This is a genomic window from Novosphingobium sp. KCTC 2891, assembly GCF_025938155.1.
Taxonomy (GTDB): Bacteria; Pseudomonadota; Alphaproteobacteria; order Sphingomonadales; family Sphingomonadaceae; genus Novosphingobium.
Window position 1 is genome coordinate 1 of sequence record NZ_JAPCZG010000008.1, and the last position, 57,671, is coordinate 57,671.

The following is a 57,671-nucleotide window of genomic DNA, read 5'->3' on the forward strand; positions in this document are numbered from 1 at the left end:
CGGCCAGACCGGCAAGATCGTGGCACCGGAAGTCTATGTCGCGGTCGGCATCTCGGGCGCGATCCAGCACCTCGCCGGCATGAAGGACTCCAAGACCATCATCGCCATCAACAAGGACGAGGATGCCCCGATCTTCCAGGTCGCCGACATCGGCCTGGTCGGCGATCTGTTCTCCATCGTTCCGGAAGCCACCGCACGGCTTTGACGGGGCGGGCGTCCCCCGATCCCCCAGCGAGTATTCGTTCATGAATCTTCATGTCCAGGGCGTGGAGGGCTATGCTCCCACGTCCAGCCTGTCCGTGGAAACCGTCCTGTCGGTCCGCCACTGGAACGACCGGCTTTTCAGCTTCACCATCACGCGCCCGGCGAGTTTCCGTTTTCGATCGGGCGAGTTCGTGATGGTCGGGCTTGCTGGTCCCCAGCGCCCCCTGTTGCGGGCCTATTCGATCGCAAGTCCTGCCTGGGCGGAGGAGCTTGAGTTCCTGTCGATCAAGGTCGATGACGGGCCGCTGACGTCCAGGCTCCAGAATATCGTGCCTGGCGACCCCGTTTATCTCGGTCGCAAGTCCACCGGAACGCTGGTCCCTGACGCGCTACGCCCGGGCAAGCGGTTGTTCATGTTCGGCACCGGGACCGGGCTTGCCCCCTTCATGTCTCTGATCCGCGATCCTGATATCTACGACCAGTTCGAGCAGATCGTCGTCGTGCACTGTGTTCGCCATGTCAGCGACCTTGCCTATCGCGCGGAGCTGGAAGGCCAACTGGCGGGCGATCCCCTGGTTCAGGATCAGGCACTTACCCAATTGCACTACGTTCCGACCGTGACGCGCGATGCGTTCCACACCGCAGGGCGGATTGGTGCGCTCATCGCGAATGGCTTGCTGTTCGACCGTATCGGGGGGGCGGGGCGGCTCGATCCGGCGACCGATCGCATAATGCTTTGCGGCAGCATGGCGATGATCCGCGACCTTTCCCAGGTTCTGGAGGGATTGGGATTCGAGGAAGGCTCGAATGCCCGACCAGCGGACTTCGTGATCGAGCGCGCTTTCGTCGGCTGATATCGAGCAGTGCCGGGTGAGGGCAGCATTCAGCTTGGCAGATGGCACCATATTGATATAACACCTAGTTGCATATCTATAATGGGGAATGACCATGGCTGATGAAGTTCTGATCGACGACCTCGACGGAATTCGAGTGGTCACGCTCAATCGACCCGACCGGCTGAATGCCCTGAACGGTGCGATGATGGGGCCGCTCGCCGATGCTTGCGCCGATGCGGCGCGGGAAGCATCGGTCGGTTGTGTCGTTATCACCGGGGCCGGTAGGGGTTTCTGCGCCGGCGGTGATATCAAGGACGGTGGGGGCGAGAAGGCTGTCGTCCCGGCCAATCCGCTCAGCGGAAGCCGGGTCGAGCAGGGCTATTCCCGCCTACGCGGATTTATGGAAACATCCCGCCTGCTCCACGAAATGCCCAAGCCGACCATTGCCATGATCAACGGGCCCGTCGCAGGGGCCGGGATCGGCATCGCTGGCGCCTGCGATTTGCGCTTTGCCGGATATTCGGCGACGTTTTTGGCTGCATTCGACAGGATTGGTGCCAGCGGCGATTTCGGCAGCACCTGGTTCTGGACGAAGATCGTCGGCACCGGTGTGGCACGCGAACTCTTCTTGCTTGGCGACAAGCTTTCCGCCGAGGAGGCCTTTGCCAAGGGTCTTTACACCCGCCTTCATGACGACGCCAACTTGCGCGAGGAGACGCTGAAGGCGGCGCGCCGCCTGGTCGACGGGCCGCGCATGGGCTACCGCTACATGAAGCTCAATCTCAACAATGCCGAGGATTGGGCATTCGAGGCTGCGCTCGACGCCGAGGCCCTCAACATGGGCTTATCGACGCAGGCTTCAGCGTTGATCTGGCGCGAGCAGAGGAATTCGCCGCAGGAGTAGGCGCCCCGCGCAGGCTGCACTGACACGCCGCCTTTGACATCGGCGGGGTCGATTCTGCTTCCGATATAGCACTTGGCTGACTAGCTAGGCCGTTGCGAGACGCCGCGCCGGCGTCAGGAGCTTGTCAATGTCGCTGGAAAAGCCCGAAGAATCGATGTCTGCTATTCGCCTCCACGTTCCCAAGACAAGTGAAGTCCTTGCCGACCAGATACGGGCGCAGATCATTCGCGGCGAAATCGCCGAGGGCGCGGCATTGCCACCCGAGGGGCAACTCATGGAGGGGCTGGGCATTTCCCGGCCGACCTTGCGGGAGGCGTTCCGCATCCTCGAGGCCGAAGGCCTCATATCGGTCGTGCGCGGTTCGCGAACAGGCGCCCGGGTCCACAAGCCTTCCGTGGATCTCGTCTCGCGCTACGCCGGCTACGTGCTGGAATCGCAAGGCACCACCATTGCCGACCTTTACCAGGCAAGGCTGGCGATCGAACCCTCGGTGGTGCGCTGGTTGGCCACGGAAAAGGGCGCGGGGAAGCTGGCTCCGCTGCGCGACCTGATTGCCCGCATGAACGCGCTGCTGGACGAAGACCGCCACGACGAATTCATCGATCTGGTCGAAGTGTTCCACCAGGCACTCGTCGCCGCGAGCGGGTTGAAGACGCTCACGTTCCTCAGCCGGATGCTGCTGAACCTTGCCGCCAAGCACCAGCGCGGCTTCCAGGAACGCCAGACCCGGTCGGGCGAAGTACGGCGCAAGAGCCACCGCGCTGGCGTGCGCTCTTACCAGAAGCTCGTTGATCTGATTGAATCCGGCGATGTGGAAGCTGCCGTCGCGCATTGGCGCCTGCACCTGCAAAACGCCAACGACACCTGGACGGCCAACGGCGAAGGAAGCCGCGTGGTCGACTCTCTCGCCTAGTTGGCGGAGAGGGGCCGACCTGGGGCGGGCGGTAGACCATGACGGCGAAGGGCCGGAAGCCAGGTCAGCCGCCGCGCTCCTCTGACGCTTGACGCACGGGTTCGTTCTGGCGCGAAGCCCGCGGCGCGGGGCACCGTCCGCGCCACGCCGGCGTGACCGGGGTGGCGGGGTTGAAGCTCGTGCCAAACGCCGTTATCGGCCGCGCCAACCGCAAGGACCCGGTGCAAAACCGGGTGGCTATTCCGGCCGCCGATCCGCCGGACAACATCATGCACGACAATAGACCCTGCGCGCGGCTTGGACGCGCCTCGTGCTCATGTGGAATTCTCATGAAGGAAAGTCTTGAACGCTATCGCCGCGAATGGTTCGCTGGCGGTGCAGGCCTTCGGGCCGATGTGCTTGCCGGCATCGTCGTCGCGCTCGCCCTTATACCCGAGGCAATCGGCTTCTCGATCATCGCCGGGGTCGATCCGCGCGTCGGTCTCTATGCCTCGGTCGCCATCGCCGTGGTCATCTCGCTGATCGGCGGGCGGCCCGGCATGATTTCCGCAGCCACTGCCGCCGTCTCGGTCGTGGTAACCCCGCTGGTGCACGATCATGGGGTGCAATACCTTTTTGCCGCCACCATCCTGATGGGCGTCATCCAGGCCATCGCCGGGCTGCTCCGCCTCAATCTGATGATGCAGTTCGTGTCGCGCTCCGTCATCACCGGCTTCGTCAACGCGCTCGCGATCCTGATCTTCATGGCCCAGTTGCCACAGCTCATCGGCGTGAGCTGGCACACCTACGCCATGGTCGCGGCCGGCCTTGCCATCATCTACACATTCCCGCGACTGACGCGGGCCGTTCCTTCGCCGCTTGTCGCCATCCTGGGGCTTACGGTCGTCAGCATCGCCCTTGGCCTGCCGGTGAACACCGTGGGCGACATGGGCAAGCTGCCGCAAGGCCTGCCCAGCCTTGCCCTGCCGGACGTTCCCCTGACCTGGGAGACGCTGCGGATTATTGCACCCTATTCGCTGACCATGGCGGCGGTCGGCCTGCTGGAATCGCTGCTCACTGCGCAGATCGTTGATGACATGACCGATACCGACAGCGACAAGCGCCGCGAATGCATGGGACAGGGGGGCGCGAATGTTGTCGCCGCGTTGTTCGGCGGCATGGGCGGCTGCGCGATGATCGGCCAGTCGGTGATCAACGTGACTTCCGGAGGTCGGAGGCGGCTCTCCACCTTCGTCGCGGGGGCATTCCTGCTGTTCCTGCTGGCCGTGCTCGGGCCATGGGTTGGACGCGTACCAATGCCGGCGCTGGTCGCGGTGATGATCATGGTTTCGATCGGCACCTTTTCATGGAACTCGATCCCCAACCTTCGCCGCCACCCGCCCACTTCTTCGGTCGTCATGCTCGTCACGGTTGTGGTTGTAGTGACGACGCATGACCTGTCACTTGGCGTGCTGGCTGGTGTGATGCTCTCGGGCATCTTCTTTGCCGGCAAGGTGCAACGGATGTTTGCCATCGAGCGCGAGCCTTCGCCCGATGGCAGCGCTGCGACCTACCGCGTGCATGGCGAGATATTCTTCGCCTCGGTCGAGCGCTTCACACGCGCCTTCCATGCCGAGGATACCGCTGATGCCGTCTCCATCGACGTGTCCCGTGCGCATTTCTGGGACATCTCGGCCGTCGACGCGCTGGACAAGATCGTCGCGCGCTTGCGCCGCGACGGGCGGCAGGTCGAAGTGATCGGCTACAATGAAGCTAGCGCCGACATCGTCGATCGCTTTGCGCAACACGATAAGACCGGCTTCGAACTGGGGGCCGTGCCACACTGATCCGCACGGGTGGTATTGCCCGGCAAAACGTCGAAGCGCCACTGCCGCGCAGCTATATTCGGGCGATCAGGCCGTGCCGGCTCAACATGCGGAGAAAACGCGCATAATCTTCAGTGGTCGAAACGGCGCCGCCTTGCCGGACCGGATTCAGTCTGGGCCAGGGACCATCAAGGAGCATTGCGTTGTGAAGGATCCCGCCTGAACGCTTGCGCAGCTGCAGGTAAGCCAACGTCTTCGCGCTGCGCCCGAGCCGCCGCGGCCCACCATTCCAGTTGCGCAATGGCGCGACCGAAGTACGCCTGCCAGGACTGCGCATCTGTATCCGCGCCAAAATCGCCGGATTCAGCCAGAACTTCCTGAGCCTTCGGGATATGGATCATGGCGGAAACCGGCAGGCAGCCCAATTCGGACAGGAATGTCCGCATTCCGATAGCAGCGCGCGCGCCGCCCCACTGACCGGCCGAATAGGTGACGATTGCACTGGGCTTGTAGGAAAATAGAGAACTACCGAAGTGGTTCAGAAGATGGGCGAGGGCCGGGCTCATGGAATGATTGTATTCCGGGCTGACCATTACATATCCGTCGGCCGCTTCGATTTTCTCGGCCAGCAGGCCGAGGGCCGCCGGTGCCGCGCCTTTTGCATATGCAAAATGTGGTTTGAACGAGGCTGGGAGGTCGATCGACAGCGGGTCGATCAACTCCACGGAATGCCCTTTATCGATCAGTTGCAGCTCAAATTGCCGCGCTACGCGCAGGCCAAGCCGGACCGGACGTGGGGGCGCACTGTCGCGAGCTGATCCGAGAAATACAAGAAGGTTCAGCAAGGCATCCAACTCCATCGTTCGCCGCTTGGGTACAGCTCACCTTGCATAACACCGATCGAGAAAGTCCTTCATCATTTGGCGACGCACGAATTGTCGCCTGCCGAGCGTGCGCAGCGGAGAGGATCTGCTCTTTTGAGCGAGGGTTTGTCTTCCCGATCGAGCCGCGGTTCGCGGAAAGAGGCAGCCAGGCTAACACGAGGCCATCCCGCCCTTCCGCCCGCAGAGCGGAAGCGCGTGATAGCCTCGTGCGTGCCGGTCTGAAGTTCAGCCCGGACTTCTGGATTCCAGATTGAGCGCGAGGACGTTGCGTTCCTCGGGCGACGCGGCCAGGCGCTGGGCTTCTGCACGCTGGAGTAGGCGGGTCTGGCGTTGGAGGTCATCCCGGCTGTCAGCGAAGATGAGGTTGGCCTGCATTTGCCGACCCGGTTCCACGCCATCGGGCAGAGGGTGGAGTGTGCGCAGCGCGCGTACCGCACGCATTGCCTGGGCGTCCAGCCGGCGGTCGGCGGGGTGCACCAGAGTCAAATTTGTCGGTTTGCCGTCTTGTCCGCATTCGAACCGCACCGAGACGAATCCGGTACTCCGTCTGTCGCTCCCGAGCGAAACGGGAAAACGAAGATTGTCGGAAAGTTCCCCGTTCAGCCGGTGGACCCAGACGTTCACCGGGGGGCGGCTGGAAACGACGATGTGGTTCTCCACATCTTTCGCTGAGGTCTGGCCCGTGACCATCAGGCCAGCGGCCAAGGCGATTACGAGAACGTATTTCATAGCCTCATCCTTCTTCTAAGAAGAGGACCGGCGATTTCGAGGCATCCGCATGATTTCGCGACCATTATTATGGCGATTGCTGCGATAACCGATCAGGAGGGCGAGCGGTCTGCGGACACAAGCTTTCCTATGGTCAATTATTGCTAATCATCATTGAATGTCAAAGGATCTGACTTTGCATGGCTGTTTTAGCAACAATCGGTGAAATTGCGAATATATTGCGATTATCTTGCGAATGATTCTTATAGTGATCGATATCATTATTGTGGCGAGGTGCCTCGTGCCGTCAGCGGTGATCCGTGCCGACGGCGAATCGCCTGCTGCGGTGGACAAGGTCGTCCTGCCTAGTTCTCCGGCAGCAGGGGTCTCGCACCAGTTGTGCGGCCAGCGGTGCCTCCAGGCGGCACCGCTGGCCTTGATCGCCCAATCCGCGGGTCAGGCCGCTGCGGCGCACTCGGTCGCCTGCTTGATCGCGCGCTTGGCATCGAGTTCGGCAGATTCGAACGCCCCGCCGACGAGTTCGGAGGAAATCCCCGCCGCTTCCAGCTGATCGTGCAGCGTGCGCAAGGGATCCTGCCCGGCGCAGACGATGACCGTATCGGCCTCGAACAGCACCGGATCGCCGCCGACCACGGCGTGCAGGCCCGCATCGTCGATCTTCACGTAGTCGGCGCCCGAGACCATCTTCACGCCGCGCCGCTGCAAGGTGATGCGATGGGTCCAGCCGGTGGTGCGGCCAAGGCCTTGTCCCACGGGCGTCTCCTTGCGCTGGAGCAGGGTCACCTCGCGCCCGCTGGTGGCGACTTCCGGCGTCACGCCGGTCACGCCGCCGCGCGGGTGGTTCTTGAAGTCGATGCCCCATTCCTTCGCGAACACGTCGACGTCGAGCGCGCTGCTCTTGCCCGCGTGGGTGATCAGTTCGGCCACGTCGAAGCCGATGCCGCCCGCGCCGATGATCGCGACCTTCTGCCCGACTTCGGCCTTGCCGGTGATCACGTCGATGTAGCTGATCACCTTGGCATGATCGATGCCGGGGATCGGCGGGGTGCGCGGTGCGATACCGGTGGCCACCACGACATGGTCGAACCCGCCCGCCTTGATCGTATCGACATCGGCGCGGGTGCCGAGCCGCACGTCGACGCCCAGCTTGTCGAGCATTCGGCCATAGTAGCGCAGCGTTTCGTAGAACTCTTCCTTGCCGGGAATGCGCTTGGCGTAGTTGAACTGTCCGCCGATCTCCTCCGCCGCGTCGAACAGCGTGACCGCGTGGCCGCGCTCGGCGGCGGTGACGGCATAGGCGAGGCCGGCGGGGCCAGCGCCGACCACGGCGATCTTGCGCTTCGCTGCGGCGGGCGCGATCGTCAGTTCGGTTTCGCGGCAGGCGCGCGGATTGACGAGGCAGGTGGTCAGCCGCCCGGTGAAGGTGTGGTCCAGGCACGCCTGGTTACAGCCAATGCAGGTGTTGATCTCGTCCTCGCGGCCTTCCGCGGCCTTGTTGACCAGATCCGGGTCGGCCAGCATCGGGCGCGCCATCGAGACGATGTCGGCATCGCCCCGCGCCAGCACTTCCTCTGCCACCGAGGGCATGTTGATGCGGTTGCTGGTGATGACCGGGATCGACAGCTGCTTGCGCAGACGGCCGGTGACTTGCGCGAAGGCGGCGCGGGGCACCATCGTGGCGATGGTGGGCACGAAGCTTTCGTGCCAGCAGAAGTGGGTCGAGATGACGTCCACGCCTTCGGCCTCGAGCGCCTTGGCGAGGCTGACGACTTCGTCCCACGCCAGGCCTTCCTGCAGCATGTCCATTGCCGAGATGCGGAAGACGAGGATGAAATCCTTGCCGACCGCTTCGCGCACGCGGCGCACGATCTCGACCGGGAAGCGCATCCGGTTGGCCCATTCGCCGCCCCAGCGATCGGTGCGCTGGTTGGTCTTGGAGACGAGGAAAGTGGAGATGAGATAGCCTGCCGAGCCGATGATCTCGACCCCGTCATAGCCGGCTTCCTTCGCCAGCGCCGCGCAGCGGGCGAAGGCGGCGATCTGCTCCTCGATGCCTTCCTCGGTCAGCTCGTTGGGCTGGTAGCGGCCGATGCGCGACTTGACCGGCGACGGCGCGACGCAATCGGGCGTGCCGGCGAGAGGGCCGGTGTGGAGGATCTGCATCACGATCTTCACATCGTCTGCAGCCTCGTGAACCGCGTCGGTCACCTGCCGGTGCATCGCGACGTCATCGGCGTCGACCAGCTTGGCGCCGTTGCCGGCGGTGGGATGGGGGCCGATGCCGCCGGTGATGATCATGCCCACGCCGCCCTTGGCGCGCTCGACGAAATAGGCCGACAGGCGTTCCGCCGCGTTGGGCACGTCTTCCAGACCGGTGTGCATGGAGCCCATCAGGATGCGGTTCTTGATGGTGGTGGTGCCCACCTTCAGCGGTGAAAAGACGTGCGGATACCTGGATGTCACGGCGAATCCCCTCTCATACTAAACACTGTTTGGCAGTTGCCATAACGAACACCGTTTAGTATCGCAAGCGGCATGGCCCTCCCGCTTACCGACGAGCAAGTGAACGATGTCCGCCAGCGCATCCGCGAAGTGGCGGAGAAGCATATCGCGCGCGACGGCCCCTCGGGTGCGTCGATGCGCGCCATCGCCACCGAGATGGGTTGGACGGCGGCTTCGCTCTATCGCTACTACGCGAGCAAGGCGGACCTGCTCGCGGCGACGCGCACAGCGGCCTATGACCGCTTTTCGGATTGCATCGAGGCGGCTGGGCAGGGCGCGGGTGACCTTTGGGAGCGGTCGCGCGCCATCGGAGATGCTTATGCCGATTTCGCCTTCCGTGAGCCGGCGGCCTACCAGCTGATTTTCGCGTTCGAGCAGGACGAGGCCGAATCCAGCCCGGAATTGCGGCGGGCGCAGGCGCGCTCGGGCTTCCTCCTGACCAGCTACGTGCGCGAAATGGTCGCCCAGGGACTGCTGGAGGGCAATGCCGACCAGATCGCCCACGCTTATTGGGCGGCGCTGCACGGATTGGTGGTGCTGCGTATGGCCGGTCGGATCAAGGACGCGCAGACTTTCGACGAACTTCGCCTCGGCGCGGCGCGGCTGATCACGCGCGGCGCGCGGCCGCAAAAATGACCGGCGCGGCCTGACCACCGGGTTCGGGGCGGTTCACGCTGCGGCCACTTGGCCCAGCGTGCAGGCCGCGCCCCTCACTTTGGCAGGCTGCGGGCCGCCGACGATCCAGGCGCGGGTCGGATTAATTTTGCTAGCGCAGGAACCCCATTGAAAGAATGCGATTTTCCGGAAGGGGCCGGGTTTACCGTCCTCGGGAATGCGCTTTTGGGGGGGCGCGATGAGCAAGGTGGCGCCGCAACAAGATATGGGAATTGGCCGCCAGGAGATGGTCGCGGCGCTGAGGCAACTGCGGCGAGGGGATTTCAGCGTTCGCCTGCCGCATGAGGGCCCCCACGCGGATGCCGAGATTGCGGCGCTGTTCAATGAGGTCGTCGCCCTCAATCAGCAAATCACCGAAGAGTTCGAGCGCCTTTCGCGCGTGGTCGGAAAGGAGGGGCGGATCGAGCACCGGGTAAAGGTGCGCGGCGCCACCGGAGGGTGGGCCCTGACCCTGCGTTCGATAAACGAACTGATCGACGACATGGTGCAGCCCACCACCGAGGTGGCCCGCGTGATCGGCGCGGTGGCGAAGGGCGACCTGTCCCAGGCGATGGCTGTCGAAATCGAGGGACGCGCGCTGCGGGGCGAGTTCCTGCGCATTGGCGAAGTCGTCAACACCATGGTGGAGCAGCTTGCGAGCTTCGCCTCGGAAGTCACGCGAGTGGCGCGCGAAGTGGGCACCGAGGGCAAGCTGGGCGGTCAGGCGCAAGTGCGCGGCGTTGCCGGCACATGGAAGGACCTGACCGACAACGTCAACCTGATGGCGGCGAACCTGACCGATCAGGTGCGCAACATCGCCGAAGTGACCACCGCCGTGGCGCTGGGCGACCTGTCGAAGAAGATCACCGTCGACGTGAAGGGCGAGATCCTCGAGCTGAAGAACACGATCAACACGATGGTGGACCAGCTCAACGGCTTTGCCTCGGAAGTGACGCGCGTGGCGCGCGAAGTGGGCACGGAAGGCAAGCTTGGCGGTCAGGCGCAGGTGCCCGGCGTGGGCGGCACGTGGAAGGACCTGACCGACAACGTCAACGCCATGGCCGCCAACCTGACGGGGCAGGTGCGCAACATCGCCGATGTGACCACCGCGGTGGCGCTGGGCGACCTGTCGAAGAAGATCACGGTGGACGTGAAGGGCGAGATCCTCGAGCTGAAGAACACCATCAACACGATGGTCGACCAGCTCAATTCGTTCGCGTCGGAAGTGACGCGCGTGGCGCGCGAAGTGGGCACCGAGGGCCGGCTTGGCGGCCAGGCGCAGGTCGAAGGCGTGGGCGGCACGTGGAAGGACCTGACCGATAACGTCAACCTGATGGCGGCGAACCTGACCGGCCAGGTGCGCAACATCGCCGAAGTGACCACCGCCGTGGCGCGCGGCGATCTGTCGAAGAAGATCACCGTGGAAGTGCGCGGTGAAATCCTCGAGCTGAAGAACACGATCAACGTCATGGTCGATCAGCTCAACTCCTTCGCGTCGGAAGTGACGCGCGTGGCCCGCGAAGTGGGTACCGAGGGCCGGCTTGGCGGCCAGGCCCGCGTGGAGGGCGTTGGCGGCACTTGGAAGGATCTGACCGACAACGTCAACGCCATGGCGGGCAACCTGACCGGACAGGTGCGCAACATCGCCGAAGTGACCACCGCGGTGGCGCTGGGCGACCTGTCGAAGAAGATCACCGTCGACGTGAAGGGCGAGATCCTTGAGCTGAAGAACACGATCAACACGATGGTCGACCAGCTCAACGGCTTTGCCTCGGAAGTGACGCGCGTGGCGCGCGAAGTGGGCACGGAAGGCAAGCTGGGCGGTCAGGCGCAGGTGCCCGGCGTTGGCGGCACGTGGAAGGACCTGACCGACAACGTCAACGCCATGGCCGCCAACCTGACGGGGCAGGTGCGCAACATCGCCGACGTGACGACCGCGGTGGCGCTGGGCGACCTGTCGAAGAAGATCACGGTGGACGTGAAGGGCGAGATCCTTGAGCTGAAGAACACAATCAACACCATGGTCGACCAGCTCAATTCGTTCGCCTCGGAAGTGACGCGCGTGGCGCGCGAAGTGGGCACCGAGGGCAAGCTTGGCGGTCAGGCGCAGGTGCGCGGCGTTGCCGGCACGTGGAAGGACCTGACCGACAACGTCAACCTGATGGCTGACAACCTGACCGGTCAGGTGCGCAACATCGCCGAAGTGACCACCGCCGTGGCGCGCGGCGATCTTTCAAAAAAGATCACGGTGGACGTGAAGGGCGAGATCCTCGAGCTGAAGAACACGATCAACACGATGGTGGACCAGCTTAACGGCTTTGCCTCGGAAGTGACGCGCGTGGCGCGCGAAGTGGGCACCGAGGGCAAGCTTGGCGGTCAGGCGCAGGTGCCGGGCGTTGGCGGCACGTGGAAGGACCTGACCGACAACGTCAACCTGATGGCCACCAATCTCACCAACCAGGTGCGCGGCATCGCCGATGTCGTGACCGCGGTGGCGCAGGGCAACCTCAAGCGCAAGCTGACGTTCGATGCCAAGGGCGAGATCGCCGCGCTCGCGGAAACGATCAACGGGATGATCGAGACGCTTTCTACCTTTGGCGATCAGGTGACGAACATGGCGCGTGAGGTCGGCGTCGAGGGCCGGCTGGGCGGGCAGGCCCGTGTGCCGGGGGCCGCGGGGCTTTGGCGCGATCTGACCGACAACGTCAATGCCATGGCCGCCAACCTGACCAACCAGGTCCGCTCGATCGCGGAAGTGGCGACGGCGGTGACCAAGGGCGACCTGACGCGGTCGATCGCGGTCGAGGCATCGGGCGAAATGGCCGCCCTGAAGGACAACATCAACGAGATGATCCTCAACCTGAAGGATCAGACGCTCAAGAACGCGCAGCAGGACTGGCTCAAGACAAACCTCGCCCGCTTTTCCCGTATGCTTCAGGGCGAGCGCGACCTCGCCACCATTTCCAACTTGATCATGTCCGAACTCGCGCCGCTGGTGAACGCGCAATACGGTGTGTTCTATGTGACCAGTCGCGAACAGGCCGATACCCGTCTCGATCTCGTCGCCAGCTACGGCGCGGAAAGCCACGCCGAACTGAAGAAGCAGTTTGCGCTGCGGGAAGGCCTGATCGGGCAGGCCGCGGCGGACAAGCGTCCGATCCGCCTGAGCAAGGTGCCGGGCGACTTCATCCGCATCGGCTCCGGGCTGGGCCAGGCGGCCCCCGCCAACATCAACATTCTGCCGGCCCTGTTCGAGGACGAAGTCCAGGCGGTGATCGAGCTGGCTTCGTTCGAGGAGTTCAACGAGACCCACCACAGCTTCCTGAACCAGCTGATGGAAACCGTGGGCATCGTGCTCAATACCATTGCCGCGACCATGCGAACGGAAGGCCTGCTCGCGCAGTCGCAGTTGCTCACGCAGGAATTGCAGGCGCGGCAGACCGAGCTGACGCGCAAGCAGCAGGAACTCCATGCGACCAACGAGGAACTTCAGGAAAAGGCGCAGCTCCTCGAAAACGAGAAGCGGCAGGTGGAGGCCAAGAACTTCGAGATCGAGATGGCCCGCCGCGCCGTCGAGGAAAAGGCCGAGCAGTTGGCCCTGACGTCCAAGTACAAGTCGGAATTCCTGGCCAACATGAGCCACGAGCTGCGCACGCCGCTCAATTCCCTGCTGATCCTGTCAAAATTGCTGGCGGAAAACCAGCAGGGCAACCTGAACGAGAAGCAGACCGAGTTCGCGCGCACGATCCATGGCGCGGGAACCGATCTGCTCAACCTCATCAACGACATCCTCGATCTGTCGAAGATCGAATCCGGCACGGTCACCATCGATCTTGGCGATATGTCGATGGCCGGCCTCAAGCAGCATCTGGAACGCACGTTCCGGCAACTGGCGTCGGAAAAGGGACTGCTGTTCGAGGTGGACTTCGATGAAGGACTGCCCGCCACGATCCGCACCGATGAGAAGCGCTTGCAGCAGATCATGCTCAATCTGTTGTCGAATGCGTTCAAGTTCACGTCCGCCGGCGGGGTCACGCTGACGGCCCGTGCTGCCACGCGCGGGTGGAGCGCCAGCCATCCGGTGCTGCACGAAGGGGTGGCGGCGCTGGAAATTTCGGTCAGCGATACCGGCATCGGCATTCCGCCAGACAAGCAGAAGCTGATCTTCGAGGCTTTCCAGCAGGCCGATGGCACAACCAGCCGTAAATATGGCGGGACCGGCCTGGGCTTGTCGATCAGCCGGGAGATCGCCCGATTGCTGGGGGGCGAGTTGCAGGTTCGCTCCGTTCCCCACGAAGGCTCGACCTTCACGCTGTTCGTGCCGATCGTCACGGCGGGCGCGCCCGTTCCGCTTCCCGTTCCCGGTCTTGCCCCCAGCATCGAAACCGCTGCGGCCGGGTATGGCCTGCACGATGACCGCGACGACCTGAAGAACCACCCCTTCGTGATGATCGTGGAGGATGATCCCGCGTTCGCCGGCATCCTGCTCGACCTGGCGCATGAGGCGGGCCTGAAGGGCGTCATTTCCACGGCCGGGTCCGGCACGCTGGCCATGGTGCGCAAGCTGCGACCGAATGCCATCACGCTCGATCTGGGGCTTTCCGACATCGACGGGTTCGTGTTGCTGGACCTTCTTCGCCACGATGCGGAAACGGCGAATATTCCTGTCCATGTGATTTCCGGAAAGCAGCAGGCGGCGCAGGCATTGTCCCTCGGCGCCTCCGACGTGACCGAGAAGCCCGCCGATCGCGATCGGCTGTTCGCCCTGTTCGAGAGGATGGCCGCCAATGCCCGTGCCTTGCCCGCGAAGCGCCGCGGCAACGCGGTCCAGAAAGCGCCTCGTTCAAGCGCAATGCCGGAACTTGCAGGTAGCCGGATCCTGATCGTCGATGACGATATCCGGAATATCTATTCGCTCACCAGCGTTCTCGAAGCGCACAATGTCGAGGTGCTGCACGCGGAGAGCGGCCTTGATGGCATCCGCATCCTGGAAACCGTCAACGGGATCGATGCCGCCCTGATCGACATCATGATGCCGGACATGGATGGTTACGAAACGATGCGGCAGATCCGCTCGCGGCCGGCGATCGCGACCACTCCGCTGGTTGCGGTGACGGCAAAGGCGATGAAGGGCGATCGCCAGAAATGCCTGGATGCGGGTGCATCGGATTACATTTCCAAGCCGGTCGACGTGGATCTTCTGCAAGCTCTGCTGCGGGTCTGGATCGGTCGGTCCCGCGCCGCGCGTCGTCCCCCCAAGCCGCGCGCACGCGCCGCCAAGGTTGCATAGACATGATGCTGGTATCCAGTCCCTCGCTCGTGACGAGCGACCTTCCCGACGTTCCGCTTGCTCCGGCGCGGATCCTGGTGGTGGACGACGATGAGCGTAATCTGCTGGCCCTGTCGCAGGTGCTCGCGGACCTCGGCGATGTCGTGACCACCACGTCGGGCCGCGGAGCCTTGCGCCATCTGCTGCAGGGCGAATTCGCGGTCATCCTGCTCGATGTGTTCATGCCGGGCATGGATGGCTATGAAGTGGCGTCGCTCATTCGGGATCGCAGGCAGACCGCGCACATCCCGATCATCTTTCTTTCCGCCGTCAACAAGGAGACCGAGCATCTCATGCGCGGATACGCGATGGGCGCGGTGGACTATGTGTTCAAGCCTGTCGATCCCGTGGTGCTCAAGTCCAAGGTCGGGGTTTTCGTCGATCTCTACAACATGCGTGCGCAGGTCGAGGCGAAGGGACGCGACGAGCGCCTGCTGCGCGAGCAGACCTTCCGGGCCGAACTCGAAAAGCTGCAAATGGAGCGCGAGCTGGAGAAGAGCCGCCTTCGCCAGGCATCCATGCTCGAAGCCCTGCCGCTGGCGCTCTACGAGGCAACGGTCGATGACGACGGCCGGCTCCAGCGCACCTTCGTGGGAGGAGACCTGTCCCGGATCGCGGGGGCAGATGCTGCCGCGATCGAGGCCGGTGACCTGCGCTGGGAGGATCGGATTCACCCGGAGGACGTCCCGACCGTTTCCGGGGCGGAGCCGGGGTCGAACCCGGGCGAGGGCGGGGCGATGTCGCTCGAATATCGGTGGGTGGCCGAGGGACGTGGCGTCCGCCATTTCATCGAGCAATGCGTGCGTATTTCCGATGATGGGGAAGAAGCACGCTGGGCGGGCACCCTGATCGACGTGACCGAGCGCAAGCAGCTGGAAGCGAAGCTGCTTCAAGCGGGCAAGGTCGAGGCGATCGGTCGACTGACCGGCGGTGTCGCGCACGACTTCAACAACCTTCTTGCCGCGGTTCTGGGCGGTCTCCATCTGCTGCAAAAGCGTGCCTCCCTCGGTGAGCGGGACCAGCTGGTCATCGACCGGATGCGTCATGCGGCCGAAAAGGGGGTCGAACTGGTGCGGCGCATGATGGCATTCGCCCGCAAGCAGGACCTTCAGCCCGTAGCGATCGAGCCGGATGGCCTTTGTGCTTCGGTGGCTGGCCTGGTCGAGCACACCATTGGCGGGACGATCACCGTTCAATGGCAGTGCGAGGCAGGAGGGGCGAATTTCTTCGTCGACCGGTCGCAACTGGAGTTGGGGCTGGTCAATCTCATTCTCAACGCGCGCGACGCCATGCCTCGTGGCGGCACCATCACCGTCAACATCCGTAGGGCGGAAGAAGATGAAGTGGATCGCGCGGGCCTGGCGGCCGGGCCTTACCTTTCTGTCTGCGTTGCCGACGAAGGCACGGGCATTCCCGAAGCGATCATCAGCAAGATCACCGAGCCTTTCTTTACCACGAAAGAGGCGGGCAAGGGGACCGGCCTTGGCCTGTCGATGGTGATGGGCTTCGTCCACCAGTCAGGCGGCAAGCTCGAAGTGCAAAGCCGCGAAGGCGCCGGGACGCGGATCACGTTCTACCTGCCTGCCACCCATGAGCAGGCGGCCGGGAAAGCACCCGAAATCCTTGCACCCGCGACGGCCGAAGATTGCCGGAAATCGATCCTTGTGGTGGACGATGATGAGGCGGTCAGAACCGTCTTGGTCGAACAGCTGCGCGAATGGGGCATGGAGGTTGCCAGCGCGGTGGACGGCAAGGCCGCGCTTGAGGCACTGGCGGCAACGCCGGATCACTTCGATATCCTGCTTACCGACTATGCCATGCCGGGAATCAATGGGGCGGAATTGATCGACAGGGTCGTCGCTATGCCCAACGCTCCCAGATGCCTGTTGATGACGGGATATGCAGACGAGCAGGTCAAGATTGTCTTGCCGCCCGAAGTGCCGCTCCTGCACAAGCCGCTGGATCATAATCTGCTGATGAGCAGTCTCTGCTTGAATTAGAGCCGCCGGGCAGGCGGTGGTCCTCCCACCCCGCTCGGCCGCTGCGGTGAATGGAAACGCAAGGGCAGGCGATTTCGCCCGCCCTTGCGCCGCTGTCAGGCCACGGCCGAGCGGAGGCGTGCCGCATCCCGGCGGGCAACTTCGCCGCGAACCAGCGGGATCAGTTCCCGTCCATAATCCCTGGCGTCCTGAAGCGGGTTGAAGCCGCGGATCAGGATCGTCTCGATGCCGAGGTCGTAGTAGTCGAGCAGGCTTTCGGCGACCTGTTCGGGGGTGCCGACAAGAGCGGTGGAATTGCCGCCCGCTCCGGTGAGCGAGGCGATCTCGGTCCACAGGCGCTTGTCGACGACCTTGCCTTGCGCGGCGGTTTCAAGAAGGCGGATCGATCCCACGTTCTGCGGCTGGCCCGGCTTTTCGCGGCGGCCGAAGATCTGCGCTCCCTTGGCCTGCAACGTCTTCGCCTTGCCCAGGATCTCTTCGGCGCGGGCCCATGCTTCGGCCTCGGTCGGCGCGATGATCGGGCGCACCGACAGGCTGAAGCGTAGCGGCTGATCGCGCTCGTGCCGCGCTTCTGCGGCGCGGATGCGGTCGAGCTGTTCGCGCGTCCCGGCCAGCGATTCCGCCCAGAGCATATAGGTATCGGCCGTGCGCGCGCCCACTTCGACGGCGGCATCGGACGAGCCGCTGAAGAACACCGGGATGTGCGGCTTCTGAAGCGGTCGCACGCTCGAAACGTTGTCCTCGACGCGGTAGTATTTGCCCGCGTGGCTGAAGGGCGCCTCGCTCGTCCAGGTCTTCTTGAGAATGTCGATGAACTCGCCGGTGCGCTCGTAGCGTTCGTCGTGGCTCAGGTAGTCGCCGTCGCGCTGCTGTTCGGCGTCGTTGCCGCCCGAGATGATGTTCACCGAAGCACGGCCACCCGACAGATGATCCAGCGTGGCGAATTTGCGCGCAGCGACCGTTGGAGAGACGAAGCCGGGGCGATGCGCCACGAGCAATCCCAGCCGTTCGGTGAAGGCGGCGGCGTATTGCGCGACGAGGAAGCCGTCGCCTGCCGAACTGCTGTAGGCGATCAGCGCCTTGTCGAAATCGCCCTCTTCCTGGGCGCGGGCAAACGACTTGATGAAGTCTGGCTGCACGACCGGCCCGGTCGGCGCGAGGCTTTCCGACGATTCATTGTAATGAAGAAAGCCGACGAACTCGACTGGCATGACCTGTCTCCTGATGCTGCAATGACAACGTCAGCATCGCAGCCGGCCATCGGTTCGAATAACGAGTATTGCCGGGGGCCGGATGACAAATTCCAACCGGAAATCTGGGGGTTTTATTGATCTGGATCAATGAAGTTTCGGCACTGTGCGCAGTGCGCGTCGTGCCGGACGGCCGATCCCGTCAACGATCGGGCAACCACCCGGTCGCGCGCGCGCGCTCTTCTTCGGTCGCGGTCAGGGCGGGGCCGGCAGCCATTTGCTGGGCCTGCTGCATCACCTCGGCAGCGCTGCCGGCCTGGCGATAGTCTCCATGGTCTTGAGCCGCCTTGCCGGTGCCCTCGATCTTCCAGCCTTCCCGGTCGCGGCACGCGATTCGGGTGGAGCCTGCCAGGGCATAGGCGCGGCAGAACCGTCCATCCCCGGCGCGGAAGCTCAGCAGGATGCGCGATGGCCCCGCGCCCTGTTCCGCCACCAGCTGATGGTCCAGCATCGCGGTCAGCGGATCATCTTGCAGGGCAGGGCGCAGCATCACCACCAGCGCAACCGATGCCGCCAGCGCAGGGACGGCTGCCCAGGCCCAACGTGCCGTCCGCCGCCGCCGCGCCGCAGCCAGGTCGATGACATCGTTCGTGCCGGCAAGCTGGCGCGTGAGGGCTGCTGGCAATGGCTCGTCAATCACCCCGCCGAAATGCCCGGCCAGGCGTTCGCGCAGCCGCCGGTGCGCCGAGACCTGCGCCTGGAACTGCGGAGAACCGGCCACGGCGGCGGCCACTTGCGCGCGTTCCTCGCCTTCAAGCTCGTTATCGGCAAATGCCGCGATCTGCTCGGGGGTGGGGATCATGCGGCTTCTCCCATTCTTGCGAGAAGGGCGTCGCGCCCCCGCACAAGGCGTGAGTTGAGCGTGCCAACGGGACAGCCCACGATGGCGGCGGCTTCGCGATAGGAATACCCTTCGACCATCACGAGGACCACGGCCTCGCGCTGCTCGTCCGGAAGTGTGGCCAGCGCCCTATCGACATCGCCGAGCATGGCGCCGGCTTCCTGTCCGCCATCCGCGCCCACGGCGCTGCCGAGTTCCTCGGTCATGAAAGTCTGGCCCCGCCGGGTGCGGGCGCGGACTTCGTCGATCCAGATATTGCGCATCATACGATAGATCCAGCTGTCGAGCCGCGTGCCTTCCTGCCATTTCGACTGGCTGCGCAACGCACGTTCGAGCGTTGCCTGGCACAAGTCGTCGGCTTCCGTCCGATCGCGAGACAGGCCCGCCGCGAAGCGCCGGAGGCGCGGCAACAGGTCAATCAGGGCGGAGGCGAACGGATCGGGCAGGAGGATGGGCCTTTCTGCGGGATGTAACGAACGGGCTCGTCCGTTTCATCCATTGGCAATGCGGTTTATGGAAACAATCCTGTATGCACAAACACTTGATCACGACAGCAGCCGTCCTTGCCCTGATGGGCGCGCCGCTTGGCGCGCAAGTGCTGACGCCGGCGGCGGGCGAGGTGCTCGGAACGGTGACCGGCGTGGCCGGCCGTATCGGCGCACCCGTGCTCGATGATCTGGCCCGGTTGCCGCAGATGGCCGAGGAACTGGCCCGGCGACGCGTGGATCGGCTGGCCCGGCTGGTTCGGCAACAGCGCCGCGCGGTTGAGACGGACGAGGAAGGCCAGCCGGCGCGCCGGGGCGTCCTGCTCGTGATCGATCCGCCGCAGGACCTCGAGCAATCGCTGGAGGGGACCGGGTTCCGGGTGGCGGGACGGGAACGGCTGGCGGATATCGGGTTGGCGCTTGCGCAGGTGGAAACGCCGGCGGGACTCACCCTGGCCCGGGCGCAGGAACGGCTGCGCAAGGCATTGCCCGGCGCAAGCGTGACGGCCGACAATCTGCTGTTTCCAGGGGGCGGGCGTGCCGCGATGGTTCCCCCGGCCAAGGCATCTGCACCGGCCCCATCCATCGCCGGCCGGGTCGGCGTGATCGATGGCGGCGCGGCGGGGCAAGTGGACGAGCAGCGCGGGTTCGCCACCGGTGCGCCGCTGGCGGGAAACCACGGCAGCGCGGTGGTGTCGCTGCTGCACGGCGCCGGGGTAAGGCGGATCCTGCTGGCGGATGTCTATGGAGCCGATCCGGCCGGCGGCAACGCGCTGGCCATCGCGCGGGCGTTCGACTGGCTGGTGGGCAAGGGCGTTCCCGTCATCACGATCAGCCTTGTCGGCCCGGCCAACCCGCTTCTGGCCCGGGCCGTGGCCGCCGCGCAGCGACGCGGTGCGACGGTTGTCGCCCCCGTCGGCAACGATGGTCCCGCCGCGCCGCCGGCTTATCCAGCATCGTTTCCCGGCGTTCTGGCGGTGACCGGCGTGGATGGCCGCAACCGCCCGCTTATCGAAGCGGGTCGTGCGCTGCATCTCGACTATGCGGCGCCCGGTGGGGATGTGCAGGCGGCGGATGCACGCGGCCGCCGGGTGACGGTGCGGGGCACCTCCTTTGCCGCACCCCTGGTGGCGGCGCGCGCGGCGGCGGCTGGCGGCAATGTCCGGCAAGCGCTTGACCGCGAGGCGGTCGATCTGGGACGCAAGGGCCCCGACGAGAGCTATGGCCGGGGCCTGCTCTGTGGAACCTGCCGCCGGGGCCTTTGAAAAAAATTGCGATGACAATGGATTAAGCGAAATGACCCATCCGTTTCCTTCCTCGAGGGGCGCGCTGAGCGCCCGGTATATCGACGAAAGGAATATGCGATGCGTACCATGCTTGCAGCTTCGGCAGCGATCCTTCTCGTGACCACCTCGGCTCATGCCCAGCTTCTGGGTGGTGGCGGATTGGGCGGTGGCCTTTCCGGCGCGGTGGGAGGCACGCTGGGCGGAACGCTCGGCGGGGGGGCGGTCGGATCGACCATGGACACGGTCAACGGATCGGCCTCGGGTACCCTGCGCGGTTCAGGCTCGGCCAGCGCGCACAAGTCGGTCGATCGCAAGAGCGGCAGGGTCCACGCGGACGGCGGTGCCGATGGATCGCTTGCGGGCGCCGTCACGGGCAATGCCGTGAACAACGCCGGCGCGCTCGGCAGCGCGGCGGGCGGCAGTGCCGCCGGCCAGGCCTCCGGTGGCGGATCGGGTAGCGCCGATGCCCAACTGATCGGAACCGACGCGGTCCGTTCGGTTGCCGGATCGGCGCGCGGGATGGCGACGACGGCTTCGCAGGCCGCCATGAGCGGCGCGCACAGTGCAGCCGGTTCGCTCGCCGGGACGGCCAGCGGGGCCGCTGGCGCAGCGGGGACGGCGGCAGGCGGCTTCAGCGGCGTTGGCCGAGCATCGCAAGCCGGCACGGGCGGCGGCGCGCTCGCGCTCGGCGGCAGCGCTGCTTCGTCGGCCAGTGGCGCGTTCTCGGTGACCAAGGGCATGAGCGTGCTTGCACCAGATGCGCGCGGCAAGCTTGGTTCGGTGCGCCAGGTGATCGCTGATGCGCATGGTGACGTTCAGGCGCTTGTCGTCCGCGTGCAGGGCCAGACCGCAACGCTTCCGGCGGCCAATTTCACGGCCGGTGGCAACGCGCTGGTGTCGGCCATGGGTGCGACCGAGATCAAGCGCGCTGCCGGCCAGCAGGCCGCTTCCGCATCGTCGGCGAAGGCCAATGACCGGGCCGGCGCGGCGACCAAGCGCTGACGGCACGCCCGACCGGCCTGAGGGCCGGTCGGGTCCGTGATGCGGCGTTCAAATGCCTGCCGCGGGAACCGCTTGGCGCGCCGGGCATCATGTTGCTGTACCGGCAATGCGAGGCGACGATGGCGGCAAGGGCATATTGGCAAGGGCAGATCCGGCTGGCGCTGGTGTCCATTCCGGTCGAGGTCTACCCCGCGACCCGCTCTGGCGCCGCGATTTCGTTTCGCCAGATCCATGAACCCAGCGGCAAGCCGATCGCGTACGAGAAAGTCGTCGCGGGGATCGGCCCGGTGGACCGAGACGAGATCGTCAAGGGCTACGAAGTGTCACGCGGCAACTACGTCCTGCTCGGCGATGACGAGATCGAGGCGGTAAAGATCGAGAGCCGCAAGACGCTGGAACTGGTGCAGTTCGTCGAAGCGCAGGAGATAGAGCCCCTCTGGTACGAAAAGCCCTACTACGTGGTGCCTGCGGACGATCTCGCTGAAGAGGCCTATGTCGTGCTGCGCGAGGCGCTGCGATCCGCGCGCAAGGTGGCGTTGGGGCAGCTTTCAGTGCGCGGGCGCGAACAGCTTGTCAGCCTCAAGCCTTGCGGGCGCGGCATCGTGCTGGAAGTGCTGCGCTATGCCGATGAGGTGCACAAGGCTCGCGGCTTCTTCGACAAGATCGCCGACGACCCGCCGGCCGAAGACCTGCTGGATCTGGCCACCACGCTGATCGACAAGAAGACCGCGCCCTTCAAGCCGGAAGAATTCCACGACCGCTATGTCGATGCCTTGCATCGCCTGGTCGAGAAAAAGGTCAAGGCGAGGGGCGGCAAGGTCCTCGAAGACGTGTCCGACCCCGCGCCCCGGGGCGGCAATGTGATCGACCTGATGGCCGCGCTCAAGAAGTCCCTTGGCAGCGCCGACGACCGCGGCGGTTCGGACAAGGCGCCCCCAAGCCGCAAGGCCCCGGCCAAGGCGCCGGCCAGGGCATCCTCGCGGCGCAAGCGAGCCTGACCGGTGGCCGGGAAGCCCGCCGATCCGCTCGCCGCCTACAACAGCCGGCGCGACTTCGCGAAAACAGCGGAGCCGGCAGGGCAGCGCGCGGCGAGCGAGCAGGGCAACCGCTTCATCGTGCAGAAGCACGACGCGACGCGGCTGCACTGGGACTTCCGCCTCGAAGTGGACGGCGTGCTCAAGTCGTGGGCGGTGACACGCGGTCCCAGTTCCGACCCGGAGGACAAGCGGCTGGCAGTGAGGACCGAGGACCATCCGCTCGCCTACGCGGATTTCGAAGGAACGATCCCCAAGGGCGAATACGGCGGCGGCACGGTGATGTTGTGGGATCGGGGCACGTGGGCACCGATCGCGGGCAAGTCCGCGAAGGATCTGGAAAAGGGGCACCTTCACTTCACGCTCGATGGCGAACGGATGAAGGGCGAGTGGATCATCTTCCGGCTCAAGCCACGTGCCGGCGAGAAGCGCGAGAACTGGCTGCTGCGCAAGGTGGATGACCCTTACGCGGAACAGGGCGATGCGCTGGTCGAACGCGGGCTGACTTCGGTTCTGACCGGACGAACGATGGCCGAGATCGCGGGCGATGCAGACGGCGCGCATTCGCTGAAAGGCAAGCGCGGCAAGGCTTTCGCGGCCGAGATGGACGCCGCCGCAACGCGCAACGCACGGCTGATGCCGAAGCCGAAGAAAGCAAAGGGATCCAAGGGCTTGCCCCTGTTTCGGGTACCGCAGCTGGCAACGCTGGTCGACGTGGTGCCCGCAGGCAATGGCTGGATGCACGAGATCAAGTTCGACGGCTATCGCGCACTCGTCGCCGCGGATGGAGGCGAGGTGCGCGTCTATACGCGCAACGGTCTGGACTGGACGGACAAGTTCGCGCCGCTGGTGCGCGCGATCGCTGCGCTCGACCTGCCGCCGGCGCTGATCGATGGTGAAATCGTCGCTGCCGACAACGAGGGAAATCCGGATTTCTCCAGCCTTCAGAAAGTGTTGAAGCGCGGTCATGGCGCGCAGGATGAAGCGACGGCATTGTCGTTCCATGCCTTTGACCTGCTCGATCTGGCCGGTGAGGACATGACCGCGCTTTCCAACATCGAGCGCAAGGAGCGGTTGCAGGCCTTGCTGGCAGGAGCGGCCCCGCCGGTCCACGTTGCCGACCATGTCATCGGTGCGGGGGAAAAGCTTTATAAGGCAATGTGTTCTGCCGGGCAGGAGGGGATCATCTCGAAGCGCGTCGATGCGCCGTACCTGCACCGGAGGAGCAAGGCCTGGCTCAAGGTGAAGTGCGTGCTGCGGCAGGAATTCGTCGTGATCGGCTGGAAGAAGTCGAACGCGCGGGGGCGGGCATTCTCCTCACTCCTACTGGCGCAAAACGAAGGCAAGATGCTGGTCTACAAAGGTAATGTCGGAACCGGTTTTGGCTCCGGCACGATGGACGAACTGGCGCGCGCGATGGCATCGCTTGCCGAGGACCAGCCCGCCGCCGAGGTGCCGCGCGAGGATCGGCGCGGCGTGACGTGGTTGCGGCCGGAATTGGTGGCCGAAGTCGCCTTTGCCGAATTCACGGCGGAAGGCTCGGTTCGCCACGCCAGCTTCGTGGGATTGCGGGCAGACAAGCCGGCCGGGGACGTAGTACCTGAACGACACCTAACCGCACCTGAGGCCGACATGGATGGTTCCGACGTGCCCATCAGCAACCGCGACCGGGTGATCTTTCCCGAAAGCGGCGAGACCAAGGGAATGCTGGCCGACTGGTACGCGGCGATGGCCCCGCTGATGCTGCCGTTCGTCGGCGGCCGGCCCATCAGCCTCGTGCGCTGTCCGCAGGGGCGCGCGAAGAAATGCTTCTTCCAGAAGCACGACAGCGGCACATTCGGGGAACACGTCCATCACGTTCCCATCACCGAGAAGGACGGGCACGCCGAGGACTATCTCTATGTCGAGGATGCTGCCGGGCTGCTCGCCTGCGTGCAGATGGGCACTATCGAGTTTCACGCCTGGGGCAGCAGGGTGGGCGATGTCGAAGCGCCGGACCGGATGGTTTTCGATCTCGATCCCGACGAAGGGCTCGGCTGGGACGAGGTGCGCGGCGCGGCGCGGCACTTGCACGACCGCCTGGCCGACATCGGGCTGGCCAGCTTCGCCATGCTGTCGGGAGGCAAGGGCGTGCATCTGGTGGTGCCGCTCATCCCCGGCCATTCCTGGGAGGCGCACAAGGACTTCGCCCAGCGCTTCGCTGGAGCGCTGGCAATGGCGGAGCCGGATCGTTTCGTCGCCACCATGAGCAAGGCGAAGCGCACTGGCCGAATTTTCATCGATTATCTGCGCAACCAGCGCGGTGCGACTGCGGTGGTTCCTTACTCGGCCCGCGCGCGCTCCGGGGCGCCGGTGGCGGTGCCGATCGGCTGGGGCGAACTGGACCATTTCGACAGCGCGCACCCGTTCTCGATCCGGGAAATCGATGCGCTGCAGCGGCGCGCACGCAGCAAGGCGTTGGCAGGATGGGGTTTCGCGAGCCAGCGCCTGCCCGATCTCTAGTTCGCCCGCTTGGGCCACCCTAGGACATTGTAGAGTGACAGCCTGGCGCGGTTGGAAACTACAAGAGCGCCAACCATGCAAATAAGGGGCGGTGGTGATCGCCAGATGCTCCTGCAGGGCTGTGTGACTTGGGAGATGGACGATGACTGAAGACGTCAAGTGGGACCTGGAAGCTGACGTTGTCGTCCTCGGTTCGGGCGGGGCCGCCATGACGGCCGCGATTTCCGCGCACGATTTCGGCGCCAGGGAAGTGGTCATCCTGGAGAAGACCGGGATGGTCGGCGGGACGACCGCCATGTCCGGCGGCATGCTGTGGATCCCCAACAACCATCACCAGCATGAGGCCGGCTTCGAGGATTCCGACGAGGAGGTCGTCACCTATCTCGACTCGCTCGCTCCCGGCGCGCTCGATCCCGAAACGCTGTGGGCGTTCATGCAGAACGGGCCCGAAATGCTCCGCTATCTGGCGGACAAGACGCCCGTGCGCCTGCGTGCCTTCTCCGATTTTCCCGATTATCAGCCCTATGCGCCGGGCGCCAAGCCCGATGGCGGGCGTTCGCTCGATAACGAGGCGTTCTCGTTCGAGACGCTCGGCAAGTGGGCTGGCCGCGTGAACCCCAGCAAGATGGCCTATCCGCTGCGCGGCAGCCTGATGGAAGCCATTCAGGGCACGCTGGATGAAGCCACGCTCGCGCAGCGCGAAGCGGGCGATTACCGGGGCCTGGGTCAGGCGCTGGCCGGCTCGCTGTTCAAGGCCGTGCTGGATCGCAACATCCCGGTCGAGTTCGAGAAGCGCGCGCGCAAGCTGGTCAAGGACGGCGACCGCGTGATCGGCGTGATCGCCGAAGACGCCAATGGCCGCGATTTCCGCGTGCGCGCCCGCCGCGGCGTGGTCATCGCCACCGGCGGCTTCGAGTGGAACGAAACGCTGGTCAAGGCCTTCATCCGCGGCCCGCTGACCGGGCCGGTCAGCGTTCCCGAGAACGAGGGCGACGGCCTGCTGATGGCGATCGACGCCGGCGCCCAGCTGGGCAACATGCAGAACGCCTTCTGGATGCAGAGCGTGCTGGAAATGAAGCCGCAGCACCGCAGCGCCAAGCCCAACTACCTGCTCGGTTCGGACGAGCGCGCCCGCCCGGGCGCCATCCTCGTCAACAGCGCCGGCAAGCGCTTCGTCAACGAAGCGGCGAACTACAACGCCGTGGGCAAGTCGCTGCACGCTTTCGACGCGGGCACGCACACCTATTCGAACCTGCCCTACTGGCTGATCATCGACCAGCGCTACAAGAACAAGTACCACACGTTCAACTCGCCGCCGGGGGCACCCGCGCCGTCCTACATGATGCAGGCGGACACGCTGGAAGAACTGGCCGAGAAGGCCGGGATCGACGCTGCGGGCCTGAAGGCCACCGTGGAGCGGTTCAACGGCATGGTCCGCAACGGCCATGACGACGATTTCAACCGCGGCGACAACACCTACGACAATTTCTACATGTGGGGCGATACCGACTTCGAGCCGCCGTACCGCACGCTCGGCGTGATCGATCAGGGCCCTTACTATGCGGTCAAGATGGAAGCGGGAGCACTGGGCACGGCTGGCGGTCCGAAGACCAACGCCGACGCGCAGGTGGTCGATTGGAGCGGCAACCCGATCCCCGGCCTCTACGCTGCGGGCAACGCCATGTCGGCGGTGCTGGGCGACGTCTACGGCGGTGCCGGCGGGACGCTCGGGCCGGGCCTGACCTTCGGCTACATCGCCGGACGTCACCTCGGAACGCACATCCCCAACCACTAAGACAGGTCCATGCGTCATGTCGGCACCCCCAAGCGGCTTGCCGGCATGACGCTCCCGCGCTGCTGAGGCTGGGCCGTGCCGACCGGGCGCGGGATGGCCAACAATCCTTTCGTGCTTTGCACCGAGTGCCGGGCATTGTGCAGTGCGGCCTTCATGCGCGCTGACTTATCGCCCGTTGCGGCGGCCGTTTCTCCACTCGTGCCCAAGGTGGGCAATCTGTGCTTGTGCACGGATCAGAGATTCTTTCTCCGAGGGATGCGTGCCGGCTCTTGTCATATATTAGCTATTGTATGCATAGCGTTTTCCGGCGGCGAAACCGCCGCACCGGCACGCTACCCCTACTCAGGATGCGATCACGCCAGCGATTTCATCAAGGGGTAAGAATACCATGTACGCCAAGATCCGCACGTCGCTTCTCGCGGCAGGCATCAGCTCGCTCGCCGTCCTGGCGGTTCCCGCCCATGCGACCGACGGCTATTTCCTCAATGGCGTTGGCGCAAAGGCCAAGGGCGCCGGCGGCGCCTCGATCGCGGACGCGCAGGACAGCCTGGGCATCGTCGCCAATCCTGCTGCGGCGACCGAAATCGGCGCGCGGCTTGACGTCGGCGTGGAGATTTTCATTCCGGATCGCGGCGCGGCGATCAGCGGCAATGGCGCCGGGTTGAACGGCAAGTTCAGCGGCAACGGCGCGAACCCCTTCGTCCTGCCGGAATTCGGCTATGTCCGCCCGCTTTCTGACAAGGTCGCGCTCGGCATCGCGATCAGCGGCAATGGCGGCATGAACACCGTCTACAAGCACAATCCCTTCGCCTCGTTCGGCGCGACCGGCGCGGCGGGCGTTGACCTGAAGCAGATCTTCATTTCGCCGACGCTGGCCGTGCGCCTGGCCGAAGGGCAGTCTGTGGGCGTTTCGCCGGTCATCATGGTGCAGGGCTTCCGCGCCATCGGCATCCAGCCGTTCGCCGCAGCGTCGGCCGATCCGGCGCACTTCACCAATCGCGGGACCGACTGGGCCGCTGGCGCCGGTGTCCGGATCGGCTGGCTGGGCCGCTTCGGCAAGGCTTTCAGCGCCGGTGCGTTCTACCAGTCCAAGATTTCGAGCGGCCGGTTCGACAAGTATGCGGGCCTGTTTTCCGACAAGGGAAGCTTCGACGTTCCCGCGTCGTGGGGTTTCGGCGTTGCCGTCCGTCCGGTCGACCGGCTGACCATCGCCGCCGATTTCAAGCGCATCGAGTATGCGGGCGTCGCCTCGGTCGGCAATCCGCTCTCCGTGCTGTTCACCGGCACGCCGTTCGGCGCGAAGGATGGGCCGGGGTTCGGCTGGCGCAACATCTCGGTCTACAAGGTGGGGCTGACCTACAAGGCGAGCGAGCGGATCACGCTGCGCACCGGCTATGGCCGGTCGGGCAATCCGGTGCCTTCATCGGAAACGCTGCTCAACATTCTCGCCCCCGGCGTGGTGCGCGATCACTATACGCTGGGCGCGACGTGGACCCCTTCGTCCGGACCGGAAGTGACGGGCTTCGTGATGCACGCGCCCTCGCAGACGGTGAAGGGCAGCGGTTCGATTCCGGCCCCTTACGGCGGCGGCGAAGCGGATGTCCGGTTGGGCGAGACATCGTTTGGCCTGTCGTTCGGCTTCCGGCTCTGAGGCGGGCGTGAGCAGCTTCCTCCATCCTCTTCTGGGCGGCCTTCTGATCGGCTCGGCCGCTGGGGGGCTGCGGCTCGCCAATGGTTCGATCGCCGGCATCAGCGGCATTTTCGGGACCGGCCTGCTGCGCCGGGAGGGCGGGTGGCAGCGGGTGTTCCTGCTGGGCCTGATCGCGGCGGCGCTGGCGTGGCTGGTCTTTCTGCCCGCGGATCGCCCGCCCCAGGCGCTGCTCGGCTATCCGCTTTCGCGGCTGGTTGCGGCCGGGCTGCTCGTGGGGGCGGGGACGGCGCTGGGCAATGGCTGCACCAGCGGCCACGGCGTGTGCGGGCTGGCGCGCTTGTCGCTGCGCTCGCTGTTCGCGGTGGCGGTGTTTATGGCGACGGCCGAAGCGGTCGTCTGGCTGGACCTTGCGCGGTGGCTGCGGTGAAGGCGCTGTCCGTCTTCGTCGCGGGGCTGGTCTTCGGCGCCGGGCTGCTGCTTTCGGGCATGGCAAATCCCGACAAGGTGCTGGGCTTCTTCGTGATCGGTCCGAGGTGGGACCCCAGCCTCGCCTTCGTCATGGGCGGCGCGTTGCTGGCGGCCTTTCCGCTCTATCGCATCGCCCACCGCCGCGACCGTTCGCTGACGGGCGAACCGCTGGCCCAGCCGGACGAGACGGGCATCAATGCCCGCCTCGCGATCGGCGCGGCCCTGTTCGGCGCGGGCTGGGGCCTTGCCGGGATCTGTCCCGGCCCGGCCGTTGTGGCGTTGCCTTTCGCGCCGGTGCAGGTCGGCGTGTTCCTTGTCTCCATGCTGCTGGGCTGGGCGGTGGTCCGCCGCCGGCCCCGTTCCTGAGAGCCGGCCGAACCTCAATAACCGCGTGAGCGGATGACCAGGTTTGCGGGCGGGCCGCCCTGCGCCACCGCTGCGATGTTGTCGAGAATCTGGCGGTGCAGCCCCGGAATGACGGTTGGCCAGTTCGACGAGAGATGCGGCGTCACGCGCACCTTGGGGTGGGTGTAGAGCGGGTGGCCGGCGGGCAGCGGTTCGGGATCGGTCACATCCAGCGTGGCGAAGCCGAGGCGGTCTGCGTCCAGCGCGGCGAGAAGGGCATCCTGATCGACAATCGATCCGCGCGCGATGTTGATGAGGTGCGCGTCAGGTTTGGCGTGGGCAAGCAGGCGCGCGTCCACAAGACCGCGCGTTGCGCCCGTCGCGGGCAGGGCGATGACGATATCGTCCGCGATGGCGACGGCTTCCTCGATGCTGCCGGCATGGGCGATGCCGTCTGCCGGCGCGCCTGAACGGCGGATGCCGACAGGATGTGCGCCGAGCGCGCGGACGCGGTGCGCGATGGCCAGGCCGATCGAGCCAAGCCCCAGTATCGCCACCGTCCGGCCGAACACGTTGCGCTGAGGCCGGGGCGCCCACTGGTCGGCCGCGTGGATCGACAGCGCGGCGAAGTCCTTGGCATGGGCATAGATGGCGCCGATAACGTAGTCCGCGACCTGATCCGACGCGGCACCCCGCCCGCACGAGAACCACGGAGCATCGGCCAGCCATTCGGGGTAATAATCGACCCCGGCGGAAGTGGAGTGGACCCAGCGCAGCTTGCCCGGCCAGGCGGCGGGCGGGCCGGCCGCCGCGATGGACTTCCAAACCGGCGCGGGGCGCACGATGAGGGCGTCCGCCTCGGCTGCAATCGCGCCGACGGCGGCGGCATCGTCAAGCGGGAGCGGGATGACGCGCGCCACCGCCGGATGGCTGGCGGCGAGGGAATCGAATTCGGGACCGATCTGGCTAGCCACGATCAGGGACATGGGGAAACTCCTTGAGAGGTATTCTATTGGCCGGCCGATGCCGCGCGCAGGGCCGGCTCGAAGCGGAAGTCGAACAGGGCATCGACCGGCACGTCGCGGTGCAGGACGCCGTCCTTGCGCCAGAAGGCGATTTCATCGGCAAAGCTGCGCTTGAGCTGGTCTTGCTGCGCGGCGTCGAGGCCGTAGCGGTAGCCGGTCTTGCGCGTGATGCTGAGCGCGATGGCGGGGTCAATCCGCGCGAGCCTGCTCATGGCGGAGCTGAATGCCTGCGGCTGGTCGGCGACCTTGACGGTGGATCGGGCGAGCCGGGTCAGGAAGTCCTGGATCGCCGCGCGCCGGACCGGGTCCGCGAGCGCGTCGGTCGAGGCGAACTGCAAGGCATAGCTGTCGCGGTTGCCGCCGATCCACTGCAGCAACTGGAGATCGGGGCGCGAGAGCAGGACGCTGGCCTGCGGCTCCCATATGCCGAGCACGTCGATGTGTCCCGAGATCAGAGCAGCGACGGCCATATCGTTGGAAAGGCTTGAGAACGTCACGTCGCGGGGGGCAAGGCCGGCGCGTTCCAGCTCGCGCTTGAGTATATATTGCGTGCCGGTTCCCTGAAGCACCGAGATCCGCGCGCCGCGCAGGTCTGCCAGCGAGCGGTAGCGCGCGCCCTTGCGCACGATCAGCGCGGCGGCGCCCGGCGAATTGCCCACCGTGCGCCCGGCGGCGACCACCTTGATCGCGTCGGTTCCGTTGTTGCCGGCTTCGAAGATCAGGCCGGTCGCGCCGCCGTTGCCGCCGATGTCGACATCGCCGTTGCGCAGCGCTTCCAGCAGCGCAGGCGTGGCGGAGAACTCGACCCATTCGATCTTGTAGGGCGTTTTTGCCAGTTCGCCCGCCACTTCCAGATAGGGCCGGTTGCCGATCCGGTTGGGCGCACCCACCCGCAGCGTGAGCGCGGCGAGCTGCTCGCTGGTGACGGGCCCGTTCGCGGCGTGCCCCGGAGAGCGGGAGCAGGCGGCCAGGCCGCCTGCAAGAACCGCGAGGGCAAGGGCGAGCATCGAGCGAAAGCGCATGGTGAAAGCCCTTTTCCCTGTCATCAGAAGTTGACGGTCGCCCCGACGACCACCGCCGCGCCGTCGCCGGGATGGAAGGCGGCCGTGTCCGCGCCCTTGGCATTGAACACGGTGGAGACTGCCGCGACATATTTGCGGTCGGTGAGGTTCGATCCATCGACGAACACGGACCAGCGTTCATCGGGCGAGCGGTAGCCGGCCTTGGCCCCGAGGATGGTGTAGGCCGGCGCCTCGATGGTGTTGGCATAGTCGGCAAAGTAGCTGGAAGCCGACTGGACCGAGGCGCCCACGTAGAACCCGCTGGCGTGCTCGAACACCAGTTCGCCCTGGTAGAAGTGCCGCGGAATGCTGGGCAACTGGTTGTCGCCGAACGCGGGATCGTTGCGGAAGTGGAAGCCGTTGTAGGTATAGGCGTTGCGCAGGCGCAGCGCGGACCCATCGCCGCCGCGCCAGAGGTTGAAGGTCAGGCCGGCCTCGATGCCTTGGTGGATCGTCGGGCTGGCATTGAAGCCGGTGACCAGCGCCGCGCTGGTGGCGGTGGCCGGGGCGACCTGCACCAGCAGGAACTCGTTGCGGATCCACGACCGGTAGAGCGACAGGCTGGCGTCCACCGTATCCGACTTCACCTTGAAGCCCACTTCGGCCGTTTCGCCTTTCTGGTCGACCAGCGGCTTCACGTAGTTGACGATGGTGCTGTAGGTCGAAGGCGAATAGCCCCAGGTCGCAATCGGGTTCACCGACTTGGAGTAGCTGGCGAACAGTTCCAGCTGCGATAGCGGCTTGACGCTGACGCCGATGCGCGGCGCCACGGTCCAGTCGTGGTAGTTGACCTTGTCCGTCTGCCCCGCATTGATCGGCGCGGCGGTGTAGTCGATCGACACCTTGCGCCGGATCTCGATCGCCGACACGCCCAGCAACAGCCGCAGGCCCGGCGCCAGCTCGGTCGAATTGCCCAGCGAGATCACGTTGTCGTAGGAACCGCTGAAATTGTTGTCCTTCACCACCGCGTGGTTCAGCGCGGCCGAGAAGGCCGTGGTCGAACCCTTGACGTGCCGGGCGTTGAACCAGCCGAGGTTGGTTTCGCTGGGCAGGCCGAACAGGTCGCTGGTGTTGGTATAGCGCAGGCTGACGTTCAGGTCGTCGTAGCGGGAATCGCTGGGGAAGGGGATCTTGGTGTTGATGTGCTGCGGCGTGGACGAATAGTTGATGCCGAAGTGCAGCGAATTGTTCGCATCGATCGCCCAGTCGGTGGTGTTGGCGAACGAATAGGACCCGTACTTGTCGACGTCTGCCTGCGAGATGCGGAAGGCGGCGCTGGTCTGGCGCGGGTTGTCCTTGAGCTGTGCCAGCGTCAGCGGAGCGGATTGCAGGTGCTGTTCGTTGGCGTAGCGGGCGTAGAAACGGGTCTGCACCGCGTCGCTCAGCCGGATGCCCAGATTGCCCGACACGAAGATGCGGCGCTTGCGGGTCTGTTCCTGGAAGCCGGTGCGGCGCGAATAGACGCCGTTGATGTAGTAATCGACGTTGCCCGTCTGGCCGCCGACCGATCCCTGCGCTTTCAGGTATTCGTAGCTTCCGCCCTGGATGCCCAGCCTGACGCCGGGATCGGTGAGGCCGGTGCGGCTGACGAAGTTGACCGCGCCGCCCAGCGTCACTGCGCCATAATCGAACGCGTTCGACCCGCGCAGCACCTCGGTGTAGCGAAGCCCCAGCGGCTCGAACAGTTCGTAGGACGTGCCGCCCGGTCCGGTCAGGCCCACGCCGTCGAGCAGATACTTGATGCCTTCGGTCATGTTGCCAAGGCCGTTGACGATGCCGGAGCCGCGCACGGTGACCTTGATGCCGTCGTTACCGCCCACGGACTGCACGATGACGCCGGGCTGGTAGGCGAGCAGGTCGCTCACCGTGGCGACCTTGCCGCGCTCGACATCCTCGGAATCGATGATGCTGGCGCCGCCGGGAATGCGGTCCACCCTGGCGCGAGCGGTGGCGACTTCGCTTTCGCGCTTGCCCGTCACGGTGATGGTGCTGCCGGTGCGGCCTGCATCATCATCCGCCTCGGCTGCAGGAGCCGGCTCTTCGGCCGCATCGGCCAGCGCGGCGTGGGCCGGGGCCGCGAAGGCGGGCAGCAACAGCGCGAGCGCGGACGTGTAGAGGCGGGTGTGCTGCGCGATGCGGCCGCGACGACCGGCATGGCTGGAACTCGACATGAAAAATCCCCTGATTGCAATGGAATGAGGCACAAAGAGGCCCTTGCTGCGGAAGCGCAGCGATCGGGCCGGTCGTGCGGAAGGTGGTCAGACCGAGGAAGCGATCCGTTCTTCGTCGGCGCCCGCATGCGCATGGGCGCCGTAGCGGCTGACCGGCTTGCCCAGGCCAAGATGGCTGCGCAGCGTGTCCCCCGCATAATCGGTGCGGAACAGCCCGCGCCGTTGCAGGATGGGCACGACTTCGGCGGCGAACAGTTCGCTGCTGCCAAGGCCCTGGCCCGGCATGACGACGAAGCCGTCGCTGCCGCCTTCGCGGAACCATGTCTCCAGTCGGTCGGCGACCTGCTCGGGCGTGCCGATCACGCGGCCGTGGCCGGCGGCGCCCACTTGCAGTTCGATGAGCTGGCGCACGGTCCAGCCTTCTTCCAGCGCGAGCTGGCGGAACACGCCGTAGCGGCTCTGCCGGCCCTCGACCGACAGCACCGGCGGCAGGATTTCCGCCGGAAGCCGGTCGTCCAGATCGAACTGGCCAAGGTCGATGTCGCCAAGCTGCTTGCCCGTCGCCGCGATGGCCTCGCGCGTGATCTTGCCTTCGAGCAGCTCGCGGTTGCGGGCCTGCGCCGCCTGCTCGGTATCGCCGATCACGGTGACGATGCCGGGCAGGATCTTGATCTGCGCGGGATCGCGCCCTTGCCGTGCGGTTTCGCTCTTGAGCGTGCGATAGAACGCCTGCGCTTCGCTGAGCGTTTGCTGGGCGGTGTAGACTGCTTCGGCAAAGTGCGACGCGAAGGCGATGCCATCGCGCGACGATCCGGCCTGGAACAGCACCGGGTGACCCTGCGCCGAGCGCGAGACGCCCAGCGGGCCTTCGACCGAGTAGAACTCGCCCTTATGGACGATGCGGTGGACCTTGCCGGTTTCCACTTCGAGATGCGCGCCGGTGGCGATCAGCGCATCGTCCTCCCAGCTGTCCCACAGCTTGCGCACCACATCCACGTGTTCAAGCCCGCGGCGATAGCGATCGGCGTGCGAGGGCAAGGGCGCTTCGCCGAAATTGTATTCGCCATAGCTGGACGTCACCGCATTCCACCCGGCGCGGCCATTGCTGATGAGGTCCAGCGACTGGACCTGCCGCGCGAGGTTGTAAGGCTCGGTATAAGTGGTCGAGATCGTGGGTACGAGGCCGATTTGGCTGGTGACGGCCGCGAGCGCAGCAAACAGCGTGACCGGTTCAAGCCGGGGCGGCGCGGTGCGGCTCTGCTCGCGCTGCAGGGTATCGGCCACCATCACGAAGTCGAACTTGGCGCGTTCCAGCGCCTGCGAGATCCCGGTGTAGTAGCCGAGCGTGTTGGTGATCGCCTGCCCATCGGGCGTGGCGTTCGTTTCCGGACGATCGAAGTTGGGCGAATTGAACATCACGCCAAGGTGCATCTGGCGCGCAGGACTGGTCGCACGGGTCATGGTGACGGCCCTTTCCGGTTTTCGGGTTGAAGCTGGTCGATTGGCTGGTGGGCGAGTGGCGGCTCAGTCGAGCACGTCGGGTTCCTCGCCGGTGATGCGATCCCAGTAGGGCAGGAAGCTCAGCGCGGCGTAGGCTTCCCGCTGTTCCTCGGTCTGCCGGTTGGGGCGGGCAAGGTCATAGGGAGCCCCGGCCGCGAGGACGGCAAGTTGCAGCTTCGCCGCTTGCTCGAAGGCGATGAACCGCCAGGCCGCGGCCTCCACCGTGCGGCCCACCGCCCAGTGGCCGTGGTTGCGGTAGATCAGGAGGTTGCGGCTGAATGCGTCTGCAAACCGCTGGCGATGTTGTTCGGGCGTGAACGTCTCGTCGGTCGATGGCGCATAGACCACCTGATCGTCGGCGAATGGCGCGATGTCGTCGATGATCGGTTCGACCGCTCGGCCGAAGGCGGACCACGCCTGCCCATGGAAGGCGTGAACATGGAGGATGCCCACGATTTCCGGGCGCGTCGCCTGCAACGTCAGATGCATGGGCAGGCCGCCGGTGTTGATCGGCAGGTCCCCTTCCAGAACCTCGCCCTTGCCGTTCACCAGCACCAGGTCGCTGGCCCTGATCCGTGCAAAGTCCACGCCGATCGGGTTGATCCACAGGCCGTCGGTGACCTGCGGGTCGCGCGCCGTGGCATGGCCGTTCAGCCCCGGCTCGACGCCGTAGCGCGCGAACAGCCGCAGCGCCGCTGCCAGCTGGCGCTTGCGGTGAAGCCGTTCGGCCGCGACGTCGCGGCCGGACTGCGGGTGGGCGAAGCTGATGCCCGCGCCATCACGCTCGATCGTCCGGATGGCAGGGCCATGCCCGGCCGGCTGGGGGCGCTCGACTGTGAGGGATGTTGCCACGTTGCGTTCCTTTTAAGCGTTCGGCCCTGCGAAAGGGCATTCCGCCGGGTGACCTCGGCAGATGACGGTTCTTATCGGGTGCGGCGCAGCAATGTCCTATGAGAAGGAGTTGGCGGTTTGCAGATGTTCTAATTTTTAGTTTTTCTAAAGGCGGGAGATTATTTCAATCGATCATGGATATATTTGAGAGTTTTATTTGAGGGTTTGGCGCTGTCGGTCGAAGGCGTGGGTCGCGGTTCGGCGGATTCCGGTGCGCCGCGATGACGAGGAAGCGATTGCCGCGATGCCACATCTAGACAGCCCGGGCTGGGTCTCCGCCGACGACGTGTGGTTCGTGACCGGCGCCTCTCGCGGCTTTGGCCGGGCGCTGGCGGAAGATCTGCTGCAACGCGGCGCGCGCGTGGTCGCCACCGCGCGCCATCCGATCGTGCTGTCGGACCTGGAGGAGCTTTACGGTGACCGCGTGCTGGCGCTTCGCCTGGACGTGACCGCGCCGGCGGAAATCGCCACGGCGGTGGAGCGGGCCGAGCGCCATTTTGGCCGTATCGACGTTCTGGTGAACAATGCCGGCTATGGCTATCTCGCGGCGGTGGAAGAGGGCGAGGAAGCGGAAGTCCGCGCCTTGTTCGAGACCAATTTCTTCGGACTGGCGGGGGTGACGCGCGCGGTCCTGCCCGGAATGCGTCGCCGCCGCCGCGGAACCATCGTCAACATCTCGTCGGGCGGAGGCTTCGTCGGGCTGCCCGGATCGGGCTATTACGCGGCGACCAAGTTCGCGATCGAAGGCTTGTCCGAGGCGCTCGACCGTGAACTGGAGCCGCTGGGCCTGCGCGTGCTGATCGTTGAGCCGGGGTCATTCCGCACCGGCTGGGCCGGGCGCTCGCTGCGCCAGTCGCCTGTGTTCATTCCCGATTACGAGCCAACCGCAGGCCACCGCCGCCGTGCGGTGGTGGCCAACCATGGCCGGCAGCGCGGCGATCCCGTGCTCGCTGCGCGGGCGATCATCGCCGCGGTGACCTCCGAGCACCCGCCGCTCCGTCTCGTCCTTGGCGGCGATGCGCTGGCGAACATCCGCGGCAAGCTGGACAGGGTGGCGGCCGACCATCGCGGCTGGGAGAGCTGCACGCTGGGCACCGACATCGTCGAGGATGACGAGGCGCCGCTTCGGCGGCTGGGCGCATGAGCGAGGCGCGCGCGTTGCCGCTGACGGCGCTGCGGGTGCTGGATGCCTATATCCGGCACCGCAACTTCACGCGCGCGGCCGAGGAACTGGGCATCACGCCGGGCGCGGTCACGCAGCACATCCGCGCATTGGAGGAATGGACGGGCGCGCCGCTGTTCACCCGTTCTGGCAGGGAGTTCCTGCCGACCGCCAATCTGCGCAACGCGCTGCCAGACTTGCGCGAAGGCTTCGCGCGGCTGGCCGATGCCGGCCGTGTCCTGCGCGCGGCCACGCATCAGGCGCAGGTGGTGTCGGTCTCGGCGCCGCCGTCCTTCGCGTCCAAGTGGCTGCTGCCGCAACTCGACGATTTCCGCAGCGTGCATCCCGATATCGAGATCTGGGTGTCGGCCGATCTCGCGCTCGTCGATTTCAGCCGCAGCAATGTCGATCTCGCCATCCGTTATGGCCCGGGCACCTATGACGGTCTCATCGCGGAGAGGCTGTTTGTCGAAAATGTCGTGCCGGTGGCCTCGCCCGCCTACCTCGCGCAGGCCGGACCGCTCGAACATCCGGCGGACCTGCTGCGCTGCCGCCTGCTGCACGATCTGGACGAAGATGGAGGCGGCCCCGCGCCCGATTGGACCATGTGGTTCCGCACGCGCGGGGTCGCGGCGGACGCCTTGCTGGAGGGGCCGCGCTATAACCAGTCGAGCCTTGTCGTGGAGCAGGCCGTGGCCGGGAAGGGCATCGCGCTTGCCCGCGCGGCCATTGCCGAGCGCGACCTCGGTTCCGGCCGCCTCGAAGCGGTCCTGCCCGATGTGACCGAACTGAACCTTGCCTACTGGCTGGTATGGCCCCGCCACCGTTCGCTGTCGCCCCCGGCGCGCGCTTTCGTCTCGTGGCTGAGCGGCCGGACCATCGCCGTCGACCAGCGCGGCTGCGCCGCGGAACTTTCCGGATCTTGAGAAGGCCCGACCCCATGAAGCACACCTATTCCGCCGCGCACTGGGGGATTTACGAAGTCGATCCGCAGCCCGAGGGTGCGCCGGTATTGCGGCCGCTGTCGGCCGATCCCGACCCGACGCGGATCGGGCTGGATCAGCTTTCCCCCGAAGTGCGGCGGCTGCGGATCGCGCGCCCGGCGGTGCGCAAGGGGTGGCTGGAGGGCCGTTCGCGCGATGGACGGGGCGGCGAGCCTTTCGTCGAGATCGACTGGGACGAGGCGCTGGACCTTGTTGCCGGGGAAATCACGCGGGTCAGGACCGACTGGGGCAATCGCGCGATCTTCGCCGGGTCCTATGGCTGGGCCAGCGCGGGGCGTTTCCACCATGCGCAGAGCCAGCTGCACCGCTTCTACAACTGCCTGGGCGGCTATGCGCGCAGTGTGGACAGCTACAGCCTTGGCGCGGGCCGCGTGCTGATGCCGCACATCGCGGTGGACATGGACAGTTCCAACGCATCGCACACCAGCTGGGATGTGCTGGAAGACCATTGCACGCTGTTCGTCTCTTTCGGAGGGGTGCCGCTCAAGAACACGCAAGTCTCTTCCAGCGGGGCTGGCCGGCACCGCGCGCGGGCGGGCCTTGCCGGATTGGCGAGCGCGGGCGTGCGGATCGTCAACATCGGCCCGGTGGGCGACAACCTTGAGGCCGGCGCGGGCGTCGAATGGATCCCGCTGCGGCCCAATACCGACACCGCGCTGATGCTGGCGCTGGCCCATGCGGTCTATCACGATCCGGCCTTCGACCGCGCTTTCATCGACAGCCACACGGTCGGTTTCGACCGGTTCGTGCCCTATCTGGTCGGCACCGCGGACGGCGTGGCGAAAAGTCCGGAATGGGCCGAGCCGATCACCGGGGTTCCGGCTGCCGCCACCCGCGCGTTGGCCGCCGCCATGCTCCGCAATCGCACCATGCTCAACGCGGCCTGGGCCTTGCAGCGCGCGGCGCATGGCGAGCAGCCGTTCTGGGCGCTGGTGACACTGGCGGCGATGTTGGGGCAGATCGGCCTGCCGGGGGGCGGCTATGGCCTGGGCTATGGCGCGATGAACGTGATGGGCAGCGCCCATGTGCGCATTCCCGGACCCGTTTTTCCGCAGGGGCGCAACGCGGTGGCGGACTTCATCCCGTGCGCACGGCTGGCGGACATGCTGCTGCATCCGGGCGAGCCGTTTCGCTACAATGGCGGCGAACATCGCTATCCCGACATCAAGCTGGTCCACTGGGCGGGTGGCAATCCGTTCCACCATCATCAGGATCTCAACCGCCTGCGCCGGGCGTGGGCCCGGCCCGAGACCATCGTGGTGCACGAGCAATACTGGAACGCGGCGGCGCGCCATGCCGATATCGTCCTGCCCGCCAGCACCGCGCTGGAGCGCAACGATATCGGTTTCGCCACGCGCGAAGGCTATTACATCGCCATGAAGCAGGCGATGGCGCCGCAGGGCGAGGCGCGCAGCGATCACGCGATCCTTGCCGGGGTGGCGGAGCGGCTGGGCGTGGCCGAAGCCTTTGGCGAGCGGCGCGACGAAATGGCGTGGCTGCGCCAGATCTACGAAAGCAATCGCGCACGGGTGGGAGAAACCGGACTGGCGCTGCCCGATTTCGATGCGTTCTGGGAGCAGGGGCTGATCGACCTGGCGCCGCACGATGCCCCGCACGTGATGCACGCCGACTTTCGGGCCGATGCTGTGGCGCATCCGTTGCCCACGCCATCGGGCCGGATCGAGATCTTTTCGGAGCGTATCGCCGGGTTCGGCCTGGGCGATTGCCCCGGTCATCCGGTGTGGCGCGAGCCGTTTGAGTGGCTGGGCGGCGCGGAAGCGGACCGTTTCCCGCTGCACCTGATTTCCGACCAGCCCGAGCGTCGCCTGCACAGCCAGCTCGATCCCTCGCCATGGAGCCGCGCGGGCAAGGTGGCGGGGCGCGAAGGCGTGCACATCCATCCGGCCGACGCCGCCGCGCGGGGCATCGGCGATGGCGACGTGGTCGAACTGTTCAACGATCGGGGGCGCTGCCTGGCGGGTGCGGTGCTCAACGAACGGCTGCTGCGCGGGGTGGTGCGGCTCTCGACCGGGGCGTGGTACGATCCCGACGGGATGCGAGACCGCCACGGCAATCCCAACGTGCTGACGCTGGACCGGGGCTCGTCAGAACTGTCGCAAGGGTGCAGCGCGCATTCGTGCCTTGTCGACTTGCGCAAGTGGACGGGGGAGGCGCCACCGGTGCGCGCGTTCGACCTGCCGCGGATCTAGCCGCGCGAGGCGTAGCGCCGCGCGGCGATGTCTGCGCCTTCGTTCAGCAGCGGGCCAAGCAGGCGGTAATCGTCGAGCTGTCCGGCATCGAGCGGCAGGTTCCAGCCATGATCGCGGCGGATCTGGCCCAGCTGGCCGGATCGCGCCAGTTCGGCGGGCGATGGCGCGCTGGCCGAGGCCTCGTCCGGATTGACCCACAGGGCATCCGCCTCGCAGGCCAGTTCGCAAAGGTAGCAGGTCTGGCAGGCCTCGATCCGCGCGATCACGGGACGGTCGGCCCCGGCGTCGAAGACGAAGCCGGGGCAGGCACGAACGCAGGCGTTGCAGTTGGTGCAGCGATCTTCGACCAGCGCGGCAATCATGCGGCGACACCCTGTGTGACCGGATGGTCTGCGCGGGTCCATACCCTGTCCAGTCCGCCAACCAGCAGGCGGTGCGCCTTCGCCGGATCGGTGGCGGGGGCGTCTTCGCGCACGTGCAGGCCGCGGCTTTCGCCCCGCGCGAGCGCTGCGGCAAGGCTCCACCGGGCCGTGGCGGTCATCGCTGCCTGCGCGCGCAGTTCCACCAGCGCGCGGCCGCCCGCGCGGGCATGATCGGCCAGCCCCCGCCAATGCGCGTCGACCGTGGCGGCGGAACGGGCCAGTCCGGCCTTGTCGCGCTGGAACGCCTGGTCATAGCCGTGGACCGCGCTGCCGACGGCCTGCGCCAGGGCGGCAAGTTCCAACGGCTGCGGCGCGCGGCGTGGCCGCAATCCCACCCGGCCGAGGCCGCGCGCCGTGATCGCAGCAGGGCGCCGCGATACGGCGGCCTGCCGGGCGGCGGCGAGTCCGGCGATCCGACCGGATGAAAGTGCCCAGGCCGCGTTGACCGCGCCGCCGCCGCTGCTGGCACCCGCCACCAGTTCACGCGTGGCGGCATCTCCTGCTGCAAACAGGCCGGGCACGCTGGTCCGGCATTCGTCATCGATCACGCGCAGGCCGCCGGTTCCCCGGATCGTGCCTTCGCCGAACAGGCGGACGGGGAACCGCTCGCGCCACAGGTCGATGCCCCGCCGCTCGAACGCCGCCAGCGTGAGCGGCTGGATGGAGCGCAGCACGCCGGGCAGCGCCTTGGGCGCATCCGACAGGTCGGCGAGCACCGGCCCCCGTTGCATCGCGCGGCCGAGCGCCTGCAAATGGGCGTGGCCGGCCTTGGGCGGGGGAATGTCCAGCTCGCGGCCGGCGTCGTCAAAGAAACGGGCGGCGAAATAGGGCAGGGTGCGGGTGGACGACCATGCGGGCGAAAGCGACCACGACGGGCCGAACTCCATGCCCGAAAGATCGGCTCCGGCCTCTGCCGCCATCAGCAGCCCGTCGCCGGTATTGCCATGGCTGCCCAGCAGGCCCGACCGGAACGCGCAGCCGCCGGTGGCCATGAGCGTGGTGGGCGCGCGAACGTCCCATACGTCTTCGCTGTCCAGCGCGATGCCGCGCGCGCCCACGATCGCACCGTCGGCATCGGCCAGCAGCTCGATTGCGGGATGGTGATCGAGAATGGTCACCCCTGCGGCACTCGCCAGGCTTCGCAGCGCGCGCATATATTCAGGCCCGCGCACGCCCTGGACATAGCGGCCGCCGCTGCCGTCGCTGCCGAAGGGATAGAACGGGGCGATATCAGGCAAATGGCGCCAGGTCAGGTCGATGATCCGCGCCATCCATTCGGGATCGCCAAGGCCTAGCGCCTTGGCTTCCTGCCGCTCGATGGCTTCGCGCCGCAGGGCTGGGTCGGGCGAAACCCACCAATGCCCCGGTCCGCCGGTCGCCGTGACCCCGCTGGTGCCCACCGCGCCCTTGTCAGCCATGACCACCGAGGCGCCTGCCTGCGCGGCGGCGATGGCGGCCCACGCCGCCGCCATGCCGCCGCCGATCACCAGCACGTCGGCCCGAAGAATCGTGGATGCGATCATTCTGCTGCTTCGACCAGATCGTGGGGCGCCTCGGCGGGATGCGGCGCGTGGCGGTGGAGCGGGACGGGCAGGCCAAGGTGCCCGCGCAGGGTGTCGGCGGTGTAGTCCGTGCGGAACAGCCCGCGCTTTTGCAGGATCGGCACCACGCGTTCACGGAACAGCGCGAATTCGGCAGGCCGCGTGACACGCAGGTTGAAGCCGTCGGCGGCGCGATTGACGAACCAGCGCTCGATCTCGTCCGCGATGGTTTCGGGCGATCCGACGAAGCCGCTGCGCCACTGGCCATGCCTGGTAGCCGCCTCGCGCAGGGTCAGCCTGTTTTCCCGCGCATCGGCGATGATGCGTTCGGCGTGGCCCTTGTAGCTGTTGAGCGTGACGCCGGAGAGATCGGGGAAGGGGGCGTCCAGATCGTACTGGCGGAAATCGTGGTAGTTGAACGCGCGGCCCAGCTGGACCAGCAGCTTGCCGATATCCAGCGCTTCCTGCTGGCTGCGCGCGATGGCCTGCGCCTCCTCGTCGGTGTCCGCGATGACGGGGAACAGCCCCGGCATGACGACGATGTGGTCGGGATGGCGGCCCAGCGCCGCCGCGCGCGACTTCAGGTCGGCGTAATAGCGGCGGCCCGCCTCGATATCCTGCGAGGCGGCGAACGTGCCATCGGCAATGGCGGCGCCCAGATCGCGGCCTTCGGAGCTGTCGCCCGCCTGGAAGATCACCGGCTGCCCCTGGCGCGAGCGGGTCAGCGCGAGCGGCCCGGCAACCGAGAAATGCTTGCCCTTGTGATCGAGCCGATGCTGCTTCGCCTTGTCGAGGAACAGGCCGGCCGCCTTGTCGCGCGGGAAGGCGTCGTCCTCGTAGCTGTCCCACAGGCCGCGCACGACATCGACGAATTCGTGCGCGCGTTCATAGCGGTCTGCGTGGAGGAAATGCTCTTCGCGGCCATAGTTCTGTGCCGCGCCTTCCAGCCCGGTCGTGACCACGTTCCACCCTGCGCGGCCCCGGCTGATGTGATCGAGCGAGCCGAACTGGCGGGCGACGTTGTACGGCTCCCAGTAGGACGTGGTGAGCGTGCCGACGAGGCCGATGCGGCGGGTTTGCGTTGCCACGGCCGAAAGCAGCGTCAGCGGCTCCAGCCGGTTGAGGAAGTGCGGGGCGGTATCGGGTGTGATGAACGGGGAATCGACGATGAAGACGAGGTCGAATTTCGCCTCCTCCGCGAGCTGCGCGTTGCGGATGTACCAATCGATATCGATGCTGGCGTCCCCGGCCAGATCGGGATCGCGCCACGAATGCTGGTCGGTGCCGACGCCTTCGAGGATGGCCCCCAGGTGAAGCTGGCGCTGTGCGGTCATGACGATCTCCTTTGAAGGAGGTTACCGTAGAGCGCCCCGGCGGCCGTGATGAACGACCATTGCTGATAGCTTCATTGAGAGTGCCAATGTGGTCCGGCTTCGGCGTGCCGTGCCGGGGGAGCCTTGTCGCGCCGTGTCAGGACTGGAGCAGGGCCGTCGGCACGTCATAGTCCCATTCCGCATATTTCCGGACGATCACATGGGCCATGGCGATCAATTCCGGGGAATGATCGCCCACGCGGTGGCTCATGATGATGGGGGATGTGGCCGGCTCTGCCAGATCGCGGAAGGCGACATCGTGGCTGCGGGCGCGGCGCACGGATTCAGGCACGATGGCAATACCTTCCTCGGCGGCGACAAGGCCGATGGCGATCTGCAATTCGCGGGCCTCGTGCACGATCCGGGGTTCGATCGCGTGGTCGCGGAACATCGAGATGACCTGGTCGGCATAGCTGGGGCGGGGCGAGCGCGGATAGATGATCTGCGGCTCGTCGGCGAGTTCATGGATCGATACGGGGCCATCGCCGCGGGCCAGCGGGTGATCGACGGGGAAGGCCGCGATCAGCTCTTCATTGCGCAGCACCACGCGGCGCACCGCCGGATCGTCGAACCGGATGCGCCCGAAGCCCACGTCGATGCGCCCTTCCTTGAGCGCGGCGATCTGGTCCAGCGTGGTGCTTTCGACCATCACCAGTTCGACGTTGGGCGCTTCCTTGCGAAAGGCGCGGATCAGTTCGGGCAGGCGGGCATAGATCGTCGATGCGACGAAGCCGATGGTGAAACGGCGGCGATCGGATGCGACCGCGGATCGCACCATCGATTTCATGTCGTCCATGCGGCCAAGGATCTGCTGGGCCTGTTCGCGCACCAGCTGGCCCAGCGGGGTCAGCCGCAAGGGGCGCGCGGCGCGGTCGAACAGCGGGGCGCCCATCTCGTCCTCAAGCTGCTGGATCGCGCGGCTCAGCGGCGGTTGGGCGATGTGCAGCTGCTCGGCAGCGCGGGTGAAGTTGCGCTCGTTGGCGACGGCGAGGAAGTAGCGAAGCTGTCGTAGATCCATGGCCATACCTATCAGGTATTGAAACATTACCGCAATAGTCTTGGATGTGGCTGCGGCCGAGGCATATCTGCTGTCGACATTACCGAGAATCAAGGAGTGTCGCCCCCATGCCAGCGATCGAGCGGATCGATACCTTCATCGTCGATGTACCGACCATTCGGCCGCACGTGCTGGCGATGGCGACGATGCACGCGCAATCGATGGTGATCGTGCGCCTGACCGATTCCGATGGCGTCGAAGGCATTGGCGAGGGCACCACGATCGGCGGTCTTTCCTATGGCGAGGAAAGCCCGGAAAGCATCAAGCTGGCGATCGACACCTACATCGCGCCGGTGCTGCGCGCCTGCGATGCGGCGCAGGTCGGCGCTACGATGGCAGCGATCCGCAAGTCGGTGCGCGGCAACCATTTCGCCAAGTGTGCGATCGAGACCGCGCTGCTCGACATGGCGGGCAAGCGGCTGGGCGTGCCGGTGTCCGAACTGCTGGGTGGCGGCCGTGTCCGTTCGGCGCTGCCGGTGGCATGGACGCTGGCGAGCGGCGACACCGCGCGCGACATCGAGGAAGGCGAAGCCGTGCTGGCGCAGCGCCGCCACCGCATCTTCAAGATCAAGATCGGCAAGCGCGCCGTGGCCGATGACGTCGCCCACGTCGGCGCCATCTGCAAGGCCTTCGCGGGCCGGGCCAGCGTGCGCGTCGACGTCAACCAGAACTGGTCCGAGGCGCAGGCCGACCTCGGCATGGGCATGCTCCACGATGTGGGCGTCGACCTGGTCGAGCAGCCCGTCGCCCGGGATGCCGTCGATGCGATGGCGCGCCTTTCCGCCCGTCATACCGTGCCGCTGATGGCGGACGAGGCGCTGAACGGCCCGCGGTCGGCGTTCCGCCTTGCCTCGTCCGCGGCGGCGCGGGTCTTCGCGGTGAAGATCGCCCAGTCGGGTGGACTTCTCGCGGGGGGCGAAGTGGCCGCGATCGCCGCCGCTTCGGGCGTGGAGCTTTACGGCGGCACCATGCTGGAGGGCGGGGTCGGCACGATCGCCTCGGCGCACCTCTTTTCCACATTCCCCGAGCTTTCGTGGGGCACCGAACTGTTCGGCCCGCTGCTGCTGACGGAGGAAATCCTCAGCGAGCCGCTGGGGTATGCCGATTTCGAGCTGGCCGTGCCCACCGGCCCCGGCCTCGGCATCGCGCTCGACGCAGACAAGATTGCCTTCTTCCGCCGCGATCGCACCGCGCCGGTGGTCCACGCATCAGCCTGAAAGGACTTGCCATGCTGTTCATGGTGGAAATGGACGTCAACATCCCGCGCGATTTCGACGCGGACGAGGCGGCGCGATTGAAAGCGGCTGAAAAGGCCCGCTTCCAGGAGCTTCAGGCCGCCGGCACCTGGCGCCACATCTGGCGCGTGGTGGGCCACTACGCGAACGTCAGCGTGTTCGATGTCGAAAGCAACGCGCAGCTGCACGATCTGCTGACCAGCCTGCCGCTCTACCCTTTCATGACCATGCGCGTGACCGCGCTCTGCCGCCACCCCTCGTCGCTGCACGACGACGACCGCTGAGCGGACCACCTTCATCGGGAGAGAATTCATGGACACGAGTTTCATCAAGACTGCCGAAGTTCAGGCCCTGTTCGACAAGGCGGCCGGGCTGGACACCAGCGGCGGCAACGCGCGGATCAAGGCGATCATGCGCGACCTGTTCGAGGCGCTGGCCGGGGTGATCGTGCGCAACGACGTGAGCGAAAGCGAGCTGTGGGGCGCGGTGAAGTATCTCCAGGATGGCGCGGCCGAAATCGGCCTGATCATGCCGGGCACCGGGCTGGAACACTTCATGGACCTGTTCCTCGACGCCAAGGATGCCGAAGCCGGCCTCACCGGCGGCACCCCGCGCACCATCGAAGGGCCGCTCTATGTCGCGGGCGCACCGCTGGTCGAGGGCGATGACGTCAACCTGACCTCCGATCCCGACGATACCACTACGCTGCACATGAACGGCACCGTCACCGGGCCGGACGGCGAGCCGGTGAAGGACGCTATCCTGCACGTCTGGCACGCCAATTCGCAGGGTTGGTATTCGCACTTCGACCCGACCGGCGAGCAGACCCCGTTCAACAATCGTCGCCGTATCAAGCTGGGGCCGGATGGGCGCTATGCCTTCCACTCGAAGATGCCGCGCGGCTACAGCGTGCCCCCCGGCGGAGCGACCGACGTGCTGATGCAGGCGCTGGGCCGTCATGGCAATCGCCCTGCGCACGTCCATTTCTTCGTCGAAGCGCCCGGCTATCGCCGCCTGACCACGCAGATCAACTTCGGCGACGATCCGTTCGCCAAGGACGATTTCGCCTTCGGCACCCGCGAGGGACTGCTGCCGGTGCCGGTCCGTGCCGGCGACGACGCCACGATCGCCTTCGATTTCGTGCTGCAGCGTGCGGCCGATGCCGAGGACGAGCACTTTTCCACCCGCCGCCGCGCTGCCGCCTGACGCCGCGCGCAAGGAGAGGATGACGCCCATGTCCGCTTCGCTCAGGACCAGGATCGAGACCGCCGTGGTCGACGATCCGCAGGCCGGCCGGTTCCGCTGCCGCCGCGACGTGTTCACCGATCCCGAGCTGTTCGAGCTCGAGATGAAGCACATCTTCGAGGGCAACTGGGTCTACCTGGCGCACGAAAGCCAGATTTCGTCCGTCAACGACTGGTTCTCGACCTGGGCGGGGCGCGTGCCCGTCATCATCTCGCGCACCAAGGACGGCGCGCTCAACGCCTTCGTCAACGCCTGCTCGCACCGCGGGGCGATGCTGTGCCGGCGCAAGCGCGGGAAGGGGCGGATCTTCGTCTGCCCGTTCCACGGCTGGAGCTTCACCAACGACGGCAAGCTGCTCAAGGCCAAGGATGAAGCCGGCGGAGCCTATCCCGAAAGTTTCGATACCGACGGCTCGCACGATCTGACGCGGCTGGCGCGCTTTGAAAGCTATCGCGGCTTTCTGTTCGGCAGCCTCAACCCCGACGTTGCGCCGCTGGCGGACTACCTTGGCGAAACGACCAAGATCATCGACCAGATCGTCGACCAGGCGCCCGAGGGGATCGAGGTGCTGACCGGCAATTCGACCTACACGTTCGACGGCAACTGGAAGTTGCAGATGGAGAACGGCTGCGACGGCTATCACGTCAGCTCGGTCCACTACAATTACGCGCAGACGATGGGCCACCGTGCCGAAGGCGGCACCAAGGCGGTGGACGCCAGCGGCTGGTCGAAGGCGGTCAGCGGTGTCTACGGTTTCGAGCATGGTCACATCCTGCTGTGGACCAACGTGCTGAACCCGGAGGTCCGGCCGATCTGGGCGCGCAAGGAGGAGCTGGAGCAGCGGCTGGGCAAGGTGCAGGCGGACTTCATTGTCGGCCAGAGCCGCAACCTGGGCCTCTATCCCAACGTGTTCCTGATGGACCAGTTCTCGACCCAGATCCGCGTCGTTCGGCCGGTCAGCGTCGATCGCACGGAAATCACCATCTACTGCTTCGCGCCCAAGGGCGAGAGCGCGGAACTGCGCGCCACGCGCATCCGCCAGTACGAGGATTTCTTCAACGTTTCCGGCATGGGCACGCCGGACGATCTCGAGGAATTCCGCGCCTGCCAGTCGGCCTATACCGGGGCGGGCGAGCTGTGGAACGATCTCAGCCGCGGCGCGCGGCGCTGGATCGCCGGACCGGACGAGAACGCCCGCGCGATGGGGCTCAACCCGCTGCTCAGCGCCGAACGCAGCGAGGACGAGGGTCTGTTCGTCCGCCAGCATGAATATTGGGCCAGCGCGATGCTGGATGCCATCGCCCGCGAAGATGCCGATCGGGAGGCCGCGCAATGACCATGGACCATGCCGCGATCTGCGCGTTCCTCTACCGCGAGGCCCGTCTGCTGGACGACCGCCAGTGGGACGAATGGCTGGCGTGCTACGCGCCGGACGCCGAATACTGGATGCCCAGCTGGACCGATGACGATGATCTCGTCACCGATCCGCAGAGCCAGATCTCGCTGATCTACTACCCCACCCGCGAAGGGCTGGAAGATCGCGTCTATCGGCTCAAGACCGAGCGTTCGAGCGCCAGTATGCCGGAGCCCCGCACCGCGCACATGATCGCCAACGTCGAAGTGCTGGAGCAGCGCGAAGGCGCGGTGGACGTGCGCTACAACTGGCACACGCTCAGCCACCGGTATCAGGTGACCAACCAGTTCTTCGGCACCACTTTCTGCACGCTCGACACATCGGGCGATGCGCCCGTGATCGCGCGCAAGAAGATCGTGCTGAAGGATGACTACATCCATCAGGTCATCGACGTGTACCATGTCTGAGCGCCAGGCGATCTTTCCCGGCCGCTTTGCCGGCAAGGCCGTGGTCGTCACCGGGGCGGCGCAGGGCATCGGGCGCGCGGTGGCGCTGCGCGCCGCTGCCGAAGGCGCACGGGTGCTGCTGGTAGACCGGGCGGCCTTCGTGCACGAAGTGGCGGCCGAAGCGGGGCCGATGGCGCATGGCTTCATCGCCGATCTTGAAACCCACGCCGGGGCCGCGGCCGCGATGGCCGAGGCGGTCCACCTGTTCGGGCGGATCGATATTCTGGTCAACACCGTGGGCGGTGCGATCCGGATGCGGCCCTTTGCGCAGTTCGAGCCGGATCAGATCGACGCGGAAATCCGCCGCTCGCTGATGCCCACGCTCTATTCCTGCCACGCCGCGCTTCCAGCCATGCTGGCGCAGGGGAAGGGCACGATCGTCAACGTATCCTCCAACGCGACGCGCGGCATCCGCCGCGCGCCCTATTCGGCGGCCAAGGGCGGGGTCAACGCCTTCACGCAAAGCCTGGCGATGGAATATGCCGAACAGGGTATCCGCGTCGTGGCGACGGCGCCCGGCGGTACCACCGCGCCGCCGCGCCGCGTGCCGCGCAATGCCGAAGGCGACACCGCGCAGGAGCAGGCGTGGATGGCGGAAGCCGTCGCGCAAGTTACCGGCTCGTCGTTCCTCAAGCGCTACGGCACGATCGAGGAACAAGCCGCTCCCATCCTGTTCCTGGCCTCGGACGAGGCGAGCTACATCACCGGATCGATCCTGCCTGTGGCAGGCGGCGATCTGGGGTGATCAACGAGAGGACGCGCCAGATGTCCAAGATCCATGCCAGCCCTTCGGTCGCACTAGAGGGCCTGTTGTTCGACGGAATGACGATCATGTCCGGCGGTTTCGGCCTGTCGGGCAACCCGGAAAGCCTGATCCCCGAAATCCGCAAGGCCGGGGTCAAGGACCTGACGGTCATCTCCAACAATGCCGGGGCGGACGGCTTCGGCCTGTGGATGCTGCTGGAGAGCCGCCAGGTGCGAAAGATGATCTCGTCCTATGTGGGCGAGAACAAGCTGTTCGAGCAGCAGTATCTTTCGGGCGAACTGGACCTTGAACTGAACCCCCAGGGCACGCTGGCCGAGCGCATCCGCGCGGGCGGCGCCGGCATCCCCGCGTTCTACACCCGCACGGGCGTGGGCACGGTGGTTGCCGAAGGCAAGCCGACCGAAGTGTTCGAGGGCGAGGAGTATGTGCGCGAGACATGGCTGCGCGCGGACCTCTCTATCATCAAGGCATGGCGCGCAGATCCTGAGGGCAACCTCATGTTCCGCAAGACCGCGCGCAACTTCAACCCGAACATGGCGACGGCAGGCCGCGTCACCGTGGTCGAGGTGGAGGAGATCGTGCCCGCCGGGACCTTCGATCCCGACTGCATCCACACGCCGGGCATCTACGTGGATCGCATCGTGCTTTCGACGATCAACGAAAAGCGGATCGAGAAGCTCACCACCCGGCCAAGGGAGGATGCATGATGTCGCAGGAAACCAAGGGCTGGAACCGCGATGAAATGGCCGCTCGCGCCGCGCAGGAATTGCGCGACGGCTACTACGTCAATCTCGGCATCGGCATTCCCACGCTGGTGGCCAACCACGTGCCGTCGGGCATCAAGGTCACGCTCCAGTCCGAGAACGGGATGCTGGGCATCGGACCGTTCCCCTATGAAGGCGAGGCCGATCCCGACCTGATCAATGCGGGCAAGCAGACCGTGACCGCGCTGCCGACGTCGAGCTTCTTCTCCTCGGCCGACAGCTTCGCGATGATCCGGGGCGGGCACATCGACATGGCCGTGCTGGGCGCGATGGAAGTTTCGGCCAATGGCGACCTCGCCAACTGGACCATTCCGGGCAAGATGGTGAAAGGCATGGGCGGGGCGATGGACCTCGTCGCCGGCGTCAAGCGCATCGTCGTGGTCATGGACCACTGCGCAAAGGATGGTCGTCCCAAGATCCTGCCCGAATGCTCGCTGCCGCTGACCGGCAAGCGGGTGGTCGATCTCATCATCACCGACCTCGCGGTGATCGCCGTGGACCGCAAGGCTGGCGGGCTCACCCTGCTCGAATGCGCCCCCGGCGTCAGTGTCGACGAAGTCGTTGCCAAAACCGGCGCGTCCCTCGCGCTCGCGGAAGGTCTGGCCTGATGCCCTTCGTCCATTCTCGCGGCGCCCGCATCCACTGGAAGCTGGAAGGCGAGGGCGGCGCGCCCGCGCTGGTCCTGCTCAATTCCATCGGGACCGACATGGACCTGTGGGACCCGCTGCTGCCCGCCCTGCGCGCGCGCCATGCCCTGTTGCGGATCGATACGCTGGGTCATGGCGCTTCCGATGCGCCCGAAGGCGATTATGCGATGGCCGAACTGGCCGATGACGTTTTCGCGGCGATGGACGCGGCGGGGATTCAGCGCGCGGCCGTCGCGGGCGTCTCGCTGGGCGGCATGATCGCCATGGAGATGGCGCTGGCGCAACCTGGCCGTGTCGAACGCGTGGCGCTCGTCTGCACCTCGGCGACGATGGACCGCGCCGCCTGGCAGGCGCGCGTCGAGATGGTGCGCGAGCAGGGCATGGCGGCCATCGCGGGTCTCGCCATGGGTCGCTTCCTCTCGCCGGGCTTCATCGCGGCGCAGCCGGCAGTTGCCGCCACGATCCGGCGGCAACTGTTGTCCATGGACCCGGCCGGCTATGCTGGCTGCGCCGCAGCCATCCGCGACATGGATCTCGCAGACCGCATCGCCGCCATCGCCTGCCCGGCGCTGGTGGTCACCGGCAACGAGGACACCTCCACGCCCTGGACGGGGCACGGAGAGCATCTGGCCGGACGCATTCCCGGCGCCCGCCACGTCGCGCTGCCAGCCGCCCATCTCGCCACGCTCGAAGCGCCGCAGGCGCTTGCCGAGGCGCTCACGTCCTTCCTTGACGATTGAAGCACCCTTCATGACCGAAGCATTCATCTGTGACGCGATCCGGACCCCCATCGGCAAGCTCAACGGCGCGCTGTCCTCTATCCGCGCCGACGATCTCGCCGCGATCCCGATCAGCGCGCTGATGGCGCGCAACCCCGGCATCGACTGGAAGCGGGTGGACGATGTCATCCTGGGCTGCGCCAACCAGGCGGGCGAGGACAACCGCAACGTGGCGCGCATGGCGGTGCTGCTGGCAGGGCTGCCCGATGTGGTTCCGGGCTGCACTCTCAACCGCCTGTGCGGCTCGGGGCTGGACGCGGTGGGCAGTGCGGCGCGTGCGATCCGTTCGGGCGATGCCGACCTGCTGATCGCGGGCGGCGTGGAGAGCATGACCCGCGCGCCCTATGTCATGGGCAAGGCCGCCGCGCCTTTCGATCGCGGCCAGAAGATCGAGGACACCACGCTCGGCTGGCGCTTCGTCAACCCGGCAATGGCAGCCGTCTACGGCGTCGATTCCATGCCCCAGACCGGCGAGAACGTGGCGGAGGCCTGGGCCGTGAGCCGCGAGGACCAGGACCGCTTCGCGCTCGCCAGCCAGGAAAAGGCAGCCGCGGCGATCGCCGCCGGCCGGTTCGTCAGCGAGATCGTGTCGGTCGAAGTGCCGCAGCGAAAGGGCGACCCGCTGCTGTTCGAGGCTGACGAACATCCGCGCGCCACCAGCCTTGAGGCGCTGGCGCGGCTGAGGCCGGTGGTCCGCGAAGGTGGCACCGTTACCGCGGGCAATGCTTCCGGCCTCAACGATGGCGCCGCCGCCATGGTGGTCGCTTCCGAGACGGCTGTCCGCCTCCACGGGCTGGTTCCGCGCGCCCGCGTGGTCGGCATGGCGGCAGCAGGCATTGCGCCCCGCGTGATGGGCGTGGGACCGGTGGAGGCCGCGCGCAAGGTGCTTGCCCGCGCGGGTGTGTCGGTCAGCCAACTGGACGTGATCGAGCTCAACGAGGCTTTCGCGAGCCAGGCCATTGCCACGCTGCGTGATCTGGGCATCGATCCGCTGACGGACGGCAGGGTCAATCGCAACGGCGGCGCCATCGCGCTCGGCCATCCTCTCGGTATGTCGGGCGCGCGCCTGGCGATGACGGCGGTGGCGGAACTTCAGCGCACCGGCGGCCGCTATGCCCTGGCCTTCATGTGCATCGGCGTGGGGCAGGGGCTGGCGATGTTGCTCGAACGCGTCTGAGCACGGCATCGTCGCCGGGTGCTCGTTCGCGCAGCCTGCCCAGGACGGCGCTTGAGCAGGGGCGCGGTGTCTATGCGGCGATTGCGCTCGATTTCGGTGCGATGATCTGGAAGGTTGCCTCCACAAGATAGAAAAGCTGGAGAGCCTGATCCCGATGACCGAACTGTCTGCCGACCGCCCACTGGCCGGTATCCGCATCGTGGACGCGGTTTCCGGCCCGTTGGCGTCCATCACGCGCCACTTGGCGGACCTTGGCGCGCGCGTCGATCGCTTTGGCGGGGCCGAGGGCCACAGCCCCGCACAGGCGGGGAAGGTGCTCCACGATACCGCCGTGACCTCGCCCGATGGGTTGGCTGCCGCGCGGGCGGCGGACATCGTGGTGGTGGATGCTGCGCAATGGGGAGCGCTGGCGGCCCTGCGCCAGGATCGGCCCGAACTTGTCTCCATGGCGGTCAGTCCATTCGGCGCGGAAACCTGCCTGTCGGCGTGGCAAGCAACCGGGCCGGTGCTTCATGCGATGACGGCGATGCTGTCACGGTCGGGCATCGGCCTGAACAAGCCGCTGGTACCACCCGGCGACCTTGCGCACCAGTGTGCCGCCGCGCAGGCGGCCTTCGTGCTGGTCGGGGCGCTTTACCGCGCGCTTGGCAGTGGCGTTGGCGCGCATTTCGATTTCGCCGCGCTGGAAGGGGCGGTGCAGGCGCTCGACCCCGGATTCGGCATCAACGGCAGCGCCACGCTGGGCAAGCCGGTCGGCCTGCTCGACCGGGCGCGTCCTCCAATGGGCAAGCTCTACCCGATTTTCGCCTGCGCCGATGGCGCGGTGCGGATCTGCCTTCTGGCCAAGCGGCAGTGGCGCGGGATGTTCGCCTGGATGGGCGAGCCGGAGCAATTCGCGTCGCCCGAATTCGACCAGATGGCGCACCGCTTCGCCTCGCCCGATCTGGTGCCTTTCATGGCGGGCTTCTTTGCGGGACGGACGCGCGGCGAACTGGAACGCGAAGGCCAGTTGCACGGCGTGCCGATCGCGGCATTGCAGGACATCGCGGGGTTCATCGCGTCCGATCACGCAGCGGCCCGGCAGGCGGTCGTGACCCGTCCCGACGGGTCACGCCTGCCCAATGGCGTGCTGACGGTGGACGGGGCGCGGATGGGGCCGCTGGAGGCGGTCCCGGGCGGCACGTTCCCTCAGGCTTTGGAACGCACCTCGGCAGGGTTGCCTCTGGCGGGGTTGCGGGTGCTGGACCTTGGCGTGATCGTGGTCGGCGCGGAACAGGGGCGGCTGCTTGGGGACCTGGGCGCCGACGTGCTCAAGATCGAGAGCCAGTCCTTCCCCGATGGTAGCCGCCAGTCCTATCTCAAGCATGGAATGTCGGTGAGTTTCGGCGCGGGGCATCGCAACAAGCGCAGTGTCGGGCTGGATCTGCGCTCGGAAGAGGGCAAGGCGCTGTTCCTCGATCTGGTGGGCAAGGCCGATGTGGTCTGCTCGAACTTCAAGCCGGGCACGCTGGAAAAGCTCGGGCTGGGCCGCGACGTGCTGCGCGCGATCAACCCTCGGATCGTGCTGTCCGAAAGCTCGGCCTTCGGTGACAGCGGCCCGTGGAGCGGGCGGATGGGCTATGGCCCGCTCGTGCGCGCGGCGACGGGCCTGACCGCAGCCTGGCGCTATCCGGACGATCCCGAAAGCTTCAGCGACGCGATCACGGTTTATCCTGACCACGTCGCGGGCCGGATCTGCGCGATGGGCGTGGTTGCCCTGCTGATCCGGCGCCTGCGGACCGGCGGGGGAGGGCTGTCGTGCGTGTCGCAGGCGGAAGTCATGCTGTCCCATTTTGCCGAATATGTCCCCGCTGGAGCGATCACCGGGCCGGTCGATGCACCGTGGGGCGTTTTCCCTGCCAAGGGCGAGGACGAGTGGATCGTGGTGACGGTGCGCACGAACGCGGAATGGCAGCGCCTGTGCGAGCGGATAGGCTTTGCCGGGGGCCACGCGCTGGACACGGCGGAAAAGCGGCTGGCCGCGTCAGCCGAGATCGATGCGCGAGTTGGCGCGTGGACGGCGGAGCGCGAGGCAACCGCTGCGGCAGAGGAACTGCAGGCGCTGGGCATCCCCGCCGCACCGATGTTGCGGCTGGTCGATCTGCCGGATCACCCGTGGTATCGTCAGCGCGGATTTTTCCGCCCCGAAACGCACCCCTGGATGCGCGAGATGGTGATGGGCGAATCCTATGTGGCGGTGAGCGCGGACCTGCCGCCGCCGCCCGCGCGCCCGGCTCCGCTGGCCGGGGAGCAGACGATCGAGGCGCTGGCGGAGTGGCTGGGGTTGGCGCCGGAAGAATTTGATGCGCTCTGCGCCGCGGGCGTGCTCGAACCGACGCCCGAAAACGTGCTGGCCCATGCACGCGAGCATATCGGCGTGTTGGCGGCCGGGTGATGCCGACAGGCCTGCTACCGGCCTGCTGACGAAGGTCAGAGTCCTTAGTTCCTTCACCTGAAAACGATGCGGATTGATCGAACTGGAAAACGTCGCCTGGTCCCGGCAGAACTCGGGATCAGCGCCCACACGGTGAAGCACCACATGAAGGGCGTGTTCGGGAAAATGGGGATCGAACGCCAGGCCGATCTCGTCGCGATCGTTTCCCGGCTCTCCTGACTTATGACGAAGCGGGGTCCAGAAGGGCCAGCGCTTCGATTTGGCCGAGGGCCACTTGCACCCGTTCCGCGACTTTTTGTGCCAGCAGGCCGCGTGTCCCATCCGTTTCGAGTTCGCCGTCCAGCGAGTCGAGACGCAGCGTGCCGTTGTCGATGGCATCAAGCAAACGCGCGCCGATGGTCGCTCGATCGGTTTCCCCGTCCAGCAGGGAAAGCACCGCTTCGCCAAAGCGGTCGAGCTTGACCGGCGCGTGGCGCAGGCAGGTGAGCCAGGGCTGGCCGACCTGCGCTTCGTACCGGGCGAGGGGCCAGGCATTCGGCTTTTCCGCAGCGGCTCGCCCGATCGTCAGTGGCTCGCTGGCCATGGTGATCAGACCGGCCACGATGATCTGTTTCATCGAGTTCAGCAACCGGTCGGCCACGGCACGGCGCTCGGCTTCGCCCTTCGTTTCCAGCAGATCGAGCAACTGGCGAAGGTTGCGGGTTTCGGGCCAGCACGTGCCAAGAACGTCCAGCGCTTTTGCCACGGCCGGATCGTTGGTGGTGATCGTTGGCCCGGCAGGATCGCGCAGCACCGTTGCATCGTTTTTCGACAGCTCCGGAGCGACGCGCAGCTTGCTCGCGAAATGCAGGCCGGCGATCCGGTTGTGGTCGATGGTTCGGTTGATCTGGTCCGCCACCTGCGCCTTGACGAGAAGGGATTGGCGAAACTGCCGGCCCTGGAAGAAGTCGAAGTACTGCTCGGCCATGCGCGTGCCCGGCCCGGCGATGGCAGTGAGCAACTTGTTCATATCGGGGCTTACGGCTGCAAGCTGGGATGTGTGCAGGTCCGTGTCCGAAAGATAGGCAAGGCCCGCGCGCTCCGCTCTTTCGACGAATTCGTGAAAGTAGCAGGGCGCGTTCTCGTCGACGAGGAATTCGCCCAGAATGTAACTGTCGGGTTGTTTTTCAAGCTGCCTGGCTTCCTTGCGCAGAAGCTGGCCATATGGGGTGGCGTCGCTGCTCAGATTTGCGAGTTGTTCCAGCAGCCAGCGCCCGCGCGCGACCCGCTCCCTGAGATCGGCGATATGCGCGGTGTGGAACTGGAAGATGTCGCGAATGACCTGGCGCAGCTGCCAGCCCGGCAGAACGTTGTAGCTGACGTAGGCGATCCCGTTGGGGGCCAGCCGCCCTCCGCAGATGTTGAGAATGCCCTCCTGCGCTGCGCGCGGGACCCAGCTGAACACGCCATGACAGATGATGTAGTCGAATTCGCCTTCCACCACGTCCGGATCGGCCAGATCTCCCTGGTAGATGGCCACGTTGCCAAGCCCCAGCGCCCTGATCCGTTCGTTGGCCATGTCGACGTGGCGCGTTGAAAGGTCGATGCCGGTAAAGCGGGCCAGGGGAAAGCGAGCTGCCAGCGGCAGGATGTTCCCGCCCGACGCACAGCCGAGTTCGAGCACCCGGGCCTTGGAGACATTGGGCGGCATGAGGCCGAGCAGCGTCCCCAGTGCGGCCAGGCTGGAGGGCTGGGTGTGGGCGAACGGCATCGAATCGTAGGGTAGGGAATTGTAGTATCCGCCCGGCTCCCCGGCAGTCTGGTCGATTGCCTGCGACATGGACCTTGTCTCCTGATGGCGCCACAGCTTGGGCGTTTACGGTGGGCGAGCCAATAGGATTACCTAGCGCTATTGGGGGAAATCGGATGACAATAAATTGCCCTGAGCC

At 66.2% G+C, this 57,671-nt stretch carries 47 protein-coding genes and 1 other annotated feature; of the genes, 31 read left to right on the forward strand and 16 right to left on the reverse strand.

Annotated features, from left to right (window positions below):
- From OLX02_RS14605 to OLX02_RS14625, 5 genes are all read left to right on the forward strand, one after another.
- Positions 1-205: electron transfer flavoprotein subunit alpha/FixB family protein (locus OLX02_RS14605; protein ID WP_264424028.1), on the forward strand; the 205-nt coding region annotated here is incomplete at its 5' end.
- Positions 206-245: 40 nt separating this feature from the next.
- Entirely contained in the window at positions 246-1,058 is an 813-nt protein-coding gene (locus OLX02_RS14610; protein ID WP_264424029.1) for a ferredoxin--NADP reductase, read from the forward strand.
- A gap of 94 nt (positions 1,059-1,152) precedes the next feature.
- Positions 1,153-1,944 (forward strand): enoyl-CoA hydratase-related protein, encoded by a 792-nt coding sequence (locus OLX02_RS14615; RefSeq protein ID WP_264424030.1) that lies wholly within the window; start codon positions 1,153-1,155, stop codon positions 1,942-1,944.
- Between the two features lie 127 nt (positions 1,945-2,071).
- Positions 2,072-2,857, forward strand: coding sequence for a FadR/GntR family transcriptional regulator (locus tag OLX02_RS14620; protein WP_264424031.1), 786 nt, complete (start codon positions 2,072-2,074; stop codon positions 2,855-2,857).
- 211 nt (positions 2,858-3,068) lie between these two features.
- Positions 3,069-3,124 (forward strand) — a sequence feature (sul1 is cis-regulatory element that is thought to sense ions involved in sulfur or methionine metabolism; They are found in Alphaproteobacteria).
- Between the two features lie 62 nt (positions 3,125-3,186).
- Positions 3,187-4,683 (forward strand): SulP family inorganic anion transporter, encoded by a 1,497-nt coding sequence (locus OLX02_RS14625; protein ID WP_264424033.1) that lies wholly within the window; start codon positions 3,187-3,189, stop codon positions 4,681-4,683.
- A gap of 167 nt (positions 4,684-4,850) precedes the next feature.
- On the opposite strand, the gene OLX02_RS14630 is transcribed toward OLX02_RS14625, so the two are convergent.
- The 3 genes from OLX02_RS14630 to OLX02_RS14640 all read right to left on the reverse strand — a co-directional run bounded on the left by OLX02_RS14630 (position 4,851) and on the right by OLX02_RS14640 (position 8,738).
- Entirely contained in the window at positions 4,851-5,507 is a 657-nt protein-coding gene (locus OLX02_RS14630; protein WP_264424035.1) for an NADPH-dependent FMN reductase, read from the reverse strand.
- A gap of 264 nt (positions 5,508-5,771) precedes the next feature.
- Positions 5,772-6,275 carry an energy transducer TonB gene (locus tag OLX02_RS14635; RefSeq protein WP_264424037.1) on the reverse strand — a complete coding sequence of 168 codons (504 nt, stop codon included), beginning with the start codon at positions 6,273-6,275 and terminating at the stop codon, positions 5,772-5,774.
- 435 nt (positions 6,276-6,710) lie between these two features.
- On the reverse strand, positions 6,711-8,738 hold the full coding sequence (locus tag OLX02_RS14640; protein WP_264424039.1) for an NADPH-dependent 2,4-dienoyl-CoA reductase: 2,028 nt from the start codon (positions 8,736-8,738) through the stop codon (positions 6,711-6,713).
- Between the two features lie 72 nt (positions 8,739-8,810).
- On the opposite strand from OLX02_RS14640, the gene OLX02_RS14645 reads away from it, so the two are divergent.
- From OLX02_RS14645 to OLX02_RS14655, 3 genes are all read left to right on the forward strand, one after another.
- Complete coding sequence (locus OLX02_RS14645) at positions 8,811-9,413, forward strand: TetR/AcrR family transcriptional regulator (protein WP_264424041.1); 603 nt, start codon at positions 8,811-8,813, stop codon at positions 9,411-9,413.
- A 217-nt stretch (positions 9,414-9,630) separates the two neighbouring features.
- Positions 9,631-14,721 carry a HAMP domain-containing protein gene (locus tag OLX02_RS14650; RefSeq protein WP_264424043.1) on the forward strand — a complete coding sequence of 1,697 codons (5,091 nt, stop codon included), beginning with the start codon at positions 9,631-9,633 and terminating at the stop codon, positions 14,719-14,721.
- Between the two features lie 2 nt (positions 14,722-14,723).
- Positions 14,724-16,760 carry a response regulator gene (locus OLX02_RS14655; RefSeq protein WP_264424045.1) on the forward strand — a complete coding sequence of 679 codons (2,037 nt, stop codon included), beginning with the start codon at positions 14,724-14,726 and terminating at the stop codon, positions 16,758-16,760.
- A gap of 95 nt (positions 16,761-16,855) precedes the next feature.
- Here OLX02_RS14655 and OLX02_RS14660 read toward each other — a convergent pair whose 3' ends face one another.
- The 3 genes from OLX02_RS14660 to OLX02_RS14670 form a co-directional block, all read right to left on the reverse strand.
- On the reverse strand, positions 16,856-17,971 hold the full coding sequence (locus tag OLX02_RS14660; protein ID WP_264424047.1) for an LLM class flavin-dependent oxidoreductase: 1,116 nt from the start codon (positions 17,969-17,971) through the stop codon (positions 16,856-16,858).
- A gap of 181 nt (positions 17,972-18,152) precedes the next feature.
- Positions 18,153-18,812: an anti-sigma factor family protein gene (locus OLX02_RS14665; RefSeq protein WP_264424049.1), complete on the reverse strand. Its 660-nt coding sequence runs from the start codon at positions 18,810-18,812 to the stop codon at positions 18,153-18,155.
- Positions 18,809-19,297 (reverse strand): RNA polymerase sigma factor, encoded by a 489-nt coding sequence (locus tag OLX02_RS14670; protein ID WP_264424354.1) that lies wholly within the window; start codon positions 19,295-19,297, stop codon positions 18,809-18,811. Before OLX02_RS14670 ends, OLX02_RS14665 begins: the two co-directional genes overlap by 4 nt.
- A 95-nt stretch (positions 19,298-19,392) precedes the next feature.
- On the opposite strand from OLX02_RS14670, the gene OLX02_RS14675 reads away from it, so the two are divergent.
- The 8 genes from OLX02_RS14675 to OLX02_RS14710 all read left to right on the forward strand — a co-directional run bounded on the left by OLX02_RS14675 (position 19,393) and on the right by OLX02_RS14710 (position 29,440).
- Entirely contained in the window at positions 19,393-20,601 is a 1,209-nt protein-coding gene (locus tag OLX02_RS14675) for a S8 family serine peptidase (protein ID WP_264424051.1), read from the forward strand.
- A gap of 99 nt (positions 20,602-20,700) precedes the next feature.
- Positions 20,701-21,624, forward strand: a complete 924-nt coding sequence (locus tag OLX02_RS14680; protein WP_264424053.1) for a hypothetical protein — start codon at positions 20,701-20,703, stop codon at positions 21,622-21,624.
- Positions 21,625-21,743: 119 nt separating this feature from the next.
- The gene (locus OLX02_RS14685) at positions 21,744-22,622 is read left to right on the forward strand and encodes a Ku protein (protein WP_264424054.1); all 879 of its coding nucleotides are present in this window, start codon (positions 21,744-21,746) and stop codon (positions 22,620-22,622) included.
- Positions 22,623-22,625: 3 nt separating this feature from the next.
- Positions 22,626-25,160 carry a DNA ligase D gene (ligD, locus tag OLX02_RS14690; protein ID WP_264424056.1) on the forward strand — a complete coding sequence of 845 codons (2,535 nt, stop codon included), beginning with the start codon at positions 22,626-22,628 and terminating at the stop codon, positions 25,158-25,160.
- A gap of 142 nt (positions 25,161-25,302) precedes the next feature.
- On the forward strand, positions 25,303-26,955 hold the full coding sequence (locus OLX02_RS14695; protein ID WP_264424058.1) for an FAD-binding protein: 1,653 nt from the start codon (positions 25,303-25,305) through the stop codon (positions 26,953-26,955).
- Positions 26,956-27,343: 388 nt separating this feature from the next.
- Positions 27,344-28,606 carry an OmpP1/FadL family transporter gene (locus OLX02_RS14700; protein WP_264424059.1) on the forward strand — a complete coding sequence of 421 codons (1,263 nt, stop codon included), beginning with the start codon at positions 27,344-27,346 and terminating at the stop codon, positions 28,604-28,606.
- A 7-nt stretch (positions 28,607-28,613) separates the two neighbouring features.
- Positions 28,614-29,033, forward strand: coding sequence for a YeeE/YedE family protein (locus tag OLX02_RS14705; RefSeq protein ID WP_264424060.1), 420 nt, complete (start codon positions 28,614-28,616; stop codon positions 29,031-29,033).
- Complete coding sequence (locus tag OLX02_RS14710; RefSeq protein WP_264424061.1) at positions 29,021-29,440, forward strand: DUF6691 family protein; 420 nt, start codon at positions 29,021-29,023, stop codon at positions 29,438-29,440. The genes OLX02_RS14705 and OLX02_RS14710 overlap by 13 nt, the downstream gene beginning before the upstream one ends.
- Positions 29,441-29,454: 14 nt before the next feature.
- On the opposite strand, the gene OLX02_RS14715 is transcribed toward OLX02_RS14710, so the two are convergent.
- From OLX02_RS14715 to OLX02_RS14735, 5 genes are all read right to left on the reverse strand, one after another.
- Positions 29,455-30,405 carry an NAD(P)-dependent oxidoreductase gene (locus OLX02_RS14715; protein ID WP_264424062.1) on the reverse strand — a complete coding sequence of 317 codons (951 nt, stop codon included), beginning with the start codon at positions 30,403-30,405 and terminating at the stop codon, positions 29,455-29,457.
- Between the two features lie 23 nt (positions 30,406-30,428).
- On the reverse strand, positions 30,429-31,466 hold the full coding sequence (locus OLX02_RS14720) for a PhnD/SsuA/transferrin family substrate-binding protein (RefSeq protein ID WP_264424064.1): 1,038 nt from the start codon (positions 31,464-31,466) through the stop codon (positions 30,429-30,431).
- Between the two features lie 23 nt (positions 31,467-31,489).
- On the reverse strand, positions 31,490-33,676 hold the full coding sequence (locus OLX02_RS14725) for a TonB-dependent receptor family protein (RefSeq protein WP_264424066.1): 2,187 nt from the start codon (positions 33,674-33,676) through the stop codon (positions 31,490-31,492).
- A gap of 87 nt (positions 33,677-33,763) precedes the next feature.
- The gene (locus OLX02_RS14730; protein ID WP_264424068.1) at positions 33,764-35,137 is read right to left on the reverse strand and encodes an NtaA/DmoA family FMN-dependent monooxygenase; all 1,374 of its coding nucleotides are present in this window, start codon (positions 35,135-35,137) and stop codon (positions 33,764-33,766) included.
- Positions 35,138-35,200: 63 nt separating this feature from the next.
- Positions 35,201-36,028, reverse strand: coding sequence for a class II aldolase/adducin family protein (locus OLX02_RS14735; protein WP_264424069.1), 828 nt, complete (start codon positions 36,026-36,028; stop codon positions 35,201-35,203).
- A gap of 250 nt (positions 36,029-36,278) precedes the next feature.
- Between OLX02_RS14735 and OLX02_RS14740 the strand changes: the two genes are divergently transcribed.
- Genes OLX02_RS14740 through OLX02_RS14750 form a run of 3 tightly spaced genes read left to right on the forward strand, consistent with a single transcriptional unit; the run spans position 36,279 to position 40,443 of the window.
- The gene (locus OLX02_RS14740; RefSeq protein WP_264424071.1) at positions 36,279-37,211 is read left to right on the forward strand and encodes an oxidoreductase; all 933 of its coding nucleotides are present in this window, start codon (positions 36,279-36,281) and stop codon (positions 37,209-37,211) included.
- Entirely contained in the window at positions 37,208-38,155 is a 948-nt protein-coding gene (locus tag OLX02_RS14745) for a LysR substrate-binding domain-containing protein (RefSeq protein WP_264424073.1), read from the forward strand. Before OLX02_RS14740 ends, OLX02_RS14745 begins: the two co-directional genes overlap by 4 nt.
- 14 nt (positions 38,156-38,169) lie before the next feature.
- Positions 38,170-40,443: a molybdopterin-dependent oxidoreductase gene (locus tag OLX02_RS14750; RefSeq protein ID WP_264424075.1), complete on the forward strand. Its 2,274-nt coding sequence runs from the start codon at positions 38,170-38,172 to the stop codon at positions 40,441-40,443.
- Here the strand turns inward: OLX02_RS14750 and OLX02_RS14755 are convergent.
- From OLX02_RS14755 to OLX02_RS14770, 4 genes are all read right to left on the reverse strand, one after another.
- A complete protein-coding gene (locus OLX02_RS14755) occupies positions 40,440-40,805 on the reverse strand; it encodes a ferredoxin family protein (protein WP_264424077.1) in 366 nt (121 codons plus the stop codon). The genes OLX02_RS14750 and OLX02_RS14755 overlap by 4 nt on opposite strands.
- The gene (locus OLX02_RS14760) at positions 40,802-42,388 is read right to left on the reverse strand and encodes an FAD-binding protein (RefSeq protein WP_264424079.1); all 1,587 of its coding nucleotides are present in this window, start codon (positions 42,386-42,388) and stop codon (positions 40,802-40,804) included. The genes OLX02_RS14755 and OLX02_RS14760 overlap by 4 nt, the downstream gene beginning before the upstream one ends.
- Positions 42,385-43,740 carry an LLM class flavin-dependent oxidoreductase gene (locus OLX02_RS14765; protein ID WP_264424080.1) on the reverse strand — a complete coding sequence of 452 codons (1,356 nt, stop codon included), beginning with the start codon at positions 43,738-43,740 and terminating at the stop codon, positions 42,385-42,387. The genes OLX02_RS14760 and OLX02_RS14765 overlap by 4 nt, the downstream gene beginning before the upstream one ends.
- 136 nt (positions 43,741-43,876) lie before the next feature.
- Entirely contained in the window at positions 43,877-44,797 is a 921-nt protein-coding gene (locus OLX02_RS14770) for a LysR family transcriptional regulator (RefSeq protein ID WP_264424081.1), read from the reverse strand.
- A gap of 107 nt (positions 44,798-44,904) precedes the next feature.
- Here OLX02_RS14770 and OLX02_RS14775 point away from each other — a divergent pair, with 107 nt between their 5' ends.
- From OLX02_RS14775 to OLX02_RS20210, 12 genes are all read left to right on the forward strand, one after another.
- Entirely contained in the window at positions 44,905-46,053 is a 1,149-nt protein-coding gene (locus tag OLX02_RS14775; RefSeq protein ID WP_264424082.1) for a muconate/chloromuconate family cycloisomerase, read from the forward strand.
- Between the two features lie 11 nt (positions 46,054-46,064).
- Positions 46,065-46,355, forward strand: a complete 291-nt coding sequence (gene catC / locus OLX02_RS14780) for a muconolactone Delta-isomerase (RefSeq protein WP_264424083.1) — start codon at positions 46,065-46,067, stop codon at positions 46,353-46,355.
- Between the two features lie 28 nt (positions 46,356-46,383).
- Complete coding sequence (locus OLX02_RS14785) at positions 46,384-47,277, forward strand: dioxygenase (protein ID WP_264424085.1); 894 nt, start codon at positions 46,384-46,386, stop codon at positions 47,275-47,277.
- Between the two features lie 28 nt (positions 47,278-47,305).
- Positions 47,306-48,652 carry a Rieske 2Fe-2S domain-containing protein gene (locus OLX02_RS14790; protein WP_264424087.1) on the forward strand — a complete coding sequence of 449 codons (1,347 nt, stop codon included), beginning with the start codon at positions 47,306-47,308 and terminating at the stop codon, positions 48,650-48,652.
- Positions 48,649-49,137, forward strand: a complete 489-nt coding sequence (benB, locus tag OLX02_RS14795; protein WP_264424088.1) for a benzoate 1,2-dioxygenase small subunit — start codon at positions 48,649-48,651, stop codon at positions 49,135-49,137. The genes OLX02_RS14790 and benB overlap by 4 nt, the downstream gene beginning before the upstream one ends.
- Positions 49,130-49,921: a benzoate diol dehydrogenase BenD gene (gene benD, locus OLX02_RS14800; RefSeq protein ID WP_264424089.1), complete on the forward strand. Its 792-nt coding sequence runs from the start codon at positions 49,130-49,132 to the stop codon at positions 49,919-49,921. Before benB ends, benD begins: the two co-directional genes overlap by 8 nt.
- Positions 49,922-49,941: 20 nt before the next feature.
- The gene (locus OLX02_RS14805; RefSeq protein ID WP_264424090.1) at positions 49,942-50,649 is read left to right on the forward strand and encodes a CoA transferase subunit A; all 708 of its coding nucleotides are present in this window, start codon (positions 49,942-49,944) and stop codon (positions 50,647-50,649) included.
- Positions 50,646-51,314, forward strand: a complete 669-nt coding sequence (locus OLX02_RS14810; protein ID WP_264424091.1) for a 3-oxoacid CoA-transferase subunit B — start codon at positions 50,646-50,648, stop codon at positions 51,312-51,314. Before OLX02_RS14805 ends, OLX02_RS14810 begins: the two co-directional genes overlap by 4 nt.
- Positions 51,314-52,093, forward strand: a complete 780-nt coding sequence (pcaD, locus tag OLX02_RS14815) for a 3-oxoadipate enol-lactonase (RefSeq protein WP_264424092.1) — start codon at positions 51,314-51,316, stop codon at positions 52,091-52,093. Before OLX02_RS14810 ends, pcaD begins: the two co-directional genes overlap by 1 nt.
- Before the next feature lie 10 nt (positions 52,094-52,103).
- Positions 52,104-53,309, forward strand: a complete 1,206-nt coding sequence (pcaF, locus tag OLX02_RS14820) for a 3-oxoadipyl-CoA thiolase (protein WP_264424093.1) — start codon at positions 52,104-52,106, stop codon at positions 53,307-53,309.
- A 154-nt stretch (positions 53,310-53,463) separates the two neighbouring features.
- Positions 53,464-55,743 (forward strand): CaiB/BaiF CoA-transferase family protein, encoded by a 2,280-nt coding sequence (locus tag OLX02_RS14825; protein WP_264424094.1) that lies wholly within the window; start codon positions 53,464-53,466, stop codon positions 55,741-55,743.
- A 66-nt stretch (positions 55,744-55,809) separates the two neighbouring features.
- On the forward strand, positions 55,810-55,962 hold the full coding sequence (locus tag OLX02_RS20210; protein WP_413630314.1) for a LuxR C-terminal-related transcriptional regulator: 153 nt from the start codon (positions 55,810-55,812) through the stop codon (positions 55,960-55,962).
- Between the two features lies 1 nt (position 55,963).
- On the opposite strand, the gene OLX02_RS14830 is transcribed toward OLX02_RS20210, so the two are convergent.
- Positions 55,964-57,562 (reverse strand): methyltransferase regulatory domain-containing protein, encoded by a 1,599-nt coding sequence (locus tag OLX02_RS14830; RefSeq protein WP_264424095.1) that lies wholly within the window; start codon positions 57,560-57,562, stop codon positions 55,964-55,966.
- Between the last annotated feature and the right edge of the window lie 109 nt (positions 57,563-57,671).

Bases quoted from the DNA above. Each gene is read 5' to 3' on its own strand.
- OLX02_RS14625 (WP_264424033.1), top strand. From the start codon at position 3,187: ATGAAGGAAAGTCTTGAACGCTATCGCCGCGAATGGTTCGCTGGCGGT.
- OLX02_RS14715 (WP_264424062.1), bottom strand. From the start codon at position 30,405: ATGTCCCTGATCGTGGCTAGCCAGATCGGTCCCGAATTCGATTCCCTC.
- OLX02_RS14680 (WP_264424053.1), top strand. From the start codon at position 20,701: ATGCGTACCATGCTTGCAGCTTCGGCAGCGATCCTTCTCGTGACCACC.
- OLX02_RS14810 (WP_264424091.1), top strand. From the start codon at position 50,646: ATGATGTCGCAGGAAACCAAGGGCTGGAACCGCGATGAAATGGCCGCT.
- OLX02_RS14745 (WP_264424073.1), top strand. From the start codon at position 37,208: ATGAGCGAGGCGCGCGCGTTGCCGCTGACGGCGCTGCGGGTGCTGGAT.
- catC (WP_264424083.1), top strand. From the start codon at position 46,065: ATGCTGTTCATGGTGGAAATGGACGTCAACATCCCGCGCGATTTCGAC.
- OLX02_RS14805 (WP_264424090.1), top strand. From the start codon at position 49,942: ATGTCCAAGATCCATGCCAGCCCTTCGGTCGCACTAGAGGGCCTGTTG.
- OLX02_RS14785 (WP_264424085.1), top strand. From the start codon at position 46,384: ATGGACACGAGTTTCATCAAGACTGCCGAAGTTCAGGCCCTGTTCGAC.
- OLX02_RS14615 (WP_264424030.1), top strand. From the start codon at position 1,153: ATGGCTGATGAAGTTCTGATCGACGACCTCGACGGAATTCGAGTGGTC.
- OLX02_RS14755 (WP_264424077.1), bottom strand. From the start codon at position 40,805: ATGATTGCCGCGCTGGTCGAAGATCGCTGCACCAACTGCAACGCCTGC.
- OLX02_RS14765 (WP_264424080.1), bottom strand. From the start codon at position 43,740: ATGACCGCACAGCGCCAGCTTCACCTGGGGGCCATCCTCGAAGGCGTC.
- OLX02_RS14830 (WP_264424095.1), bottom strand. From the start codon at position 57,562: ATGTCGCAGGCAATCGACCAGACTGCCGGGGAGCCGGGCGGATACTAC.
- OLX02_RS14665 (WP_264424049.1), bottom strand. From the start codon at position 18,812: ATGATCCCCACCCCCGAGCAGATCGCGGCATTTGCCGATAACGAGCTT.
- OLX02_RS14635 (WP_264424037.1), bottom strand. From the start codon at position 6,275: ATGAAATACGTTCTCGTAATCGCCTTGGCCGCTGGCCTGATGGTCACG.
- OLX02_RS14700 (WP_264424059.1), top strand. From the start codon at position 27,344: ATGTACGCCAAGATCCGCACGTCGCTTCTCGCGGCAGGCATCAGCTCG.
- OLX02_RS14610 (WP_264424029.1), top strand. From the start codon at position 246: ATGAATCTTCATGTCCAGGGCGTGGAGGGCTATGCTCCCACGTCCAGC.
- OLX02_RS14750 (WP_264424075.1), top strand. From the start codon at position 38,170: ATGAAGCACACCTATTCCGCCGCGCACTGGGGGATTTACGAAGTCGAT.
- OLX02_RS14725 (WP_264424066.1), bottom strand. From the start codon at position 33,676: ATGTCGAGTTCCAGCCATGCCGGTCGTCGCGGCCGCATCGCGCAGCAC.
- OLX02_RS14695 (WP_264424058.1), top strand. From the start codon at position 25,303: ATGACTGAAGACGTCAAGTGGGACCTGGAAGCTGACGTTGTCGTCCTC.
- OLX02_RS14655 (WP_264424045.1), top strand. From the start codon at position 14,724: ATGATGCTGGTATCCAGTCCCTCGCTCGTGACGAGCGACCTTCCCGAC.
- OLX02_RS14660 (WP_264424047.1), bottom strand. From the start codon at position 17,971: ATGCCAGTCGAGTTCGTCGGCTTTCTTCATTACAATGAATCGTCGGAA.
- OLX02_RS20210 (WP_413630314.1), top strand. From the start codon at position 55,810: ATGCGGATTGATCGAACTGGAAAACGTCGCCTGGTCCCGGCAGAACTC.
- pcaF (WP_264424093.1), top strand. From the start codon at position 52,104: ATGACCGAAGCATTCATCTGTGACGCGATCCGGACCCCCATCGGCAAG.
- OLX02_RS14685 (WP_264424054.1), top strand. From the start codon at position 21,744: ATGGCGGCAAGGGCATATTGGCAAGGGCAGATCCGGCTGGCGCTGGTG.
- OLX02_RS14770 (WP_264424081.1), bottom strand. From the start codon at position 44,797: ATGGATCTACGACAGCTTCGCTACTTCCTCGCCGTCGCCAACGAGCGC.
- OLX02_RS14730 (WP_264424068.1), bottom strand. From the start codon at position 35,137: ATGACCCGTGCGACCAGTCCTGCGCGCCAGATGCACCTTGGCGTGATG.
- benB (WP_264424088.1), top strand. From the start codon at position 48,649: ATGACCATGGACCATGCCGCGATCTGCGCGTTCCTCTACCGCGAGGCC.
- OLX02_RS14650 (WP_264424043.1), top strand. From the start codon at position 9,631: ATGAGCAAGGTGGCGCCGCAACAAGATATGGGAATTGGCCGCCAGGAG.
- OLX02_RS14825 (WP_264424094.1), top strand. From the start codon at position 53,464: ATGACCGAACTGTCTGCCGACCGCCCACTGGCCGGTATCCGCATCGTG.
- OLX02_RS14790 (WP_264424087.1), top strand. From the start codon at position 47,306: ATGTCCGCTTCGCTCAGGACCAGGATCGAGACCGCCGTGGTCGACGAT.
- benD (WP_264424089.1), top strand. From the start codon at position 49,130: ATGTCTGAGCGCCAGGCGATCTTTCCCGGCCGCTTTGCCGGCAAGGCC.
- pcaD (WP_264424092.1), top strand. From the start codon at position 51,314: ATGCCCTTCGTCCATTCTCGCGGCGCCCGCATCCACTGGAAGCTGGAA.
- OLX02_RS14775 (WP_264424082.1), top strand. From the start codon at position 44,905: ATGCCAGCGATCGAGCGGATCGATACCTTCATCGTCGATGTACCGACC.
- OLX02_RS14760 (WP_264424079.1), bottom strand. From the start codon at position 42,388: ATGATCGCATCCACGATTCTTCGGGCCGACGTGCTGGTGATCGGCGGC.
- OLX02_RS14720 (WP_264424064.1), bottom strand. From the start codon at position 31,466: ATGCGCTTTCGCTCGATGCTCGCCCTTGCCCTCGCGGTTCTTGCAGGC.
- OLX02_RS14620 (WP_264424031.1), top strand. From the start codon at position 2,072: ATGTCGCTGGAAAAGCCCGAAGAATCGATGTCTGCTATTCGCCTCCAC.
- OLX02_RS14645 (WP_264424041.1), top strand. From the start codon at position 8,811: ATGGCCCTCCCGCTTACCGACGAGCAAGTGAACGATGTCCGCCAGCGC.